Raw genomic sequence first — 57,671 nt, 5'->3', positions numbered from 1 at the left:
ACGAGGACAAGTTCCTACCTGGAGCACCCGGTATTTAACCTGTACCATTCCGAGCACGAGATGCTGCGATATCTCAAACAACTGGAAAACCGGGATCTCTCGCTGGTACACTCCATGATATCGCTCGGGTCCTGCACGATGAAGCTCAACGCCACTGCCGAGATGATACCCCTGAGCTGGCCAAAATTTGCCAAGATTCATCCTTTTGCGCCGGTAGACCAGGCGGAGGGATACCGTACCCTTTTTAAACGGTTGAAGGAGCAGCTCAAGGCGATTACCGGTTTTGAAGCGGTCTCTCTCCAGCCCAATTCCGGTGCCCAGGGAGAGTACGCTGGTCTCATGGCGATTCGGGCCTTCCACAGAAGCCGTGGGGAGGAGCACCGCAACGTGACGATCGTGCCCGATTCGGCCCACGGAACCAACCCGGCAAGCGCCGTAATGGCCGGGATGGAGGTGGTCGTCACCCAGTGTGATGAGCACGGAAATATCGACCTGGAGGACCTGGCCGGCAAAGTAGAGGCAAACAAGGAGAGGCTGGCGGCCCTGATGGTAACCTATCCCTCTACGCATGGCGTTTTTGAAGAAGATATCAGGAAGATTTGTGCTCTTATCCACGAACATGGGGGACTCGTTTACCTGGATGGCGCCAACATGAATGCACAGGTGGGGCTGACCAGTCCGGCGGAGATCGGCGCGGATGTGTGCCATCTGAACCTGCATAAAACGTTTTGTATCCCGCACGGCGGCGGTGGACCGGGAATGGGGCCTATAGCGGCTGGAAAACATCTTCAGCCGTTTCTTCCGACCAATGCGGTCATTCCGACCGGGGGGGAGCAGGCGATTCACGGCATTTCAGCTGCACCGTGGGGCAGCGCAAGCATCCTGTCAATCTCCTATGCATACATCAAGCTGATGGGCGCCGGCGGATTGAAACGGGCAACGGAGGTCGCTATTCTCAATTCCAATTATTTAAAAGAGCGGCTGAAAGATCATTACCCGGTGCTCTATACCGGGAAGAACGGGCGAACGGCACACGAGTTTATTGTTGACTTGCGCCCGTTTAAGCAGTCTGCGGGAATCGATTCGGTGGATGTCGCCAAGCGGCTGATGGATTACGGGTTCCACGCCCCGACCATGTCGTTCCCGGTGCCGGGAACCCTGATGATTGAGCCCACCGAAAGTGAATCGAAGGAGGAGCTGGATCGCTTTTGCGAGGCGATGATCGCCATACGAGATGAGATCAGAGAGATTGAGGACGGGCTGGCCGACAAAGAACAGAACCTGCTGCGGAATGCTCCCCATACCATGCGGGTGGCAATGAGCAGCCGATGGGACCGGCCGTATGACCGCGAGCGGGCGGTGTTTCCCCTTGATCGTCTCCGGTTTAATAAATTCTGGCCGGCCGTCAGTCGCGTGGATGATGCCTATGGCGACCGCAACCTGATGTGCAGTTGTGTACCACTGGAGGCCTATTCTGAGGGACAGCAGCCGGCAGCGGTTGAGTAGAGTGGATTAATTTTCGGTAGAAATCAGAAAGATCGTCGGTTCTTTGTGGATGGAGACCTGATCTCTCTTTTTCCATTTGCTTATCGATTGAGAAATGATCCGTTCGTCGGGCAGTGTAAGGTTGGTGGCCGTGCAGAGTTCGGTCGAATCGCTGCAGCAATGGATAACATCCTTCAACAGCTCGTCATTGCGGTGCGGCGCCTCCATAAAGATCTGGGTCTGGTTGTTCTTCCGCGATTCCTGTTCCAGCTCCCGGATCGCCTTTCGGCGTTTCTCTGCGTCAATCGGCAGGTAGCCGTGAAAGGCGAACTGCTGCCCGTTAAAGCCGGATCCCATCAGGGCCAGCAGGATGGAGGAGGGGCCCACCAGCGGGACTACCCTGATATTTCGTTTATGGGCCATGCGAATCAGTTCGGAGCCGGGATCTGCCACCACCGGGCACCCCGCTTCAGATAACAGGCCAACATTATTCCCCGATTCAAGCGGCCGCAGGAAGGAGATTTTTTCCTGTTCGGCAGTATTTTTATCGAGCAACAGGAACTCAATTTCGTAGTCGGGGACGGTATTGCCCACCCACTGCAGGTATCGCACGGCCGATTGAATGTTTTCGACGACCAGGATCTCCAGCTTGCGGATTACGGAAAGCACATATTCGGGAATAGTATTGTTTTCGGGCGTTTTCCCTAATGTATTGGGAACGAGATAAAGGGTTCCTTTCTCTTCGTTGTTTGTCTGCTCCATTGTTGGGAACTGGAAATTACTTTTTTAAGGGTAGTCCGGGATCAGGTCACAAATGCGAACCGGTGCTTACTGCTCGCTGGTTACTGGCTGGTCCACCCGTTCGAAGACCAGCTTTTCTTCTCCTTCGGTGAGTTTCCGGCTTGCGTACTTGTGTGCCGTCCAGGCAACCCCGATGGTAATCAGGAGCCCGATAAACGATATGGCCGCATTGCTGAGCGCCAGGTTCCGGTGCTCGCTGTAGGTTGGCATCAGCACAATCTCCTCAAACGCCCCCTGCTGGTATCGAATCGGGATCTGGCTCAGATCGGTGATCATGCTCGCCAGCTCTATCGGCAGCGAGAGGCGGCGTTCGATCCGTTCTCCCTCTCCGGTTTCGAATGCAAGGACGACGTACCCGTTGGTCTGGGAGGCGATCTTCTTAATGTCAAAATCCAGTACCTGGGCGGTATAGCTTTCGCCGTTGTTGTAGGTGTCGCCAATTCCGTCATAAACCAGGACCTGGTGTACCGTCAGGAACAGGAGATAGCCCGGCAACAACCAGATCAGGTAGATAAATTTATACTTGGTCATCAATTATATCTGAATTAATAGGTCTTTTTCGGTAGACACAGATTTGAAGAGGACGTTTAAAACTATCGTTTTCACCTTCGGCATGTACGCGTATCCGAATTTTTCATTTCTATTGTCAAGAGGCCTTTGCAGAACCTGATGCCTGGTTGGAAGGTGGTTGTACCACCGATCTTCCAAGCATATAAAACGGGAGTACAACTCCCTCCAAACGGTGATTCGAATGTTTTGCAAAGTCCTCTGTTAATAAAACAGGGGTTTCGAATACGCCACCCCTGGATTTCGGCAATACTCCCGGGTTTAAAAGCCCTCTTTCAAATCCATTTGACACACCGTTTGGATTAGTAAAACAGGGCGTAATATATCACATATATCCAACTTAATATACCGTGGATAATCGCCCATATGATCGATTTGTTGACGGACCAGGAGATAGTCACCGCCAGCGCAGATCCCAACGTAATGCCGCCGCGTACCGTTTCCGTTACTTTTGTGTGTACAACTCTGTCTGCCATAATCTTTCGAACTTGGTTTTGGGTTATTAACTGTAATAAAGCTTGTACGGAATATGCCGGCCGAAGGTTTAATTAAATAAAAGAGGGCTTGGCAAAACCCTCACTTCTTCGTTCAGAGGAAGTTGTACTCCCGTTAAAAGGTCACCAAGGTCGGCAGTACAACTACCTCCCAACAAAATAGCAGGTTCTGCAAAGGTCTCTAAAACAGACGTCAGGCGTGAAACGCTTAAGGGTGCTTTGCCAGATAATTACATTTTTTAGCTATTAAAACCACCTGCTCGTTAATGTATCATTGTTTTTTTAACTGGAAAAACTCGTCTCACCTCTCACCTCTGACATCTGACGTCTATTTAACTCACCATCTGCATCAGGATGGCACAGAGCCAGGCCCCGTAGGTTCCGACGGCATAGCCAAATACAGCCAGCAGCACTCCCACCGGCGCCAGGGCGGGATGAAATGCCGAGGCGACAATCGGGGCCGAGGCCGCTCCCCCGATATTGGCCTGGCTGCCCACTGCAATAAAAAAGAAGGGGGCGTTGATGATTTTGGCGACTATAAAAAGGATGAAGACATGGATCAAAATCCACATCAATCCGAGCAGGAAAAAGCCCGGATTTTCAAATATCGCCAGCACGTTCATTTTCATCCCGATGGTGGCGACCAGGATATAGAGGAAAAGGCTGCCGATTTTCGAGGCGCCCGCCCCTTCAAGCTCCCGAGCCCGGGTGAACGAGAGTGCGAGTCCGCCGGTCGTGGCGATCACGATAATCCAGAAAAAGCTGGAATCCAGGCTCAGCCGGCTCAGCTGGGGGGCATTTGCATTGATCCACGGGGCGATCAGGTCGCCACCGAGATGTCCCACCGCCGTCATTACAAAAGCCACGGCTACAATGGTTGTAAAGTCGGTAAGCGTGGGAATTTTGGCGATACTCGCTTTATAATCCTCAATCTTCTTGCGCAGTTCGGTGATAGGCGTGGCATCGGCCTTGAACCAGGTGTCGATCCGGTCCGATATTCCCGCCCCGTACAGGAGAAACGCCAGCCAGATGTTGGCCACAATGATATCCACGGTAACCATCGCTGAGAACAGGTCGTCACTCGGACCGAAAACCTCGTACATCGCTGTTTGGTTGGCCCCGCCGCCGATCCAGCTGCCCGCCACGGTCGAAAGTCCCCTCCACACCGCTTCGGGTCCGGTTCCGCCCACGACCTCCGGGGCCAGGTATGAGAATGTGAGCACCGCCAGCGGTCCGCCGACCACGATGCCGATCGTACCCGCAAAAAACATGATGATCGCCTTGGGACCCAGGCTCAGGATGCCCTTGAAATCGATACTGATGGTCAGGAGTACCAGGCTTGCGGGCAGCAGGTAGCGAGAGGCCACGAAATAGAGGTTTGATTCATCCCCGGATATAATCCCCAGCGAATTAAAAATTGACGGCACAAAATAACAGAGCAGCAGGGAGGGGACGAACGTGTAAAACTTCTGCCAGAAGGGGGAGTCCAAATTTGACGTGATGAAGATGGCAGCCAGTATAAGCAGCAGGATGCCCAGCACAACGGCATCGTTGGTGAACAGGGGTGCAGCGATAACCAGTGAGGTGATCATATGAGTCCATTCGTTTTACATTTGAAAGGCAGAATCTAACTTTTGTTGGGGGAAGAGTGCAAGTCAGAGATCACGTTTCCCATTAATTCAGTAATTATGAAGTATTTTTCCTGAAAATGTGGATAACCATGATCAGCCTGCGGTCTATAGGTAAACCACGAGTGACCACCTCTGTTACCTGTCAGGCTTAACTCAAATATTCGTGCATGGAATTGGACCCGATCTCCTTGAAAGAGGGCTTTGCAAAACCCTCAATTCCTCGTTCTGAGGGAGTTGTACTCCCGTTTAAAGGTCACCAGGGTCGGTAGTACAACTACCTGCCAACAAAATAGCTGGTTCTGCAAATATTCCTGACAATGATAATTGCTCTTACGCCAGAACCAGACCCTTGGCTAGTAAATAAGGTGAACCCGGATTAAGGAATCTAACAAAATAAGTATCAGAGGATGTTGCCTCCCGGCCGTAGAAATTTTTGTCGGTACAGTGACCGCAGCCGGAGCGTTAAGAAACCAAAACCGGGTGAGATCCGCGTTTTCCAGCGGATCGAGTTAAATGGTTTAACTCCGGCGGAGGGAACGCGAAAAAAATTCACCCGACGGCGATTTTTTTCGTTTTTCATCGATGAAAAAACGAACACTATCAACAGTGTTTCCAAAGGCTATAGAAACAGCATGAACATTTTTTCTTATCCGGAGCTGGCGTTAAATAATATTGTTGAACAACGGGATGTATATTTTCCCCAATCGATGAACAGCGTTCCGTTTTGCGATCCAGCAGTTGCGAGTGTGAATAAAACCTGATAATGGGTGTGAAAATCCTATCTTAAAAGCTTATACTTACCCTTCTATTTTGGAATGATAACTAACGCAAGTTCATGAAATTAGCTGTAATCGGCACCGGAAAAACCGGTGGAAAAGTAGTAGAACTGTTAACCGGGGAGCAGATATCAGATACCTTTGACGTCAATAATAAACCGACGGTTGAGAAACTGAAGAAAGCAGATGCGGCGGTCATTTTTGTGCCCGGTTCCGCTGTTGACGATGTGTTTGATGTGGTGCTGGAGTCCGGTATCCCGGCCGTGTGGGGCAGCACCGGGTATGAGTGGCCGCAAGACCTGGACAGCACATTGAAGAAGGCTGGCGTTAAATGGCTGAAAGCCTCGAATTTCAGTTTGGGAATGAATATTATCCGCCGGGCGATCAAGGTGATTTCAGAAGGTTCCGAAATGCTGGATAATCCTGAATACCATATCCATGAAATCCATCATGTGCACAAGAAGGACGCCCCAAGCGGAACGGCAATTTCGTGGAAGCAGTGGCTTGGCAAGGATGCGGACATTACGTCGGAACGAAAAGGGGATGTCAAGGGTATTCATGAGCTGACGGTAAAAACGGCGGCGGAATCGATCTTTTTAAAACACCAGGCCCATGATCGCGCCGTTTTCGCCCAGGGGGCTATCTGGGCCGCCGAACAGGTTGTGAAGGATGATATTGGCCCCGGGTTTTACGATTTTTCAACTATTTTTGATCAGGCAATTGACAGATAGACAGCATGGATACGAATTTGAACGATATAAAACTTTGGACCGCCCTGGTGACGCCGATGAAGGAGAACGGCGACCTGGACCTGGAGGATCTGGCCACCCTGATCCACAAGCAGGATGAGGCGGGCAACGGCGTCCTCATTTTGGGGAGCACCGGCGAAGGCCTCGCATTGGGACTGGAGGACAAGCAGCAGGTGGTCAATACGGCCACGAGCTTAAATGTTGATGTCCCAATTATGGTGGGGGTTGGCGGATTTAACCTGCGGGAGCAGATCGAATGGATCGAATACTGCCATGAATTTAACCCTGACGCATTCCTGATGGTGACCCCGCTGTATGCCAAGCCCGAGCTGCGGGGGCAGATCGAGTGGTTCCGGGCGCTCATGGATGCCGCGGACAAACCCTGCATGCTTTACAACGTGCCGTCACGGACCGGTTCGTGGCTCGAAAAGGAGGCGCTGAAGGAACTTTCCGAGCATCCCAACTTGTATGCCCTGAAAGAAGCCGGAGGCAGCATCGCCCATTTCCAGGAATACCGCATGGCAGCCCCGGATATACCGCTCTACAGCGGAGATGACGGGCTGACGCCCTATTTTTCACTGAACGGGTGCCGGGGACTGGTTTCAGTGATGGCCAACGTATGGCCGAAGGCCGCCCACCGGTACGTGGAACTCTGCATCGAAGGGTGTACGAAAGACCTGATTGCCTACTGGAAAGAGCCGATCGCCTCGATATTTTCAGTGTCCAACCCGATCCCCTCCAAGGTGCTGCTGAAGGAGAAGGGCTGGATAAAGTCGAGCACCCTGCGTCCGCCGCTGACCGATAAAGATTTGGAAGATACCGAACGACTGCTCAAGGCAGATGAATCGATAACCAAATGGTACGAGGAGAATAAAGTTCAATGAGTGATATCGACTGGAATGACATTTTAAGCAAGCTTGAAACCGGCGAAATACGTGCCGCCAACCCGGAAGGGGATACCTGGAAGGCGAATGTTGAAGTGAAAGAGGCGATCCTGGCCGCTTTCGGGGCCGGGGAGAATACGGAATATACCGGCATCTATGAGGGGTTTGTGGATAAAGACAACCTGCCGCCCCGGATGTTCAAGGCGGGGGACAACGTGCGGCTGGTGCCGGGCGGATCTTCGGTGCGTCGTGGTGCGTACGTGGCCGAAAATGTTATTATCATGCCGCCGGCCTACATTAATGTAGGCGGCTATGTGGATGAGGGCTCCATGATCGACAGCCACGCGCTGGTCGGATCTTGCGCGCAGGTAGGCAAGAATGTGCATCTTTCGGCGGGCGTGCAGCTCGGCGGAGTGCTGGAGCCTGTGGGGTTGACGCCGGTTGTTGTTGAAGATGAGTGTTTTGTGGGCGCGGGATCCGTCATTGTAGAAGGAATTCTCGTGAAACGGCGAGCGGTCATCGCTCCCGGAGTCACCCTTTCCAAATCGATCCCGGTCTATGACTGCGTGAATGAAGAGATACGAGAGAAGGGAGCCCCGATCCCGGAAGGCGCTGTCGTCGTTCCGGGAACGCGCCCGGCCTCCGGAGCATGGGCCGAGAAGCAGGGACTTTCCATTTCCTGTCCCCTGATCGTGAAATACAGGGATGAACAGAGCGATGCCTCACTGGTATTGGAAGATGTCCTTCGATAGTGTTCTTCAGCAGCATTTGGCGGCATGTAAATATCTGTCCCTTGCATGTTTCAGGGCCTGTCGACAAACCATAATCAAACGATTCTAAAATTACATGCGCATATTGAAATTCGGGGGCTCCTCCGTTGCAAATTCCGACGCCATCCGCCAGGTCCGGCAGATTATTGTCGACAAGCTGGAGGAAGATCGCCTGGCGGTCGTGGTCTCCGCCTTTAAAGGTGTGACCGACCTGCTGGAAGAGGCGGTTGTGAAGGCGGCAGGCGGAGATGAAAGTTATGCCGGTATTCTCGATGAGATCGAATCCCGCCACAACGCCGTGATCAAGGAGCTGCTGAGCATCCAGAAGCAGAGTCGCACGCTCGCACAGTTCAAGATGATGTTCAACGAGCTGGACGACGTGCTGCACGGGGTGAATCTCACGCGGGAGCTCACCGACCGTACCCGTGACTTTGTGCTCGGTTTCGGAGAGCGGTTTTCCGCTTTTGTCATAAGCCAGTATCTTGCCGACCAGCAGCTGAATGCCGAATACCTGGACGCGCGCCAGATTATCAAAACCGACAAAAAATATGGTTCGGCCCACGTCCATACCGATAAGACGTACGCGGCGATCCGGGAGTTTTTTGAGGATGCCGACAGCGAAAGTTTGCAGGTGGTGACCGGTTTTGTCGCCTCTACACTGACCGGCGAATCGACTACGCTGGGGCGTGGCGGCTCGGATTACACCGCTTCGCTGCTCGGCGCGGCGCTGGGGGCGAAGGCGATTGAACTCTGGACCGATATCGAGGGGATCATGACCGCCGATCCCCGCAAGGTGAAGCGCTATTTTGTGATCCCGCATCTCTCCTACGAGGAGGCGATGGAGCTCTCCCATTTCGGGGCCAAGGTGGTGTATCCGCCGACCATGCAGCCTGCGATGAAGGCGTCGATCCCGATCCTGATTAAAAATACGTTCAAACCCGGGCAGGAGGGAACGACTATCAGCACCGAATCCCAGAGCGGGGAGTCAAGCATCAAGGGGATCTCCTCGATCGACAATGTTACGCTTCTGACGATCCGGGGCAGCGGCATGATCGGCGTTACCGGGGTGGCATCGCGTATTTTCAGCGCGCTGGCCGGAGCCGGGGTCAATATTATTATGATTACCCAGGCGTCATCCGAACACACCGTGTGCTTCGCGGTTCTCCCCAGCCAGGCGGAAGCGGCACGCGAAGCTATTGAGAAGGAGTTTAAATATGAGCTGCAGGATGGCATTATCGATGAAATCCTGGTGGAAAATGATCTTTCCATCGTAGCTATTGTTGGAGACGACATGCGTCATACGCCGGGTATTTCAGGCCGCGTGTTCCAGGCGCTGGGCAGAAACGGCATCAACGTGGTGGCGATCGCCCAAGGGTCTTCGGAGCGCAATATTTCGGTCGTGGTGGAACGAAAAAATGAGACTAAAACGCTGAATACCCTGCACGATGCGTTTTTTCTCTCCCGGATTAAAACGGTCAACCTGTTCCTGGTGGGCGTCGGCCTGATCGGCGGCACCCTGCTGAAGCTTATCAAAAAGCAGACCCAAAAACTGCTGGACGATTATTTTATTGACCTGAAGCTGACGGGCGTCTCCAACAGCAAGAAGTTCCTGATTGACGAGGAGGGAATTTCGATGGAGAACTGGAGAGAGCAGCTCAACGAGCGGGGGGAACCGGCGGATATCAGGCAGTTTATTGGCCAGATGCGGGACCTGAATCTTTCCAACAGTATTTTTATTGACTGTACGGCCAGTGACGAAATTGCCGAGGTCTACTCGGATGTACTCAAATCCAGCGTCTCTATTGTGACCGCCAACAAAAAGGCGAATTCCAGTTCGCTCGCCAAGTACGAGGAGCTGCAGGAACTGGCGCTGCAACACAACGTGGCCTATCTCTACGAAACCAATGTCGGGGCGGGCTTGCCGGTTGTGGCCACCCTCAAGGAGCAGATTTTGACCGGCGATGATATCCTCAAAATCGAAGGGGTCTTTTCCGGCACGCTCAGCTACATTTTCAACACCTTTGACGGCAGCGAGCCGTTCAGCCAGGTGGTGCGCAGCGCCCGTGAAAAAGGGTTTACCGAGCCCGATCCGCGTGAAGACCTCAACGGCCAGGATGTGGGACGCAAGCTGTTGATACTGGCCCGTGAGGCGGGACTCAAGCTCGAGTTTGAAAACATCGATATCCAAAACCTGGTGCCTGAGCCTGCGCGGGAGGTGCCGACGGTCGAGGAGTTTTTCGATATTTTGGAAGAGTATGACCAGGAGTTCCAGGAGCTTTATGAGCAGGCCGCCGCCCAAAATAACAAGCTCTGCTACATCGCCCGCTATGAGTCCGGCAGTGCCACGGTCAAACTTGAACAGATCGGCCCGGAGCACCCGTTTTACGGGTTGAAAGGCAGTGACAATATCATCGCTTTCAAAACCGAGCATTACGAGGAGAGTCCCATTGTGGTGAAAGGACCGGGCGCCGGGGCCAACGTGACGGCCAGTGGCATCATTGCCGACATTCTCCGCATCAGCAATGCCCCTACCTTCGGCAAGGAATACTAGAAGATGCGGGTACCAGTTGCAAGCATGCCAGGGAACACGAGTCACACAGGGGACCTGAATCTATGTAAATTCAAAGTGTTTCTCAGTGTTTATCAGCCGAGTCGGCGTAGCCCGTGTTCTGTTAAACAGATAATTACAACAAGATCAAATGGTTGGGCAGAATATTAACATGAGCCATGCAGAAAAACAGGAAGTAAAAGTATTTGCCCCCGCCTCCGTCGCCAACGTGAATTGCGGTTTTGACGTGATGGGCTTTGCCCTGGAAAAGCCGGGGGACGAAATTGTAGCCCGGCGTGTCGATGGAGAGGGTGTGAGTATCAAAAAAGTAACGGGAGACGATGGCATGCTTCCGGTTTCCCCGCAAAAGAATACTGCCGGGGTTTCAGCTCGTGCATTGCTGGGTCACCTCGATATGGACCTGGGCATTGAGCTGGAGATTCACAAGAAGATGCCGATGGGCAGTGGACTCGGATCAAGTGCGGCCAGTGCGGTGGGAGCTGTGATCGCCGTGAACCGTCTGCTTGGCAGTCCGCTTGAGCTGCAGGAACTGCTGGGATTTGCCGCCGAGGGGGAGCGCGTGGCCTGTGGTGCCGCACACCTCGACAATGTGGCGCCGTCGTTGCTGGGAGGTTTTGTCTTTATCCGAAGCCAGGACCCGCCGGACGTGGTGGAGCTGGAGTGCCCGGTGCCGCTGTTTGCCACGGTTATTCATCCCAAAATTGAAATCCGCACGGAAGATACCCGGAAAATATTGCGGCGCGAGGTATTGCTCAGCAAGGCGGTTACACAATGGGGCAATGTCGGCGGACTGGTAGCCGGCTTGCTGAAGGGCGACTATGATCTTATTTCTCGGTCGCTTGAGGATGTGATTATCGAGCCGATTCGGTCGGTGCTGATACCCGGTTTTGACGAAGTAAAGAAGGCTGCCCTCAGTGCCGGGGCCCTCGGCAGCGGCATCTCGGGATCCGGACCCTCAATATTTGCTCTTACACCGTCCGTTGAAAAGGCGCGGCAGGTGGCTGCAGCCATGAAACAGGAGTTTGACCGCCTCGATCTTGAAAATGACGTCTATATTTCGAAGATAGCCCGCAAAGATCCATATATCATAGAAGAGCAGTAAAAGATGATGAAATTTATCAGCACAAATGGGGATTCAGAACCGGTACCGTTTTCAGAAGCGGTGTTGAAGGGATTGGCTCCCGACGGCGGGCTGTATGTTCCGGACCACTGGCCTGCGCTCGACGAGGCTTTTTTGACCAATATTCACGACAAGAGTTTGCAGCAGATCGGTGTTGAAGTAAGCCAGCTTTTTGTGGATGAACTGGACGACGACACCCTGCACTCGGTTATCGAGGAAGCACTGAATTTTGACGCTCCGCTTGTTTCCATTGAAGAGAATGTCAATATCCTGGAGCTGTTTCACGGTCCCACGCTCGCCTTCAAGGATTTTGGAGCCCGGTTTATGTCGCGCATTTTCTCAGCTTTCCGTAAAAATAAAGAACAGGATATCGTTATCCTGGCGGCGACCTCCGGCGATACGGGAAGTGCCGTGGCCCAGGGATTTTTAGGCGTTGAAGGCGTGAAGGTGTGCCTCCTGTATCCCAGCGGAAAAGTGAGTCGACTGCAGGAGCAGCAGCTTACCACGGCCGGACAAAACGTAACTGCGCTGGAAATAGACGGTACCTTTGATGATTGCCAGCAGATGGTAAAGCAGGCGTTTTCCGACCAGGAGCTGAATGAACAGCTTGTGCTGAGTTCGGCAAACTCCATCAACATCGCCCGGCTGATTCCCCAGTCGTTCTATTACCTGTATGCCTTGGCACAAATGGAGAAAACGGAACAAAATCCCCCTGTTTTTTGCGTGCCCTGCGGTAATTTCGGAAATCTGACTGCCGGGCTTATGGCCCGGAAAATAGGGATGCCGGCCTCCGGTTTTATTGCTGCCACCAATGTGAATGACGTCGTGCCGGAATACCTGCAAACCGGTTCATTTAACCCGCGTCCCTCCAAGCGAACGATCTCCAACGCGATGGATGTGGGCAATCCCAGTAATTTTGCCAGGATCGAATACCTGTATAACCACGATCACGAGGCGATTCGGCGTCATATATGGGGAGCATCCTTTTCCGATGAGCAGACCGCAGATGCGATAAGGAGCGTAAAAGAGAAAACGGGCTATTTATTGGATCCGCATACGGCCGTGGGTTACCTGGCGACAGAAGCGTATAGGAGAGAGGCCGCGGGCTATTTTGGGGAGCCGGATGATACACCGTTTGTCATCCTCTCTACCGCCCATCCCGCCAAGTTCGGAGATGTCATTGAACCCGTAATCGGGGAGAAAATCCCACTACCGGGCCGACTCGCAGCGTGCCTGCAGAAGGAGAAGAAGAGTACCCACATGGACAGCGATTTCGGGCGGTTGAAAGCGTGGCTGCTGGAGCAATATTGACAATGGGAGATGGGTATAGCCTACGCCTCGGCCCCCTTCATGGCAATAGCCAGTCCCTTGGTAAACGCCTGTACAGCGGCTTCCAGCGTATCGGGTGAGGCGGCCTTGGAGACCCATTCCTGGTCGGAGTTTGCATTGGCCAGGGTGAGCGTAACAACGACCAGGGAGTCGGTATCGGGACTCAGGATTTCGACTTCATGATTCTTTACCTCCAGGTTGAATATGTTGTCGGTCTCCGATTTGATGGCTGTCAGGATGGCATCCACCGGGCCCACCCCGTTGGCGTGGGTGGTAACATTTTTGCCCTGCAGGTTCAGCTTGGCGGTGGCGTGCACCAGCCCGTGCTTGTGCATGGTGATTTTGTAATCCACCACTTCCACGGGATAGTTAAGGTCCAGTTCTTCATTGAAGACCAGCGACTGGAGCACCTCGATTTCGTTGTTGCTGAGCGACTTCCCCTTCTTGTTTATATTCTCGATATACTCGTTATAGAGTCGCTGGTGGTCGGCATCCATTTTGAGATTGGCCACGAACGTATCGCGCGAGCGGCCCCACGACTGCTTCTGCATCTCGATGTAGCCGGAGTGTATGTAATTGCTCACCTTCTCAAGATCAGGCGAAAGAACCGGGGAGGAGAGGGAGTGCTTGGCAACGACCTTCGTGTCCTTGAGTCCGGCACCGGTAAGTACAAACAGGCATTTCTTACCGCTAAAGGCGGCCGCATTATTTTTAAACGCCGCCAGGGGCAGGGCGCAGGCGGGCTCCGTAAAATGCCCCTCTTTAACCGCCATCTCCTTGAGCGACTGGAGGATCTCATCTTCTGTAACGGTAAATGCTTCTCCGCCGGTCTCCTCGATTCCGATCAGCACTTTTAGAAAGTCCACCGGGTCCGATGCCGCCACCGACTGGGCAATGGTATTGACCTGTTTTTTAATAATTTTCTCTTTCTTGAAAATTCCTTCCACCACCGGCGAACTCTGCTCTGGCTGGATGGCAACTAGACGGGGGATTCGATCGATTCTGCCGACCGCTTTCAATTCCGTAAATCCCTTGTGGATCGCCCCGAAATTGGTGCCGCAGCCCACGGGGATAAAGATAAAATCAAAGTCGCTGCCCTCCTGTTCAACCAGTTCATAGGAGAATGACTTCTGGCCCTCTTCGCGGAATACGTAGTCTCCCGCCAGGTAGTAGTTGCCCGACGTTGCAAATTTGCGACAAAGTGCCTCACAGGTGCTGAAATCACCTTTAATGCGGATGATGTTGGCATCATAGATAGTCGCCTGGGCAATTTTGGCATCGGTGGTTTTCTCCGGCACAAATACAAAGCAGGGGATGTTGAAATAACAGGCATAGGCCGCCACCGATGCCGCCATGTTGCCGGTGGAGGCCAGGCATATCGCATCGGCTCCGAGTTCTATCGCCTTCTGCACTTCAATGTAGCTGCCCCGGTCTTTGAAGCAGCCGGTGGGGTGTTCAAACTCCAGCTTGGCCCAAAGGTCGGCGCCATAGGTTTCAGAGAGGCGGTCGAGTTTTTTTAGGGCGGTGGGTTTTGTCTTGAGTGGCTCCGGCTTTGGATGCTCCAGCGGGTACTGGATGCGACCGGGATTCTCATCGTAGTAAACGCGAAGCACGCTTCCGCATTCCGTGCAATAGGTGGTCGTCTCCTGCTCAGTGTTGAGGTGATTGCCCGCTACACATCGCAGTTCGTAATTGGGAGCATCCTGTTCCATAACCAAATAAATGACCTGATGTTGGGTTTGATTCTATGAGGGTATCGAAAAACAGCGGTTTTGCAAAGCCCCCTTTAAAATACAAACCCTTGAGCTGCCGAGAAAACACGAACAAAATTTTGCAGGAATACGATACGATAGAACAAAAATGGGATGAAATGTGCAGGTTACACTGGTGCATGATCTTGATTACAAAAAATCCCGAGGTGATCGGTAGAATCTGTGTTACCTGCGTTCGAAGGTTAATTTTTTAACGGCAGCAGCGAGATTTCATCAAAATCCATGTCCAGCTCTTCCAGCACCGGTTCGGCCACTTCGGAGATTTCTTCCGGTGTCAGCTCGTCGAGGCCCTCGATCTCTACAAAAAGAGCGTTTTGATGCCCCACGACGTTGTAGCGCGCCCGGCCGGCATTAAAGCATTTTCGAAGGGTTTCGGTCAGCAGTTCCAGGTCCTGTTCATACGCCTGGTAATCCGATTCGTCAAATTCTGCCATAATCACTGTTGCGTGTTGGGTAATTGCTGCTCATCTTTCGCTCAAACATACGGCGGGAACAGTTAAATACGCAATAAAATTTATGAACTACTCCATACAGCAGCTTTCGGAGATTGCATCAAAACCGGAACGAAACATATTGGGACTGATGTCGGGGACCTCGCTTGACGGACTTGATATGGTCCTGTGCAACATTACGGGAGCGGGCCGCGAGACGCTTCTTGAAGTCAAAAAAATCAAAACATTTCCCTATCCACAGGATATTATCAGCCGGTTGAGAGAGGTCGTTTCGGTGGAAGAGGCATCGCTGCAAGAGGTGTGCCTGGCCCACACCTGGCTGGCAAACTACCACGCCGACCTGGTCCTGGAAACGCTGGCCGGGTGGGAGATGGAACCGACCGATATTGATGCGGTTGCCAGTCACGGCCAGACAATTTACCATGCCCCGTTTGTGAAACACCGGAAAAAAGGGATGCCCAATGCCACCCTTCAGATTGGCGATGGCGATCACATTGCCAGGAACACGGGCATCATCACCATCAGCGATTTTCGCCAAAAACACACGGCCGCCGGCGGCGAGGGAGCCCCGATGGCTTCGCTGGTCGATAAATTGCTGTTTTCTCACCCCACGGAAAATCGATTTTTGCTGAATATAGGAGGAATCGCCAATTTCTCTTTTCTTCCCTCGCAAGCGTCCGATGCCCGGTATGTCACTACCGATACGGGCCCGGGTAACACGCTGATCAACGCGGTCGTGCAGTCGGAATTTGGCCGGGAGTTCGACCGGGATGGAGCGATCGCTGCTTCGGGAACCGTACAACCTGAACTGTTGAGGCAGATGAAGCAGGATCCCTATTTTCATGAACCGTTCCCGAAAACCACGGGACCGGAGTTGTTTAATTTGAAATGGATTGAGAAGAACAAGAAAAAAGTCGGCAAAACGGGAATTGCTGCCACAGACTTGGTGGCTACCCTGACATGGCTCACGGCGGAAACGATTGCGGATGCACTGCGTTCGGTCGCCGACGGACTGGACGCAGATACGCCTCCCGCGGTGTATGTGAGCGGCGGGGGTATGCACAACAAGACGATGATGCGGTGGCTCAATGGATTATTGGAGGATATACCGGTGGAAAGCTTTGAAACAATCGGCTACAATCCCGATGCCAAGGAGGCGGCCAGCTTTGCGGTTCTGGCCAACGAGATGCTCGCCGGAGAAGGATTCTTGATCGACCCGAAGCAGGGAACCCCGCGCCGCGTCAATTTTGGGAAAATCTCGTTTCCCGTTTAATAAAGCGGATTCCAGGAGTCTGTCGGACTTAGGGAATTGTAACGAGAATCAGCCAAATTCGGATTGTTCGCAGTAGATTAGGCTAAGTCCGACAGACTCCTAGGCTGTAAATTAATACTTAACACTTTCCAACTTTATGACTGTTTTGACCTGATTCCCCGCAAGGACCTGCACCCGATCAGCAGTCAAAGTAATCTGCCAGTTGCCGGTATTCCCGGATCAGCTTATCGCGCACCGGCCGCCCTTTTTCGAAAATCTCTTGCTGTTTTTCAACATACTTCGCGCGCCCTTCGCTGGTCTCAATTTTGATCGGCTGCAGTCCACGTTTTCGCAGGTCGTAGGGACTGGCTTTCATGTCGACAAACCGCGCCTCCACTGCCAGCTCAAACGCCTCCCGAACGAGGTCACTGCCGATCCAGGGGTACATCTTGAACGCCCATTTGTACAGGTCCATGTTGCTGTGGATGCAGCCGGGCTGTTCCATCTCCTGGAAGTTGTCACGGTTGAGTTCATGTTTGTTCAGCGGTCGGGCTTCATCCGTAAAAAAACGGAAGGCATCAAAATGGGTGCAGGCCAGCGGGCGGGACTCCACAAATTCGGCCAGCTCATCCCCGGACATCCGGAGGGGAATCTGTTCGTGCCGGACCTGGTCCGCCTTGTAGACCATCGCCCACTCATGCATGCCGAAGCAACCGAAGGAGGGCTTCTTGCCGGCCGAATTCCGGAGGACAGTCAAAATCCACCGCACCGCGCTCTTCCGGTTCTCGGGAAATAATTCGGGATCAAGAAAAGCGCCGCTGCCGGTAATGGCCAATTCGCTGATCTCCAGGGCATCAAAATCGGAACCTTCCAGCAGGCGGCCGAAGCCCGGTGACCAGCGCTTGAGATGGGAGGGACGGAAGGCGTAGTATTCAAACAGGAAATCCATCACCGGATCTTTTTCATGCTGTTGCCGGCGCTCCAGGTAGTCGTCAATTAAGACGGCAATGCACCGCTCATGTTCCTTGATCCGGGTGTGCCACTGCTGTTCAGGGATTATTTCCCGTATGTGGGGTGCTTCGGCGATATGGTCGATACATGAAATTCGCATAACGCCCAAGATATCATTTTTTACCAGGGATATCATCTTGTTGTGCGGAGGGGAAATGTTGAAGGTTGAATGTTAAAGGTTAAATGTTGAAGGTTGGAGGTTGGTTTGGGAGGTCAAATGTATGATATTGTGAAGCCTTCTATCAATTAACCAGGAATCGGTGGCGATAATGAATAAGGCAAGGGTTCCGATCTTTGGACAGCTGTGGCATTTTTTGCTCCATCTCCGGTGGCATTACCAGGTGTTTATTCTCTCGGGAGGATACCTGATGGGCGGTTTTTTTCAACAAACAATGGACTGGACCACTTTTGGAACGCAGTTTTTAAATGTGCATCTGCTGCTGTTCGGTGGAGCCACAGCCTACAATTCGTGGTGGGACAAGGACGAAGGGGCAATCGGGGGACTCAAACATCCACCCCCCATGCAGCGCTGGATGTGGATCGTTTCCCTGCTGGTTCAGTTTGCGGGATTTTATTTTGCCACAATGGTCAGTGTGCCGTTTGCCGTGGTTTATGCCGTAAGCATGCTGTTTTTCTGGCTCTATTCCACTCCGCTGGCCCGCTGGAAAGGGACCCCGGTGCGGAGCCTGGTGGCGATTGGAGTGAGCACGGGAACAAACTCGTTTTTGATGGGGTACCTGGCGGCAAATCCCGGCGGTCCGATCTCCCTTGTGGTAGTGCCGGCATCGATTGGCGTTGCGCTGGTTATACTGAGCCTGTATCCCACTTCCCAAATCTACCAGACCGCAGAAGACCGGGTCCGCGGCGACCAAACGTTTGCAGTCGTATTTGGCAGGGAGGCGGTATTTACTTTTTTCCGGTACGCATTTGGATCAGGTGTTCTACTACTCTCTGTAGCCCTTGGAACGGCGAGCCCGTGGATCGGGATAACGTTTCTTCTCCTGGGGATGGTCACCGGCGGGGCGATCAACCGTTTGCTGAATACCCTTTCTCTGCACGCCGATGACTATGAAAAAGTGATGCGGATAAAATATGGAACCTCCCTGGCGTTTGTCCTGTTTTTGTGTGCCGGAATTATCCTGAAGCATCACCTTCACGTGCTTCTTTTTTAAAAGCGAACCAGAATTACATCCGGTAAGAAGAGTGGCGTGGAGATCGTCAGAAAACCTATTCACAAATACAAAGTTGAACATTTAATCTACACATGGCTGAAGTAGCAGAGCAACTATTCACCCCTGAAATTGTTGAAAACGCATTAACCTATCAATCATACAGGTCCCTGATCGATGAACTCCTGGAAGAGGGAAAAGTGACGGGAGACCGGCAGTCGGAGGCGCTGGCGGAGTATACGAAGATGAACGTCCATCGCATGAACCGCCTGGACAAACGCACCGAGCTGAATGAGAGCCTGAAAGAGACGCTCCGGGATCTTGACACCGAAATGACGTGGCTGGTGCTTACCGAAGGTTGGTGCGGAGATGCGGCGCAGAGCCTGCCGGTAATTGCTAAAATAGCCAATGAATCACCGAATATTGAACTCGGACTGTTGCTGCGCCACCAGTATGAGGCGATTATGGATCACTACGAAACCGACGGCGCGCGCTCCATTCCCAAACTCATTGCACTTGAACCCGAGACGTTATCAGAACTGGGCAGCTGGGGACCGCGCCCGGAAGAGGCTCAGCGCCTGGTCTATGACAAATGGATGGACAGCTACTCCCGCAAGGAGTGGGCCCGGAAGCTGCATAAGTGGTATGCGGATAACGGCACGCAGGATATCCAGGAGGAGTTTGAGGTGCTTATTGAGAGATGGAAACGTGAGGTGTGAGACGTCAAACGTCAGACGTCAGACGTGAGATTCGTACGGATCAGGTATTACGTATCTTGTTTCATTTTATGAGCGTCATTTTACGGGTTTTGATGATCCGTTCATCTGTCTCACCCTGTGGAAGCGCGATGACCCGGTACATGTAGACGCCGCTCGCCAGTCCGCTGAGATCCACTTCAAAATTGTAGTTATCTGGCGGGTATATTCGTCTAACCGGCTCCAGTACTTTACGGCCTGACATGTCGTAGATCTGGATGATGACGCCGGCTTCGGTCGGCAGGTCTATCGGTATCGTGGTTGTGGGATTGAATGGATTCGGGAAGTTTTGTCCCAGCTCAAACTCCTCGGGCGGAAGTATCTCGAAGCCTTGTAATGCTGATATGGTTTGATCTCCAACTTTTACTTGAACCTGGACTAATTTATTTGTGTTGGCATTTTGAGAGTCCATAACTCGGTTTGAGACCCGTGGTACAATAACTGTTAACTGATTCTCACTAATACTTTCAATTTCGGCTGGAGTATTACTAAACAAAACGATATTACCTTCGGGATTAAAATCAAGGTTCGTAGAGTTAATATTAATCTTTTCCCCTGGTGCTGCTTGATATTGGTCTAATGTTATATATCGATAATTAGGAACCGTACTTTGAAAATCACCCTTGAAAACACCGCGTCCATGAGTTCCGGCTGCAATAGTACCATCAATATTTCGGGAGGAAAGATGCTCTGTGACTGTATATCCAATTGAGGACGCACCCTCTTGAGTCCATTGGATGTTTTCTACTTCCAAATCAGTGGTTGAGTATATACCCGTACTCGTACCCAGCATGTAAATTGTTCCTGTTTCACCTTCAATAATAGTGGCAGAGCGCACCGACGGACCGGCCTGCTCGTTGACGCTGGTCAAATTACCCTCCACGTTTTGCCAGGTATCACCGCCGTCGGCTGAATGAAATACGCTTGGGACTTCGTAATTGGAGAATACCGCCAGGAGTTCGTTGCCATTCGAGGGATTGGCTGCGATATCGTGCGGGTACGAGCCGTTTTCCGCCCCGGGAATCGATATATCCCGGGCGTCGGAGGAAGTGCTGGCATTTTCCAGCCGGTATATATGCGGTTGCCCCCCGGTAACCGAATAGGCCCCGTAGTAGAGGATATCCGAGGGGGTTTGCGTAACCTCCAGCGTGGTGATCAGGTGTCCGCTTCCTGCACCGGAAGAGCTGAGTTCGGTGATCATGTTCCATCCCTCGCTGGTACCGTCGGGATTGCTGCTGTTGGTGATCTCGCCGATCTGAATGTTGCGCCAGAGAGAATCCCCGTCGGGGTAGTACATGATATCCTGGTCGTTGGGATCGACTGCATAAGGATGGATAAAGAGCTGGTTCCGGGCATCGATCGGCGTTACGTAGGCAAAATTACTCGGATTCCCGCTAGGGTCGGTCTGCCATCGCAACACGTTCCCGTTCTGGGCGGAGACGAAAAGGTAGCTTGGCGTGAAGTAGGCATGGCCGCCGTCTCCCGTAAAAATGTTGACCGCCGATTGGGTCTGCTGGCTTTGCTGGCTGTTGAACCGGAAAAAAGGCGTGCCGTTGTCCTGGGTACCGCCCATCAGGCGCTCGTCACCGGGCGTTTCGGGGATGTCCACCGCGTAAAACTGGGTGGTGACATACCCGTTGTTCATGTTTTCCCAGCTGACAGAGCTGCCGGTTATATCAATGGTTTTGCTTACGCCACCGTCATGTCCCGCCCAGGCAATATTGGGGTTGTTGGGATGAAATTTTATGACATGCTGGTCGGGATGCTGCTGCGGGTATTTTGAAATGTCATTGGCTTTGGCGTATCCCCCGATCCAGTATTCGTTCTTGTCATTGTCACCATATCCCCCCGGGGGACTCGAGCTGAATCCATCTCTGGAGCGAAACAGGTTGATGCCGCCAAGTAGCACAAAATCGGGATCATCCGGTTTTACGGCGATCTCCATATTATAATTGGATTGCGTGCTCATATAGCCTATTTCGCCCCCGAAATCCGGGATATGTTCCGTGCGGTCCTCGCTCTGGACCGTGCCCCCGTTTTGCAGGTCGTTCAGGTCTACGAGATGGAGGCGTACATCTTCATCTTCGCCCGAACCGCCGACATAGGTCATAACGTAAACCGTGTCGGGGGCAGAGGGGGCAATATCGATGACGCTGCGCTGGTAGGTATCGGGAAAATTCTCAATATCAGGCGTAATCTCTATCCAGTCATCGCCGTCGTTGTAGGAGACAAACAGGCCTGGATTTGCTCCCGATCCTCCCGCTTGTTCCTCGGAGAGTGCAGCTACAAGCCGACCGTCCGGTCCCGCCGCAATATCCACATACCGGTGGCCACCGGCCGTGCCGAGGAGGGGAGGGGGCAGGGACTGCTGGGCGCTCGGAAACGGCTGCGAATCGGTCGAGCGGTAGATGCCGATGCCGTTGCTGGCAATAAATACGGATCCTGTGGTGGGACTTACCACCACGCGCGTGATAAAATCATACGGGCTGTTGAAGGCGGTGTCGTTGTCGTCGGTAGAGGGGATTTTGCTCCAGGTATCGCCATTGTCGGTCGATTTAAAGACCCCGGTCCCGAAGTACCCGGCTAATCCGCTGCGGTCGCCGGCCGTATTTCCCCGGAGCTCACCCGACGTGTAATACCAGGTATCCGGTTCAGTCGTATCCTGAGCCACGGAGGTCACGCTCATGTGCTGGCTGGGATCGGTTTTCAGGTCCCACGTGCTCCCCCCGTCGACGGATTTCCAGATGCCGCCCGAGGTTCCTCCCGCAATAATGATGTTTGGGTTGGTTTGATCGATGCCGAGCGCTCGGGTTCGTCCCCCCACATCGATCGGTCCGGCTGATTGCCAGTTGAACTCCAGGGAGGCAAAAGTGCCATCTTTTTGTTTAATCCGGATGGGATTCTGGCTACGGGTGGGCTGCTGACGCGCCAACCTGAGTTCACGGTTGCGGATATTGGGAGGGATAGCGTTGATACCGGGATCCTTCAGCATGCGGAAAAAGTATTGCGAGCGCGCCGCTTTTGTCTGGATCTTGCTGAGCGGCTCACCAACCTTAACCTCTCCCGGGGAAGCATCACCCGCCGCTATTTTCTGCCCCGAGGTCTGATAATACCAGTAACCGGCGGTGGCGGCAATCCCACTCAAAATGAGAACGATGGCTGTGAGAATGAATCTGCTGGCTGGTTGTTTCATACCAAGTATCAAAAAATCTGTTGTTTGTGACAAATCCGGGGAATCCGGTAACAATTATTCCAGGAGTATCGAGTCGGTTCTAACTTCCTGATTGGGGTCCAAGGGAGGCGTTGCCGCTCCATAGCCAAAGAATGTGGTGGATTTTCGATCAGTAATATAAAATTTGTAGATGAACAATCTAACCTGCTTTCTCACCAATTTCGCAGCCCACTACGTCTTGATATAGTTATTTCAGTCTCAAAATCAATGTAATTTATGGCGTAGCAGGGTATTGTGTGCATTCAGGCCACATTCTTGTGAGAAATGCAGGCTAAGGTTGTCTAAAAATCTCCTGTTCATTTGAAAACGTCGTTGCAACGGGACTTGAATTAAGGTAAAATAACTGATTAGGTTGAGAACTTTGCAAAACCGTGTTTTTGTCCAATTTCTGTATTTTCGCGAATTCGAAATCCTCATTTATAGGTAATAAACTCCGGTTTCGAATTCGCTCAGGCTTTGAACTTGAACAAAACCCCTGGTTTTGCAAAGCCCTCTAGGTTTTCAATTCCCTCGCGATTTTAAACGAACTGTAAAAAAACACTATTTGATTTGGACGCAGAGCAATCGTTTTACCAGCATATTGCACAGACCAGCGATCACCCGATGGGGCTGGTGGTCGACAAGGCGGAAGGCCCGTTTATCTTTACCCGGGACGGGAAACGGTATGTCGATTTCATTTCCGGCATTGCCGTAAGCAGCCTGGGCCACCGGCACCCCTCCGTGATTGAGGCGGTGCAGCAGCAGCTCAACAAGCACCTGCACGTGATGGTCTACGGGGAATTTATCCAGGAACCCCAGTCGAAATACGCGGAGCTGCTCACCCGGCAGCTACCCCCTCAGCTCGATCGCGTATATTTTGTCAACAGCGGTACCGAAGCGAACGAAGGGGCTTTAAAGCTGTCAAAAAAACATACCGGCCGCCATCATTTTGTCGCTTTCCGGCACGGGTACCACGGCGATACGCACGGGTCGCTGAGTGTGACCGGTCGCGATGTGTACCGCGACCCCTATCTCCCACTTCTGCCGGATGTGGAGTTCCTGGAGTTCAACAGTCCGGAGATGCTGGAATCCATCGACAACAAGACGGCAGCGGTTATCCTGGAGCCGATCCAGGGTGAAGGCGGTATTATTCCAGCCGACCGGGAGTGGCTGCGAGCGGTAAGAGAGCGATGCAGTGAGGTCGGCGCGCTGTTAATTTTTGACGAAATCCAGACGGGGTTCTATCGAACAGGTACATTGTTTGCGTTCCAGCATTACGGGGTTGTCCCCGACATCCTGTGCCTGGCCAAGGCGATGGCCGGGGGCATGCCTATGGGAGCGTTTGTCTCTTCCAGTAAAATTTTTGAGGGCTTCAAGCAGGATCCCCCGCTCAATCACGTCACGACATTTGGCGGTCATCCCGTCAGCTGTGCCGCCGCCTGTGCCACGCTCTCCGAGTTGTTGAAGGGAGATTTTGGTACGAAAGCCCGCCATATTGAACAAAAAATAAAATCCACACTGGATCATCCCGCCATACGGGAAATACGGGGCCGGGGAGCCATGCTGGGGATGGAACTGGAAGAGGCGGAGCGTACCCGCCAGGTGGTGGAAGACTGCTTTGCAGAGGGGATTATCCTAGGGTGGACGCTTCATTCCAACACGCTGGTCCGGCTGGCGCCTCCCTTGATTATGGAAGATGCGTTGCTGGACGACACGCTGCATACAATCATGGATATACTGGACCGCCACTGGTGAGTATCGCCCTGGATTTAGTTGCTGCCACCGGACCTCTTATATTGAAGGCCCCTCCCGGAATTGGGAGAGGCGGATAAGAGTTTCATAAAAAAACGCTAATCAATCTATTTAACGTCATGAAGTCAGTTAATCCAGCCACCGGAGAAATTGTTGAAGAATATGAACAGATGGAGAATACCGAAATCGCGGGCATTATTCACAAGGCGAGCGCGGCCCAAAAGGAGTGGGCGGTTCTTTCATTTGAGGAGCGGGCCGGGCGGTTGAAAAAAGCCGCGGGTATTCTGAATGACCGGAGTTCCGAATATGCCGAGCTGATGGCTCTTGAGATGGGCAAACCGCTGCCGCAGGGCGTTTCTGAGGCGGAAAAATGTGCCTGGGTCTGCGAATATTACGCTGAGAATGCGCGCCAGTTCTTGTCAAAAGAGTCGATTCAGACTGATGCCTCTTCCAGCTATATCACCTTTAATCCACTGGGTACGGTGCTGGCGATTATGCCATGGAATTTTCCGTTCTGGCAGTTGTTCCGGTTTGGTGCTCCAGCGCTGATGGCGGGGAATGCGGTCATTCTCAAACATGCCTCCAACGTCACAGGCTGTGCGCTGGCGATCGAGTCGCTGCTGCACGAGGCCGGTATCCCGGAAGCGCTGTTCCGGACGGTTATCGCTGACAACGATCAAACCCAGCAAATCATCAAAAATGAGGATATCCACGCCGTCACGCTGACGGGCAGCACCCGGGCCGGCAAAGCGGTGGCAAAGCAGGCGGGCAGCGTCCTCAAAAAAACGGTCCTGGAGCTGGGGGGCAGCGATCCCTATATCGTGCTTGAGGATGCGGACCTGGAACGCACGGCGGAAACATGTGTCACTTCACGGCTCCTTAACAGCGGTCAAAGTTGTATCGCGGCCAAACGGTTTATTGTAACGGAACCGGTATACGAAGAATTTACAGAACGGGTACTCGAAAAAATGAAGCAGAAGACGGTAGGCAGTCCATTTGATGCGGGGACCGACGTGGGTCCGCTGGCGCGCCTCGACCTGCGGGACGAGCTCCATCGGCAGGTGACGGAGAGTATAGAAAATGGGGCAGAGGTGCTGATGGGGGGAGCGCTCCCCAAGAGTGAGGGGGCCTACTACCCGGTTACGGTGCTTGCCAATGTGCACCGGGGGATGCCTGCGTATGAAGAGGAACTTTTTGGTCCCGTGGCCTCAGTGATCAGGGTGATGAACGAGGAGGAGGCGATCCAGGTGGCGAACGATACCGATTTTGGACTGGGAGCTGCCATCTTTTCCTCGGATGTGGAAAAGGCGGAATCGATAGCTGCCACCCAGTTGGAGGCCGGCTGCTGTTTTGTCAACGATTTTGTGAAATCTGATCCGCGGCTGCCTTTTGGAGGGATCAAACAATCGGGGTATGGGCGCGAACTCTCGCACGTGGGCATCCGGGAGTTTGTAAATATTAAAACAGTTTATATTGCCTGAGATGATTTTGAAATAATCTTATTTCTCTATTTATTTGCATATTCATTAACTCATCAGTTAAAACAACAAAACAAAAAGAGGTCCTACAGATGCGTATAGCAAATAGATTATCAAAGTTACTTGGGATTGTGGTGCTGGCCGTGGGTATTGCTGCTTGTGGCGACAATAGTACCAATCCGGTGGAAACCCCCGATCCAACGCCACCGGAACTGCCGGAACTGCAGAGCTACCAGCCGGAAACCGAGTATTTCAATAACAACAGCACACAGAATAAATCGGTACAAAATGGGGCTGCTTTCGGCATGGCTTCAGAATTTGTACAGTCAAACGTCCACTCCATGTTCGGGATTACGCAGGTCTACATGCCGTTTTTTGAACAGGCGCGGGAGACCGAACCCACTTTCGATGACGGTGTTTGGGAATGGACCTATTCCTACACCTATCCCCAGGTTCAGCAATCAGCTGAACTTCGGTTGACCGCCGAACCCAACGATGTTACGGGAGAAACTTCATGGGAGCTTTTCGTTTCCGTGGATGTCCCCGATGGTCCCAGCCTGGATAATTACCGCTTTATGTCGGGAACGAGCTCCTCAGATGGCAACGAGGGATCATGGAGCGTTTATACGCTTGGAGAGAACGGCTCTTCGGGAGAAGCGGTCTTTACATTTGAGTGGAGTCGTGAAGATGAGGACAATTTTACTTCCTCCTATACCATCCACAACACCGGTTCTGCTGAATACCAGTCTGTAAATTTCGACTACACCAAGGCAGTGCCCGAGCACACGCTTCACATGCACTCCAGTGACGGCGAATTCGACGTCGAAATTTTCTGGAATACCGAAACCGACATCGGTTATGTGAACTATCTTGGCGATAAAATGTGCTGGGATTCCAACTTCGAGGATACAGCGTGCCAGTAGGTTGACACCCCTGCCGTTTATAATGTTTTGCCAGAACCCGGTGAAAAGCCGGGTTCTTTATTTTTAGGATATTCAGATTGTATCTTACAGGTACACTTAACAGCAGAAACGGCAGAACAAGGATGTCTGAACGGAAGAGCGATCAAAATCCCATAAAAGGACGAGGATCTTCTGATAACCCGGCCAACCGGTTCGAGGAGTTCTATACCGATTACGACCTGGATGAGGAGACGGGTCAAAAACCCTCCCGGGAGACCCGGTTCTACCGGGATGATACCAAGGAAATTATTTCAACGAATGACAGCCCGGACATTCCATTTAATAAAAGCGTCAACCCTTACCGCGGCTGCGAGCATGGATGTATTTACTGCTATGCGCGCCCCACGCACGAGTACCTGGGTTTTTCGGCCGGACTCGATTTTGAGTCACGCATTATGGTCAAATATGAAGCTCCTCGCAAGCTGAGAGAGCGACTTTCATCCCAGACATGGAAACCGGAAGTGCTGGTAATGAGCGGTGTTACCGACCCCTATCAGCCGGCTGAGCGTAAGCTGGAGATTACCCGCGGATGTCTGAACGTGCTGGCTGAATTTTTGAACCCGGTGAGCGTAATTACCAAAAATCACCTGGTGACACGCGATATCGATTATCTTAAAAAGCTCGCGGAACACGATGCAGCCCGCGTTACGCTTTCGGTGACCACCCTGGACCGGGAGCTGGCGCAAAAGATGGAGCCCAGAACATCTACACCGAAAAGGCGCCTGCAGGCGATAAAAACCCTGGCAGAAGCCGGTATCCCGGTGGGAGTAAATGTGGCCCCGATCATCCCGGGACTCACGGATCACGAGTCTGCAAATATACTGGAAGCTGCGGCTGAAGCGGGGGCAACGCATGCCGGGTATACGATTCTCCGGTTGCCGCATGGAGTCAAGGATCTTTTTTGCGATTGGCTTCAGCAGTATTTCCCCGACCGCAGGGAGAAGGTTCTGAACCGGATCCGTGATATGCGCGACGGAAAGCTGAATGACCCACGCTTCGGAGAGCGATTTAGGGGACAAGGCAACTATGCACGGCAGATAGCCGATCTTTTTAAGCTACACGCCAAACGGTTTGGACTGAATGAAGAGAACCGCGGGCTTTCAACTAAAAGTTTTCGGCCGGGCAGAGGGTCCCAGCTGGGCCTGTTCGGGAATTAATAATTAACCGGGTTCATTGAAAATGATGCATTGCACGAGGATTGAGGGAACGGTATGAATTGCAAATTCATACACAATTTTTTTTAACAGCGATCTGAGAAATATTCCAGGAGTATCTTGACCCAAAACATTATCGATTTTATTAAAATTAACATCTTCTCACAGGTTCTAAACACAAAAAATGTTATGCAAAATAAAGCAAGTGACAAGCTCGCAGTTGTTCTAAAAGGCATATGGGGAACACTCGTATTCTGTTTGATTGTAATGGGCAGTGCCAGTGGACAGGATGAGTTGAACGTAATTCGGGGAGAATCTTCCAACAACAACTGGATTCAGTTTACGGATGCACACAATGCCCTGTATCGCCATCTCTCGGAAGAGGCCTATGATCTCCTGGATAAGCGCTCGGCCTACATTTCCGACCTTCAGACGCTGGCCGACTGGCGGGAGAGACAGCAACAGGTTCGGGCTATTCTTGAGGAGATCACAGGCCCCTTTTCCCCGAAAACCCCTTTGAACGCCAGGGTAACTCGGATACTTGAAAAAGACGATTATCGCGTAGAGCATATTGTCTATGAATCGCAACCGGAATTTTATGTAACCTCTTCTCTTTTTATTCCCCGTAAACTGACGGGAAAGGCTCCGGCTGTACTATACCTCAGCGGGCATACCGAGGAGGGCTATCGCAGTGAAACGTATCAGCACAAGATGTTGAATCTGGTAAAGAAGGGATTTATTGTGCTGGCCATTGATCCGGTGGGACAGGGGGAGCGGAAACAGTATTACGACGTCTCTGCCGGCGGTTCTGTGGTGGGGAGTGCAACCAGGGAACATTCGTACGTGGGAACCCAGGCCTTTATTTCCGGCAGCTCGCTGGCCCGGTATATGATCTGGGACGGAATCCGGGCGGTGGACTACCTGCTTTCCCGGGAAGAGGTGGATCCCGGTCGGATTGGGATAACGGGGCGCTCCGGTGGTGGTACGCAAACGGCCTACATTGCGGCGTTCGACGAGCGCATACATGCGGCGGCACCGGAGGCGTATATTACCAGTTTCAGGCGCCTGCTGCAGTCCATCGGTCCCCAGGATGCCGAGCAGAATTTTTATCACGGAATTTCCGCAGGTCTCGACCACGCGGATCTGCTGGAGGTTCGCGCCCCCCGGCCCACCCTGATGATTACGACAACCGAGGACTTTTTCAGTATCCAGGGGGCGCGTGAAACAGCTCGTGAAGTATCAAAAGTGTATGATGCCTACGAGACGCCGGGCCATTTTAACATGGTGGAAGATGGGGGCGGACACACCTCAACCCGGGCCAACCGGGAGGCGATGTACGCGTTTTTCCAGGAACACCTGGACAATCCGGGGGATCCGACCGATCAGGCGGTCGAGATATTGGGTGAAGAGGAGATGCGGGTTACGGAAACCGGCCAGGTCATCACTTCGCTGGGTGGAGAAACCGTGTTCAGCCTGAACCGGCGGGAAGCCCGCCAGAAAATACAGGAGTTGCGCGCCTCCCGAAAAAATATTGAGACTCATCTCCCCATGGTGTTGGAATCTGCCAGGGAGCTTTCCGGCTATCAAGTACCGGGAAAGATCGCCGAGCCGGTTTTTACCGGTCGCATTTCCCGGGATGGCTACGAAATCGAAAAATATTTTACCCGGGGAGAGGGGGGATACCCGGTTCCTTACCTGCTCATGAAACCTGACAACTCCAATGGAAAGGTGGTGCTCTATCTGCATCCCGATGGCAAAGCCGGCGGGACGACCCCGATGGAAGAAATGGAGTGGTTCGTACAGCGGGGATTTACGGTACTGGCACCTGACCTGGTTGGAACGGGGGAGACCGGGCCGGGGGATCTGGCCAATTATGTAACCCGGGTAAAGGATTTTGATCCTGTCTCTTATGACGTGTGGACCAATTCAGTGCTTATCGGCCGGAGTATTACGGGAATACGGGCGGGCGACGTTGTACGGCTGGTTCGTCTGCTCGAACAGCAGGTCAACCCCCGGGAGGTATATGGCGTTGCGCGGGACGATATGGCCCCGGTTTTGCTGCATGCCGCCGCTTTTGAACCTGCACTGAATCGGGTAGCGCTGATCGAGCCGTATCACTCATACTGGTCGCTGGTGAGGCAGAAGTTCTATGATCCCACGTACCACATCAGTGCGGTGCCCGGTGCGCTTGAGACCTATGACCTGCCCGATCTTGCAGCTGCGCTGGCACCACGGAAGCTCTTGATAGCGGGAATAACAGATGGAGCGGGTGAGATGTTGAAGAATGTGTCTGCCGATGAAGATCTCTCCTTCGTAAAAAATGTGTATAAGCAGAAAAGGGCAGACGAGCACCTGACGATATTCCCGGATACAGGTGACGAGCTGGAACAGCTTTTTGTGGAGTGGACAAAAGAGACGTCGGCAGAGTGATCAGCCTGAATCAACATGAAACATCCGCTTTATTTTTCCGTTATGTAAATGCATAGATAACCCGGCCCGGTATCGAGGGTGGTAGTCTCATATCTTCCTGAGCCTAATTACTTCACTAATAAATCTAAGATATCGGGCTTTTCTTTTACCCTTCCTATCTTTATGCTTTAGTGGAACTGCAGGCTGTAAAAGTTTGTACGGTTTATCCCATAACAAATCCAAATAAAAAATCGATATACATATGTCAGAAACAGCATCCACCATGTTAACGCTGGGAACCAAGGCCCCTGATTTTTCTCTTCCTGATGTTTCAACCGGTGATACCGTTTCCCTGGCAGATTTTGACGACAGCCGGGCACTGCTGGTTATTTTTATGTGCAATCACTGCCCGTATGTAAAAAATATCAAGGAAGCCCTGGTCGAGTTTGCCAATGACTATGACGAGGAAGATCTCGGAATTGTAGCAATCAGCTCGAACGAAGTGGAGAACTACCCCGATGACAGTCCTGAAAAGATGGCGGAAGACGCCGAACGGTTTGGATATCCCTTTCCTTATCTTTTTGATGAGACGCAAGAGGTAGCCCACGCCTACAAGGCGGCCTGTACGCCGGATTTTTTCCTGTTTGATGAGGAACGCGAGCTGGTATATCGCGGACAGTTTGATGACAGCCGCCCGGGCAACGACAAGCCGGTAACAGGTAAAGATCTGCGAGAAGCGGTTGACATGGTATTGGAAGATGGATCCATCGTGGAGGAACAGGTCCCCAGTATGGGTTGTAATATCAAGTGGAAAAAGGGGAATGAACCGGCATATTTCGGATAGGAAACAGCTATGAAAGACCATAGAACCGATACGGAGAAGGTAAAGGGGCTTCGCCGGGAGTATGAACGAGATGGCATCTCTGAGGAGACGGTCCGCGAGGATCCGATCGACCAGTTTACGATCTGGTTTGAAGAGGCCCTGAATTCCGACATGGCCGATGCCAACGCCATGACCCTGGCCACGGCATCGGCCGACGGGAAACCCTCCTCACGAATCGTACTCCTTAAGGGATTTGATGAGGAGGGCTTCCACTTTTACACCAATTACAACAGCCGAAAAGGAAGGGAACTGGCTGAAAATCCGTATGCCGCGCTTTGTTTTTACTGGCCGGCCCTTGAACGACAGGTACGCATCGAGGGTCGTGTGAGAAAATTACCTCGCGAACAATCAGCCGGCTACTTCCAGTCGCGGCCGCGCGACAGCCAAATCGGGGCGTGGGCGTCGGAGCAGAGCTCGGAGATTAAAAACAGGGATGAGCTCAAAGCCAAATTTGACGAGCTGAATCAGCGTTTTGAGGGACAGGAGGTTCCGTGTCCCCCGTTTTGGGGCGGATATAATCTGCGGCCCCGAACCATCGAATTTTGGCAGGGGCGGGCCGGCCGGCTTCACGACCGGATTGTCTACAGCAGACCGGTGAGTTCCGAACAGGGGAAATGGCGTATTAAGCGATTAAATCCCTGACGTTAAAAATGTGCTCAGCTGGCGAACATGTCGGTTGTACCACGCTTCGCATTTCTATACAGGAACTACTTTCGCGGAATGTTGTGAAGCACAAAGATCCAGTCAAATTTGTCGGGCTGCTACCTTGCTTCACAGAGCCGTCCCTCCTGCCATATTTCGCAAAAGCAGACGCACACACAGGGCGCCGCGCTAAGAACAGACCTGAAAACCTAATATTTTTATTGTTGTATGGGTAAAAACAAGCTGGAACGATTTGCTGAAATTGCTGAATTTGAACATGTCATGGAGCTGACCGACTTCCAGGAAGCAGACAAGAAAAAACCCAAGGGACGGTGGAGTGAGGATATCTTTGAAAATGATCATCCCATCACCCTGGAGCTGGCTTGCGGCAAAGGGGAGTACACGCTGGAACTGGCACGGAGAAATCCCGGCAAAAATTATATCGGGATAGATATAAAGGGCGCACGCATCTGGAAAGGGGCCAAACGGGCACTGGAACGGGAGCTTTCGAATGTTCGCTTTCTGAGGATCTACATCGATCACCTGGATGAATATTTTGCGCCTGGCGAAGTGGAGGAGATATGGATCACTTTTCCCGATCCCTATCCGAAATGGAGCGACCGAAACAAGCGGTTGACGGCACCAAAATTTTTGGCGATTTATCAGAAAGTGTTGAAGGAGGATGGCCTTATTCATTTCAAAACCGACAGCGATGCGCTTTGGGACTTTTCAAAGAACGTAATTCGGCAGGAGTGTCGCCTCGTGGACCTGGTTGAGGATGTATACCAGGAGCGGGCGGATGATCCCCTGTTGACCACCCAAACCTATTATGAAAAGAAACACCTGGAAAACGGTAAAACGATCAAATATATGAAATTCAGGCTCCCCCGGTCTCCCATCCGGTAGTAACGTGTCGGGTTGTATTCAACATCTTTTGGGATGCCAAAGGCCGTGTGGAGCTCACCCGGGGCTGTGTCTCAAAACTACAGGCACCGGACCCAAAGTTGCTGCATTTTTACTTGCGGTAGAGTTCCAGCTCCACGCGGCGGTTCTGTCTTCGCCCCTCTTCGGTTTCGTTGGAGGCGACAGGCCTGGTCTCCCCATAACCAAAAGCGAAAATCCGGCTTGATTCCACTCCCTGTGAAACCAGGTAGTCTTTCACGGCATTTGCGCGGTCTACCGAAAGCTTCAGGTTCTGGTTGTCATCTCCCACATTGTCGGTATGGCCCCGTATGATCAGGCGCAGAGCGGAGTCTTCCAGCATCATTTCAGCCAGGCGGATCAGATCGTCATACGAAGATTGGGCCAGCGTTGAGCTGTTGGAATCAAACTGGAGGTTGTTGGCGATAGTCTGCAGCTCCGTTTCCCACTGGTCGCTGTCCTCGGCGGGTTTTTCCTCCTCCACAGGGCACCCGTTGTTGGACTCGGGTCCCGGTGTGTTGGGGCACTGATCCTTCTCGTCTGTAATGCCATCCCCGTCGGTGTCGGCGGGGCACCCCTCATTGGCCGGATCGCCCGGTTGTTGCGGGCATGCATCCTCCTTGTCGATGACCCCGTCGTCGTCACTATCCGGGCAGCCGTTATTTTGCGGACGACCCCATTCCTTCGGGCAGGCATCCTGTATGTCGGAAATTCCGTCTTTGTCGGCATCCGGGCAGCCGTTCAGGTTTCTGCTGCCGGGAATCGTGGGACAGTCATCGTTGCGGTCGCTGACCCCGTCCTCATCCTGGTCGGGACAACCAAAAAAGGAGTTGCCGTACACATTGGGACAGGCATCGCGTTCGTTGGGAACCCCGTCGCGGTCTCTGTCGGTAGACCGGCTGGCGGCAAATTTTAACCCAGCTGAAAATACCACGAAGTCATCGTGGTTTCGGCCATCCGTATCAAACTGGCTTCCGATCTTGTCAATACCGTCAGAATAGGTTCTGTTGTAGGTGGCGTTTAAGGTCACGTGTATATTGTCGGTAACCCGTATATCCATCCCCCCCTGAAGGGGTATGCTGAAGGCGGCAAAATTTTGAATTTCCTGTGTTAATCCCGGGAAATATTTTTCCCCGTTAAAGAACGGGGTTATCCCCAGTCCAGTGGCAACAAACGGCTGAACCGGGCTAAATGAATCCAGCGGCTTGAATTTAACAAGAGCATTCAGGTTTATAAATTCATTTGAAAATCCCTGATCGAGGTAGGGGCCGCTTTCGGGTGAATAATCCAGTTTTCCATAAATCGCGGATGCTTCAATATCCCAGTTAGGACTCAGGTATCGGCTCACACCAATTCCCCCCGCCCAGTCGTCGCCGAGATTAAACGCACCCATTTCATTTCCTATATCCCCATGGTACTCATGGTGGCCAAAATAGGTGGTAATCCAGGTTTTTTTGTCCTGGTTCTGAGCCTGTAGCGATGCCGTATGTATGAACAGAATTCCCAGGGATATAACCAAAAATGCCTGTAAATTATTCATATTAACCTGATTTTTATCTATTTACCGATAAATACTCTCATGATGGGTTATAGATTACCATTTTCAACGGTTTGGCACAAATTTATGGGGATTAGAATTTTTCAATCAACGGGCTAGCTGTTCAGAAATATGTTGCTTTTTGCACCCGGTGATGTGTTCTGCTCCAAGCGAGCAGTATCCCACTTGTCCTTTTAAAGTAATAATGGGGTTATCGGTAAAAAAATAAGCTTGTTCTAAAGAAAAGGTTCAATATTCCTGAATTCCTCTTTTCTTTTAGAGAGAGATTGACAGGGCAGAAAATGCCCGATCTTCGAATTCAAGCTGGCTTGCTATTGCTTTTCATCATTTATTTGCTTAATAAGTAGTGAGTTAACAGTGTTAAGTATAATAATGGCTGAAGAAACCAAGATATCATTACGACAAAAGATTGTTGATACCAGCCGAAGCCTGTTGCTGGAGGATGGGTATCGGAATTTTTCCCTGCGAAGGGTCGCCCGGGAGATCGGGGTTAGCGCCACGAGCATATACCTCCATTTCGAAGGCAAGGATCACCTGGTTCACACGCTCATTGATGAATCGATACAAAAGCTGAATGCAGAGCTGGCCAAAGCTGCTTCCGGAAAGGAAGATCCCATTGAACGCCTGGGTGCGCTGGCGTGGGCGTACGTCGATTTTGCCCTGAGCCACTCGCGTGAGTACCAGATTATTTATGTTGTAAGTTCCGACGAGATGACCCGCTATCCCAAGGAAAAGTTCAGGAAGGCGCGGAAGGGATACGAGATCCTGACAAAAACGATAGAAGAAGGGGTAGAAAAGGGTGTTATGGTGGAGCCCGACCCGCGTACCGCCTCTTACACCTTCTGGGCTCAGCTTCACGGGGTCATGTCGGTGGTGCTGACAAAAAGGCTGGATACCCGAATTGACCGGACGAAATTTATTGAGCAGGCGATTCAACATATTATCGAGGGTTTTCACGTGCGAACGGTGGTACAAAAGTAACGGGTTATAGTAATGGCCTGTTACTGAATCTATTACGAGGATGATATTATGGAACAGTTTTTTGGCGTTTTTTCACATTTTCCGATTTGGGCACTAATAGTCAGCTTAATAGTGGCCATCCTATACGCCTATATAGGGGCTCCCCTCTGGATCTGGGCTATTTCCGGTCTGGTGGCACTCTACGGTGCCGGAGCTCCTGTATGGCTACTGAGTGTTTATGTAGTTCTCTGCCTGATTTTTAACATCAGGCCGCTGCGCCGGGCACTGGTAACTTCACCGATTATGAAGTTGCTGGATGCAATGAACTTTTTACCGACGATTTCAGAAACCGAGCGGACAGCTATTGAAGCCGGTAATGTATGGATTGACGGGGAGCTGTTTTCCGGCAAGCCCGACTTGTCCAAACTGGCCAACGAGGATTACCCTGAATTAAGCGAAGAGGAGCAGGCGTTTCTCGAGGGACCGGTGGAAGAGCTGTGCGGGATGGTGGACGACTGGGACGTGTCAGTGCGCAAGGGCTTTACGGATGAGGTATGGACATTTATGAAAGAGCATCGTTTCTTTGGACTCATTATCCCGAAAGAATATGGGGGACATGAATTTTCTGCGACCGCCCACAGCGCAATTATATCAAAGCTGGCCTCAAGGTGTGGCCCACTCTCCATCACCGTGATGGTCCCCAATTCGCTGGGACCCGCAGAGCTGTTGATGCACTATGGGACCAGCGAGCAAAAGGAACACTACCTGCCCCGGCTTGCAACCGGGGATGAGATCCCCTGCTTCGCATTGACGGAGCCTACTGCAGGTTCTGATGCCGGCGCGATGACCTCCGGTGGCGAAGTATTCAGGGATGAGGACGGTGAACTTAAAATACGCCTCAATTTCCGGAAACGGTATATTACCCTGGCGGCCATATCGACGGTTATCGGGTTGGCGTTCAAGCTCAGGGATCCTGAAAACCTGCTGGGCAAGGGAGAGGACCTGGGCATCACCTGTGCACTGATTCCCAGCGATACGGAGGGCGTGAGGCTGGGGCGGCGTCACGATCCGATGGGAGTGCCGTTTTATAATTGTCCCGTTGACGGGGAGGATGTTGAAATTCCCGTCGACTATATTATCGGCGGCCGGGAACAGGCCGGGAACGGCTGGCGCATGCTGATGGAATCGCTCGGTGTGGGCCGCGGTATTTCATTGCCGGCGCAGAGTGCGGGAGGCGCCAAGGTGGCCACCCGGGCTATCGGAGCTTATGCGGCCATACGTCACCAGTTCGGTATCAATATCGGCAAATTTGAAGGAATTGAGGAGCCGATGGCCCGTATTGGCGGGTTCAACTACCTGTTGGAGGGAGCCCGTCGTTATACCTGTGGAGGACTGGATATCGGTGAAAAACCCTCGGTAATTACGGCAATAGCGAAATATAACTTCACCGAACTGGGGCGCCAGGTCGTCAATGATGCAATGGACATCCAGGGGGGCGCCGGAATTTCACGGGGTCCACGGAATATTTTTTCCTCCACCTATACCGCGACACCAATCGCGATTACGGTAGAAGGGGCCAATATTTTGACGCGCAGCCTGATGATTTTTGGCCAGGGTGCCATACGCTGCCACCCGTTTGCATATGATGAGATCGATGCCCTGACCCGCAAAGATGCACAGGCTTTTGACAATGTTTTCTGGAAGCATATCGGGCATGTAGTGCGTAATGGGGCTCGTTCGGTTGTGCTGAGTTTGACGCGGGGCGCCTTTGTTTCTTCCCCGGTTGATGGTCCGGCGGCAACGTATTACAAGCGGCTGGCGTGGAGTTCGGCCTCGTTTGCTTTTCTTGCCGATATCGCACTTGGTTCTTACGGAGGCCGGCTCAAAATTAAAGAGAAGATAAGCGGTCGGTTTGCCGATATATTGAGCTGGATGTACCTGGCAACGGCAACATTGCGAAGGTTTGAAGCCGAAGGCAGGCGCGAAGAGGATCGTATCTTTTTTGAGTGGTCGATGGATTACGCCTTTATGCGTATCCAGGAAGCGTTTGATGAAATATATCGCGAGATCAGGGTACCGGGACTGAGCTGGCTTTTCAGAGGACCTGTTGCTCTTTGGTCCCGCATGAATCGCATCGGCACAAAACCGTCCGACAATCTCGGGCACAAGCTTGCCCAGGCGATGCAGAAGCCAGGTGAACAGCGCGACCGCTTGACTGCGGGAATGTATATCCCACAGGATGAGTCGGAAACCCTTGCCCGATACGACCAGGCACTGAATTTAATTACGCAAGCGGAACCGGTTTACAAAAAACTCCACCAGGCTGCCAAAAAGAAAGAGATCCCGAAGACGCAGGCCCGTTTTGTGATAGATGAAGCCCTGGAGAAGGGAATCATCGACAAAGAGGAGGCTGATCTGGTCCGCCGGGCTGAAGAAGCGCGGGTAGATGTGGTACAAGTAGACGAATTTACGCTGGATGAGTATAAAACCCAGACCCCTTCAACTCCAGCCCGGAAAGATACATTGGGCGTGTAAGCCTGCTTTCGACGAGTTAATAATGGGCTATCGTCTTTTACCAGGCCTCTTTTTCCTCTACTCGAGCTGGATCTGTATTAAACAGGATTGCGCTACTATCAGAAAAATCCCTGATTGTGTGGGCCCGCTATTTGCACTGAATAGGTCTCAAATTTCAACCAGCGGCAAGTATTACCAGCCTCCGCTGGCGCCTCCGCCACCAGAGCCAAACCCACCTCCGCCGCTGAATCCGCCAAATCCGCCTCCTCCGCCAAAGCTTCCGCCTCCACCGGAGCCGAAACCGCCTCCCATCCAGATGATACCACCGGAACTGAGGGAGTGACGCCGTCTTCTGCGGCCTTTGTCTCCGCCGCCGCCCCTGCGTGACGTTACGTACAGTACAAATGCAAGGAAAAGCAGGAAAACAACGAGATCACTGTTGAGGATACCGCCATCCGGGGAGGAGCTGCTCAGTTCCCCTTCATATTCACCAGAAGCCAGCCCGATCATGGCCGAAGTGGCGCGGTCGAGCCCCCCGTAGTAGTCACCATTGCGAAAGTTTGGAGTGAGAATTTCTCGAATAATACGGCCGGCCATAACATCGGGAATCGCTCCTTCAAGACCATAACCGACCTCAATGCGCATCCTGCGATCGTTGGGTGCAATGACAATCAGCACTCCATTGTAACGATCTTCATGCCACATTTGCCATTCATTAAAGAGCTGGGTTGAGACCTCTTCAACAGAGATCCCCTGCAGGTCGGGGAGTGTTGCTATGGCGATAACGTTGGTGGTGGTATCGCGGTAGGTTTGCAGCTTGGTTTCCAGTCGTTGTACTTCAGCTTGAGAGAGCATGCCGGCAAAGTCGTTGACATGTCCCTGCGGTTCAGAGGGAAAAGGAAAGTCCTGACCGAATAGCGGACCGGCCGTCAGGCAGAACAGCAGGATTGACAAACCGATTGTTCTTGATTGCGTCATCATAAACTGAAGATTATAACGTGCAAAAAGTTAATTTCAGAGAACTTCATAGGGCTGTTGGCTTACCGAATATCGGCATTTTTGAAAATCGAAATTCATATTTACGAGTAAAAATCGGCCGTTACCATTCGTTCAGGCCTGAATCCCGGACAACATACTGCGTCCTGAAAAAGTCCTCTGCCAGTACAGGGATTAAAGGTCAGAATACTCGGTTGCCCTTAAAAGATAGATGTCTGCATGTGATACATTATTCTGGTATTTCTCCAGCGAAGACATGCGATCCCAGACGGGAGAATTCCTGAAGGATTCCCAATGGGCATCTCTGGAATGCATGTTATTAAAAGAGGTCATATACATCAGGTTGGGCATATTGCTGCCGGCCAGCACATTTCCGTAAAAAATGGCATTAAAATCGAGATCCTCAAACAGCTGTATTTCGCCACCTTCATTAAACATTTCAACTTTGTTGATGTTCAGAGCTTCGGTGGCACTTTCGTAACTGCGCAACTCGTAGACCCGCTCCGATTTTGGGGTGTTCAGCTCCGGTTTTGCTATGGTTGGAGCATGGGAAAAAGCACGCAACAAAACGGTCTCAATTTCTGTAAAGGGCGGGGAGTCATGAGCAGCCTGGATATAGGATGCTCCCGCCTGCTTGTATTGGTCATCGTTTGCAAGCCTGTTGTCAAGAGATTCAAACTGAGAGAATGAATCGAATGCTGTCAGTACATAAATGCGTTTGTCGGAAAGGGTATCTTGTCCAATCGGCTTAAATACGCCCACCGGCTGGTGCCCCATTCGATGCAGTGCGGGGATATACGCGTTGGACAGATAGTCATCTATCTGCTGCTCCTGTTCCGAATCTTCCAGGTGGTATACTTTTAGTTGGTAAAGATGCCGGTCGGCATTACTATTTTGCGCATTTAAAGAAAATGAACAAGCAGTGAAAATGAGACAAAGTGTTAAAGCAAATTTCGATGTGGTGATGCTGTGTATCATACTGGAGTAAATCCCTGGTTTTGTGTTAGTTGTTTTTATTTTATTCATCTGGGTTTTCGTGATAGCTGATCTCGTCTGAAAGCTCGTTGAGATCTCCCTTCGTACCGGGGTAGAGATCAGCAAGCTTGGTCCCTACTTTGGTTACAGCCTCAGCGATGCCGTGTTCAAAGTCATCATTTTTAAAATATTCCACCAACAGCTTGAGGACTCCTTCCCAAAAACCCTCTTCCACCTGCTTGTGGATGCCCCGCCCGGCATATACTGCCACCTTGTGGTCTTCGGCAGCGATATAGATGAGCACCCCGTTTTGACGCTGTGTTTCATCCATTCCGAGTTCATGGAAAACCCCGGCCGCCCGCTCCAGCGGATCACCGTCACAGTTGGGTTCAATATGAACCCGAATTTCCCCGGAGGTCCGATTCTCGGCTTCCGCTATAGCCTCAATAATATGCTGTTCCTGTTCGTCAGAAAGATACAGATCAGAAGACATGAGTTGTGGTTTGAGGTGTAAAATTCATATGGCGGTTGAGATGACCAAACAGATGCAATTTTAAAAATTAACTTCCGGTGCCTGCTCGGCTCCCTCGTCGGCTTCAAAATATGCTTTGTTGTCAAATCCCAAAAGTCCGGCAAAAATATTGCCCGGGAAGCGCCGGATGGCCGTGTTGTAGCTGCTTACGGCGTCATTGTAGCGTTTGCGTTCGGTGGCTATCCGGTTTTCTGTACCTTCCAGCTGAACCTGCAGGTCCCGAAAATTTTGATTGGCCTTAAGTTCGGGATACTTTTCGACAGTTACCAGCAGCCGGGAAAGGGCTCCCGAGAGTTGTGCCTGGGCCTGCTGGAACTGCTGCACTTTTTGGGGGTCGTTGAGATCTTCTGCACTTACCTGTACGGAAGTGGCCTTGCTTCGGGCCTCAATTACCTGGGTAAGGGTTTCCTGTTCAAAGTCTGCCGCGCCTTTCACGGTGTTCACCAGGTTGGGGATAAGATCCGATCGCCGCTGGTACTGGTTTTCAACCTGGGCCCAGGCCTGGTCAACCGATTCTTCCTGGGCTACCAGGCTGTTGTTGATATTGATTCCATACAATACCAGGGCGGCGAGAGCGCCAATACCGATCCACGTTTTAATATTCATGATACTCTCAAAATTTTTAACAGTTGGAATTTCGAGCACAATATACGAAATGAACAGCAGATTGATGCAAGGATCACCCGGAATTTATTTTTTATGATAATGCATTAGTTACGTATTTTAGCCAACTGGAAATGAGAATCTAATACGTACGCTATTTTGGATCCGAAATTCATCTACTTTGACCTGGACGATACCCTGTTAGATCACCGGGGAGCAGAAAAAGCGGCATTGAACGATCTATATCACCAGTTCGATTTTTTTAGCATTACCACGCCCGATACACTCATCGAAACCTACCATCGCATCAACACCGCCCTGTGGCGGGAATATGGCAAGGGCGAGATAGAACGAAAGACATTACAGCGGCTGCGTTTTGAAAAAACGCTGCGGAGTCTCAGGCTCGATGAGTCTGCCTGTGAGGAAGTTGGTGATTACTATATGAAAGCCTATCGAAACCACTGGAGTTGGACAGGAGGGGCGGAAGCGGTGTTTAAGCATATTAGCACGCAGTTTGACGTGGGTATCCTGACCAACGGTTTTGCGGAAACTCAAAAAAAGAAAATCGAACAGTTTGGACTGGCGGATACGGCCCGACACCTGGTGATTTCGGAGGAAACCGGTTACCTGAAACCGCAGCCTGAAATATTTGAACACGCTACATCGCTGACCAGGCACAAGCCGGAAGAAATTTTGTACATTGGCGACTCCTATACCTCTGATGTAATCGGAGGCACGGCGTTTGGATGGAATGTGGCCTGGTACACTGAAAAAGAGGATACCAAAAATGAGCGGCACCGCGATGCCCATTTTGTATTCGATGATTTTGAGGAATTGAAAAAGCTGCTGAACTTGTAGCCCTGGTTTCATTCGCCAGGTTAATATACCCGATGGCACCGTTCATGAACCGACAAATAACTTCGAATTTCCAATTTTCTAATACACGTACCTGATGTCAGAAAACACCATAACTGAACCGGAAGTAACCCTGGAACTCGCTATTGACCACGGCCTTAATGAAGAGGAATACGAAAAAATACAGGAGTTTCTGGGCCGGAAGCCGACCTTTACGGAACTGGGCGTATATTCCGTTATGTGGAGCGAGCACTGCTCCTACAAAAACTCCATCCTGGAAATAAAAAAGCTGCCGAACGAGGGACCGCAGCTGCTTGTCGGAGCCGGCGAAGAAAATGCGGGCCTGGTCGATATCGGCGATGGACTGGCGTGTGCGTTCAAGATTGAGAGCCACAACCATCCCTCGGCGATTGAGCCGTACCAGGGAGCCGCGACCGGCGTGGGGGGTATTCACCGCGATATTTTTACGATGGGAGCCCGCCCGATAGCCAGCCTGAATTCACTCCGTTTCGGGGAGATGTCTAACCCGAGAGTCCGCTTTTTACTCGATGGTGTGGTTCGGGGCATTGCTGACTACGGCAACTCGTTTGGCGTTCCGAACGTAGGCGGGGAAATATATTTTGACGAAAAATACGAGGGGAATCCCCTGGTCAACGCCATGAGCGTGGGTATCGTGAAAGAGGGCCGGACGGCCTCTGCTATTGCCAGCGGCGCGGGGAACCCGGTTATTATTGTGGGGTCCAGCACCGGGCGCGACGGCATTCACGGGGCCACTTTTGCCTCTGAAGAGATAAGCGAGGAGAGCGAGGACAAGCGTCCGAGCGTGCAGGTAGGTGATCCCTTTACCGAGAAGCTGCTGCTGGAGGCCACGCTGGAGGTGATCAGGAACGGGGGCATTGTCGGCATCCAGGATATGGGAGCGGCGGGAATAAGCTGCTCGTCATCCGAGATGAGTGCCAAGGGAAAATGCGGTATGAAGATCGACCTGGACAAGGTCCCCCAGCGCGAGAAGGGAATGACCGCATACGAACTGCTTCTTTCCGAAAGCCAGGAGCGCATGCTTATTGTAGCTGAGAAAGGTCGCGAACAGGAGGTCATTGATGTATACGAAAAGTGGGATCTGAACGCGGTAATTATCGGGGAAGTGGTGGAAAACGGAAATGTGACCTACTACAAAGACGGGGAGGTAAAAGCCGATATCCCGGCCGACAGCCTGGTACTCGGCGGTGGAGCCCCGCAGTATGTGCGGGAATCCCGTCGACCGGATTACCTCGATGAAGTACAGAAGTTCGATACCGGCACGCTCAAGCATCCGGATAACCATATTCAAACGCTGGAAAAACTGCTCGGCTCCTCCAATATAGCCTCTAAAAAGTGGGTATACGAGCAGTATGACACGATGGTCCGCACCAACACGGTAAACGGGCCGGGTTCCTCCGATTCGGGTGTGGTCCGCGTCAAGGGCACCAACAAGGGTCTGGCCGTAAAGACGGATTGCAACGGCCGCTACGTGTACCTGAATCCACGGCGCGGGGGCAAGATTGCAGTGGCCGAGGCAGCACGCAATGTAGTCTGCAGCGGCGCCAAACCGCTGGCCATTACCAACTGCCTGAATTTCGGAAATCCGTACAAGCCGGAAGTTTATTACACCTTCAGGGAGGCGCTGGCGGGCATGAGTGAGGCCTGCCGCACCTTTAATACGCCTGTTACCGGTGGGAATGTCAGTTTCTATAACGAAAATCCGGAGGCGGCGATCTACCCGACGCCCGTCATAGGGATGCTGGGGCTGGTGGAAGATCTTGAGCGACACACTATGACCCCGGGGTTTAAATCCGAGGGCGACCTGGTGTTTTATCTCGGGGCCGATCGCAAAGATCTCGGGGGCTCCGAGTACCTGCGGATTATTCACGAGATGACGACCGGGAACGCTCCGGATATCGACCTTGAATTTGAGGCTTCGCTGCAGGAGAGCGTGCTGGCTGCCATCAAAAAACAGCTGGTGACGGCCGCCCACGACGTCTCTGACGGCGGACTGGCCGTGGCGCTTGCCGAAATGGTTGAATTTTCAGGAAAGGGAGCCTCCCTCAGCCTAAAAGAACTGCGGGGCTCGCTGGTTGAGCAGCTCTTTTCCGAAGCCCAGTCGGGGATTGTGGTAACAGTATCGGAAGAGAACCTGGAGGCGTTCAAGGCCCACTTTTCTGATGCCGGAATACCGTTGTTTCTGCTGGGATCGGTAACCGGTGAAAACCTGGTTATCGACGATGCCATCGATATTTCTGCCGAGGAAATAAGTGAAATATACCAGGGCGTTATTCCCGGGGCGATGAACTGATTTCTCTAAAACGAATTCAGGAATGAATAATTCTCATATTGCTTTGCCAAATGGGGAAGTGGATAGCATAACAAAGATCACAATCCAGGTTTTATGAAAGGAAAAGTCATACTTGTTGTCGGGGGATCCGGCGGAATCGGCAGTGCATGCGCCCGCGTTTTTGGCCGTGCCGGGGCAAAAGTCGTACTGGCCGCCCGAAATACGCAAAAGGCTGAGTCGACCGCAAAACAGATCAATGACAGCGGAGGTGAGGCATATGTGATCGGCGTTGAAGTCACCGAGCTGGCATCCGTTTCCACCATGGTCCGCGAAATTACGGGCGATCTGGGAGGGATCGATGTGCTTGTCAACGCCTTCGGTTCGGCCATTATTCAGCCCCTCCTGGATATCAAACCGGACGATGCAAAAGATCTTATTGAAACCAACGTGTACGGAACCTTTTTGGTGACCCAGACCGTGGTACGTCACATGGCTACCGAAAAGAGGGGACAGGTGATAATGTTTCCCGGCACGATGGGAAAATATGTAATGAAAAATGCGTCTGTTTATGCCGCTACCAAATTTGCCGTAACCGGGTTTACAAAATCTCTCGTCGAAGAGCATCGCCGCAGCGGCATCAATTTCACGCTGATGTACCTGGGAGGGGTGGCCACCCCCCTGTGGGACAGTTCCAACGTCGATATGAGGGTGCAAAAAGAGAAAATGCTTGATCCTGAAGAAGTGGCGAAATCGGTATATTACGCGGCGAATCAGCCGGACCCATCGGTACTAAATGAAATTGTAATTCAGCCTGAATCTCACCAGATGGTGTGAGAACAGGGATTTTCAATGCAACTCAGAAACGATTACCAGCCTTTGCGGAACTGGTGGCCATAACCTCCTCGAGCGATTTTGCTATAATGCTGATCGCCTCATCAATATGCTCGGTTTGCACGGTGAGCGGCGGACGGAATCGCACGGTTCGCGTCCCGCAACCCAGGATCATAAGCTTGTTTTTAAAACACTGGGAAGTAACCTGGTCCCGGAATTCAGTGTTTGGAAAGTCGATAGCGCAAAATAATCCCCTGCCCCGTGGATTGGTCACTTGTTCATACCGTTCGGCCAGCTCGTCAATTTTTTGTTGCAGGTAGCGACCACGTTCAGCCGCATGTTCCACCAGGTTCTCTTCTTCAATAACCTGGAGAATACGCCCGAATCGAACCATGTCCACTAGATTTCCTCCCCAGGTCGAATTAATACGGGAGGAGACGTTAAATACATTTTCCTCCACCTCATCCACGCGGCGGCTGGCCAGAATGCCGCACACCTGGGCTTTTTTGCCAAATGCCAGGATATCGGGCTTCACAAAATGCTCATGGGCCCAAAATTTGCCGGTCATGCCCACGCCCGTCTGCACCTCGTCATAGATAAGCAGGGCTTCCTGCTCATCAGCCAGCCGGCGCAGCGCCCGGTGGAATTCCGGCCTGAAGTGATTGTCTCCACCTTCCCCCTGTATCGGTTCAAGGATAATAGCGGCAATCTCGTCGGGATATTTTTCGAAATACCGTTGAGCCTGTTCAATAGCCTGCTGCTCCAGGTCCATTACCCGGGATATCCGCTCCTCAGTGGAGGGGTATGTCATTGCCGGTGCAACTATGCGGGGCCAGTCGAACTTGGGGAAATACCTGGTTTTGGTGGGATCGGTATTGGTCAACGACATGGTATATCCCGTCCGCCCATGGAACGCTTGCTCGAGATGGAGAACTTTGTGCCCTTTCTCCGTCGTGTATCCCCTGGCAAAATTTTTACGGACTTTCCAGTCGAATGCCACCTTTAGCGCGTTCTCGACCGCCAGCGCTCCACCCGAGATAAAAAAGGTGTGGGGCAGGTAGTCTGGGATACCAATTCGATCGAAATGGTTGACAAACTCCGCCATCGCCTCGGTATAAATGTCCGAGTTTGAGGGTTTGTTTACAGCTACTTTTCCCAGCTTTTGAATGAACTGATCATTTGCGAGGCGGGGATGATTCATTCCCAGTGGATTGGAGGCAAAAAAGCTGAAGAAATCGAGATAGGCTTCTCCTGTAGTTGCGTCGATAAGATATAGTCCCTGGCTTTGATCAAGGTCGAGTACTATTTCGTAACCATCTGCCAGGATGTGCTTTCCCAGGATATGACGAACTTGTTCAGGCGTAACCGGTGTATCTGATGACATATAACTCTCATTTGATTAAGCTGAATTAACACAACTTAAAATAGTGAAAAATCGTTGAACGCTGCTTTATACAAAATGGAAAGGAATACGCGTTTTTATATTGACATTGGCTCAAGTAAAGCTTACATTTGTCAACTCTATCGCGGGGTAGAGCAGCTGGTAGCTCATCGGGCTCATAACCCGAAGGTCGCAGGTTCGAATCCTGCCCCCGCCACTAATCAAGCGGCTCTCTGCTACAGGTGGAGAGCCGCTTTTTTTATGTAAGGTACATTTCGAATAAGAAGAATATTCAGGCTGGATTTTTTGTAGCCGCCAGCGACAAGCGCAGGTGCAGTTTGGTTATTTGTTATCGGCTATTAGGCATTGGGGTTGGCAATATGGTGGCAAGTATCCCTCGGGGTCTGGGGAATGGCGGCACGCACCAATTGAGAAGCGGCCGGCGTTTGAAAACAACCGGCCCGAACCGACCCGGGAAAGGGAACATCTACCCATCCCCAGCGGCTTTTTTAGTTCATTTTTTAGCCGTACAAAAAATGAACCAGGAACGATGATTGAGAAGGGGAAAAGGGCGAATTTAACTTTTTGAGAGTCCCCTGATTAAAAGCTCAAATCATAATTTGGAAATTCTTCAACAAGCTCATAACGATTTGAATAGTCTTTAAAAGGCCCTTTTGTTGAATGGGGCAGGCCAGTGTTAAACTGGTTTCCTGGTGAATGCGTATGCAGAACGGTACACGAGGGGGATTACATGCACCGAACTTAAATGCGAACCCACCCCAATCGATCTTCCAGATTGTTACTGGGACACGGCCGCGTGCTCGTAGTCGAGGACCGTTTTTTTAATAATTCGGATGCAGTCCATAAGCTGCTCCTCGGTCATTATAAGAGGGGGGGCAAACCGGATGATGTTGCCGTGGGTCGGCTTGGCCAAAAGACCGTTTTCCTTCAGCTTCAGGCAGATATTCCAGGCTGTGTTGCTTTCCGGGGTGTCGTTGATGACCATCGCGTTTAGCAGCCCTTTGCCCCGAACACTGCTGACCAGGTTCGATTCACCGATCAGTTGTTCCATTTCATCACGAAAGATGGACCCGAGCCTGGTTGCGTTTTCTGCCAGGTTTTCTTCCTTTACTACATCAAGCGCAGCCATCGCAACGGCGCACGCCAATGGATTTCCACCGTAAGTGGATCCGTGTTCACCGGGACGAATACACTCCATCACCTCGTCGTCGGCCAGGGCTGCCGATACGGGATACGCCCCTCCGGAGAGGGCTTTTCCCAAAATAACGATATCAGGTCGAACTCCCTCATGGTCTACACAGAGCAGCTGACCGGTCCTGGCAATACCGGTTTGTATTTCATCAGCGATATACAGGGCGTTGTTCTTTTTACAGAGCTGGTAACTTTTTTTGAGGTATCCTTCCGAAGGAACCACGACCCCGGCTTCTCCCTGAATCGGTTCTACCAGGTAACCGGCCACATTGGGATTTTGCAACGCGCGTTCAAGTGCATCCAGGTCGTCATATGGAATCGATTCAAATCCCGGGGTATAAGGACCAAAATTGGCACGCGCCAGCGGGTCATTGGAAAAGGAGATAATGCTGGTGGTTCTTCCGTGGAAGTTCCCGTCGGCGACCAAAATTTTGGCACGGTCAGGTTCAATCCCCTTTCGTTCATAGGCCCATTTACGGCACAGCTTGATTGAGGTTTCCACCGCTTCTGCCCCGGTATTCATCGGCAGAAGCTTGTCATATCCGAAATAGTCGTGCATGTACTCCTCGTACTGTCCCAGCATGTTGCTGTAAAAAGCCCGGGAAACGAGCGTAAGTTTTTCAGCCTGCTCTTTCAGGGTAGAAATAATTTTGGGATGGCAGTGGCCCTGGTTGACAGCAGAATACGCAGACAGGAAGTCATAATACCGGTTTCCCTCCGGATCCCAGACAAAAACCCCTTCTCCGCGTTCCAGCACTACCGGGAGGGGATGGTAATTATGTGCTCCATATTTGTTTTCCAGTTCAATGGCGTGTTGCGTACTGTTCATATAAAAAACGTGTTCTACTTTTAGATTGACCTGAATTTACGATGATACGGCCGATTTGTAAAAAATAAGGTCTGACAATCGTTTTGTCTGTGCAGGGGACATTTTTCTCGCAATGTAGCAATCTATAACCAAAATCGTTGTATTAAATATCCGGTTTTTGCGTAAATCTAGTAGCTTTTTGTTAAAAAATTCTTATACTAACACTGCAAAATTCTAAACAAAATCATTCTATAAAGATTCTCAGTCCGAATACAGAGGAGATGTCATGATGGATATATCAGTTTTTCCGAGTGTCTTTGAGTCTACAAGAGCTCAATTGAACGGTGTAAGCAACAGTCTGTTAGAAGGCTTGAAAATTGAACACAATGATGAGTCCTATATCATCGGGGATTTGGCGTTAAAAGAGGGATTGTCTCCTCATCGTTTAATCAATTGTGCGCCAGGTGAACTGGATTTCGAACTCCTGTTTCGTGCCGCCCTGTTGTTGGCGCAGCAGAAAGCCGGCAACAACTTTTCTCTGACGCTGGGTTTCCCTTTTGCCATGTACCAGCTGCATCAAAATACAGCTAAACAGCGGTTGACCAAAACCTTTGATATTGTATATGACAGTTCTACATACCGTATGAACGGGGCCAGTGGCAAACAGGCCCTTTCGGTTAATTTAAATCAGGTGTTTGTCGTTCCTGAAGTGGCCGGCAGTATCATTGCGCTGCGTCATGGGGACGTTCCCGAAACCGATGACTTTTTTGTAGTCAGCCTGGGCTACGGCTCCTGCGAGGGAGTTGTAAGTACAAAGAGCGGAATTATCCGGCGTACCGCGATCAGTACACGGGGTATCCGCTATGCGATCAACCTGATGGAAGATGAGCTCCAAAAGGATCACTACCTCGGGTTCAAGACGGAACACCAGTTAAATGTGGCCTTTCAGAAAGGGAAGATCAATATCAATAAGCGTACCATAGATCTGACCACGCTGAAGCAAAAGGTGTTGCGTTCCTACTACAGTAATATCGTCCGTCCCGCCCTGATGAACGCCTTCCAGGATTCCGACTTTGAAACCTGCAACAAGCTCTATGTAGTAGGGGGCGGAGCTTATTTTGGAGAACTGACCAACCAGATAAAGTCTGAGTTTGAAGGAGTCCTCAATGTGATAGTCCCTGACAATCCCCATACAATGGCGGTGCGCGGGTACTGTATTAACACCCAGAAACAGGCCCAGGAGGATGTAGCCGTAGGTGTTGACATGGGGAATGCAAATACGCTTGTATGCGTATCCAAGCAATCTGCCGCCGAGCCGTCAAATACCCTTGAATAAGCGGCCTTAACCGCCAACGTACATTTAAGTAGATTGAGTTTGGCCCTGTCTTTTTCTCAGGCGTTCTATGCGCCGCGGAAAAGGCAGGGCTTTTTTATTAGTGGCGGTTTTACAACATCGGCCAGCCCTCCTGAACGCAGGAAGGGTCTCCCTGGTAAAGGCTTACACCGTGATGGGTAGATAGCTCTTGGCCCGTTACGTGATTTCACAAAGGTCGCTCACAGTGATTCTCGCATTTTATGTTGTCGATACGACCACCTTCTCGCTGCCGATAATTGTACAGGATTTGACTTTTCTCCCTCCCGTCAGTTCCCGCCGATATTAATCTCAATTCAAGAATATTAACTGAATCTAATATAGAATATCGAGCAGGATTTTTTAGTTTGACTCCATTCAACAGGGGTTACAATCTTGTTTCTGCAAAGAGAACAGCAGCCATTATTGAAAATCTTTAAATTCTTGCAGGGAGGTCGTATTTAGAATGAGTGAAGGGTATATCTTTTTTGATGAGGATACTGCATTTCAGGGAGAAGTGAATACAGGCCGCCTGGTTCTGGAAGGAGAAATTCTGGGAAATGTCCAGGCCAACGAGGGAGTTGTTCTCAAGCAGGGTTCAGTAGTTCAGGGAGAGATCTCTACAAAAAAATATTTAATCGAGGAGGGATCGGTACATCAAGGCCGGCTGAGGATGGATTTCCGGTTCAAGCAAAAAGACAGGGAAAAAACCGAATTTGTTCCCCTGAATGGGACTCCAGAAAAGAATGAAAAGAAAGTACAGAATGAACCTCCCGTGCAAACCGGGGAAAAGTCCGAACAACATACGACGCCCTATCAGAAAATTTATGAATCGGAAGAATCTCATCAAGACACGGGTGGAAACAACGAAGTGGAGCACAAAAAAGCAGTTGGAGACGATACCACGCCGCAGCGGCTGTGGTAGTATCTTTTCTCAGAAAAATGAACCAGGTGCCGGTTTGACATCCGCGGTCGGTTACCTGTATATTTAGTCACTTCAATGCGGGTTGACCGATTGCAAATCCGCAATCCGGGTTTAACGGCGGGTAAGATTTGGTTGCCGGCCGATGCTATTTGAGAAGATGCATATTCCCTGGGTGTATATTTAATGGAAATTCAACTGAAATCTGTTTGAGTAGCCTGATTCTAAACGTATTTGTAAACCCACGCGGAATAGCATCTCAATCATCGTACACGTTCATAAGCTGCTGAAATCATCCACAGAATCTTGAAGTTACAACGCTCATCGCGGTTCCTGTGGCTGCTCATTCCATTGGATTTCTTTCTCATGATCCAACATCATCTCTTCATCATCAACGATCTAGTTTAACCTGCCTGTCTTATGCATTGGATCGACCTGACGATTTTTATCCTTTACATGATCGGACTCCTTGGATTTGGATTTTTCTTTTTCCAAAAAAATGAGGGCGCCGATGATTACTATGTAGGCGGACGCGATATGAACAGCCTGCATATCGGCCTGTCGGTGGTGGCGACCGATGTAGGCGGAGGCTTTTCGATCGGCTTGGGCGGACTCGGATTTGTACTGGGGCTCTCGGGATCATGGATGCTCTTTACGGGTCTCGTGGGGGCGTGGTTGGCCGCAGTTTTCCTCATTCCCAAGGTGAAGGGAAACAAGGTGTTTGACAAGGCCTACACGTTCCCGGAAGTATTTAAGTATTACTTTAATCCCCACGTGGCCCTGGTGGCGGGAATCATTTCCGCCGTGGGATATGCCGGTTTTACCAGTTCCCAGATCCTGGCGGGGGCCAAACTCGCAAACGGAACGTTTGCCAACCTGGACCTGCAAACGGCGCTGATCATTATGGGCACGGTTGCCGTGCTCTATACCGTTTTGGGGGGACTGAAAGCGGTTATATACACCGATACCATCCAGTGGGCCATCCTGATGACCGGGCTGATATTTATCGGAATCCCGGTGTCATATTATGCCGTGGGGGGCTGGGAAGCGATACAGCGCTCCGTGGATCCCAGCCTGCTGACCATCACCAACCTGACCTGGCAGCGCGTGGTTTACTGGGGGGTCACGATCATCCCGATCTGGTTTGTGGGGATGACACTCTACCAGCGAATATATGCCTGTAACGACGAGCAAACCGCGAAAAGAGCCTGGTACCTTGCAGGTCTTTTTGAATGGCCGGTGATGGCTTTTATGGGGGTATCACTTGGACTTTTTGCCAAGGTGGCGGCCGCCCAGGGCATGTTCGACTACCTTGGAGCGGCCAATATTTCGGAGACCGACCCGGAGACCGGGCTGCCCATGCTGCTGCGTACGGTGCTGCCGGTGGGACTGATGGGAATCATGATGTCAGCCTATTTCTCTGCCATTCTTTCTACCGCCGACAGCTGCCTGATGGCGGCTTCAGGTAATGTTGTATCCGACATTATCGGGTATTTTAAAGATGTGGATCACGAAGGGGATCAGTTCTTGCGGTTCTCGCAGGTAACCACGCTGATCATTGGGGCTGTCGCCCTCTTTATTGCCACCACGATGACAAATGTTCTCGACCTGATGCTCTATTCCTACGCCTTTATGGTTTCAGGTCTGTTTGTGCCGATCGTAGGCGCACTCTACTGGCAGAAAAGCAGCAGTGCCGGGGCTATCATAGCCATGCTGGCAGGTGGAGGAACAACGGTGTATCTTGAAGTGTTTGTAGAACAACTGCCGGCCGGTCTCGATGCCAACGTTTTCGGTATCACTGTCTCCGCGGTCACCTTTATTGCCGGATCGCTTTTATTCCCGGACAGCAGCACGCCGCAGCAGGCCGAGACCGCCGAAAGAAATGAACAACCCGTTAATCCACAAGTATAAAATGAATTTTGATATAAGCTATTCCGATGATAAAAACCCCACGGAATTCAGCCGTGAAGAAATTGCCGATTTTTTATATGAACACCTGGATGAATTTGGGGATGAAAAACAACATATTTTAAATTGTATCGGTTATGCCTACGGGGATAAGGACGGGCAGGACGGAATGATTTTGATTGTGCATGAAGACGGGCAGATTGCCGGGGCGGTGATCATTAACAAGACCAATATGAAGGGATATATTCCCGAAAATATTCTTGTCTATATCGCCGTGCATCGCGAATACCGCGGTGAGGGTATCGGGTCGCAACTGATGGAGCGAATTATCAAAGCAACGGATGGAGATATTGCGCTGCACGTTGAGGAACACAACCCCGCTGTCCATCTGTATAAGAAGTACGGTTTTACCAATAAATATCTCGAAATGAGACTAAAAAAATAGCATGGCATACCTCAAGCTATATCGCGATAAACTGCGCGATAACTACAACTATCTTGACCAGCTGTTCAAGAAGAACGACATCAAGTGGGGAATAACGACGAAGCTGTTATGCGGGCATACCCCATTTTTGAAGGAAGTTGCCGAGCTGGGAGTCAAGGAGATGCACGATTCCCGCATCAGCAACCTGGAAAAGATCAAGGAGATCGACCCGGAAACGCTGACGATCTATATCAAGCCCCCGCCCAAAGATATTATCGAGTCGGTGGTCAGATATGCTGACGTAAGCCTGAATACGGAGCTCTCCACCCTGCACGCGCTTTCGGAGGAGGCCGGCCGGCAGGACAAGATCCACAAGGTGATTGTGATGATTGAGATGGGCGATCTCCGGGAAGGTGTGGTACGCGACGACCTGATCGATTTCTATGAAAAGATTTTTAAACTGCCGAATGTAGAGGTCATCGGGCTGGGTACGAATCTAAACTGTATGCACGGGGTCATGCCCGACGAGGACAAGCTGATTCAACTCTCGCTCTACAAGCAAATTCTTGAACTGAGATTTGATGTCGATATTCCCCTGGTATCCGGCGGGACCACGGTTACCATTCCTTTGCTGCTAAAAAACCGCCTGCCCAGCGGCATCAACCACTTTCGGGTGGGAGAAGCCCTGTTTTTCGGCAAAAACCTGTTTACCGGGGGCACAATTTCAGGAATGCACGAAGGGGTGTTTGAACTCTACACGCAGATCATCGAAATTTCCGAAAAGCCGAAAGTTCCCAGTGGAGATCTTGGCACGAATCCCCAGGGCGAAACCTATGACATCGACAAGGAAGCCTACGGGGAGACCTCCTACCGGGCCATACTGGATATCGGTTATCTCGACATCGATCCCGACCACCTGATCAATGTGCACGATGATATCAGGGTTGCGGACGCAAGCTCCGACATGCTGGTTCTCGATGTGGGAGACAACAGCAATAACTACCAGGTGGGCGACTTTATCCGCTTCCGGTTGAAATATATGGGGGCGCTCGGCATAATGAACTCCGACTATATCGATAAAATTGTTGAATGAACCCGGAATCCCTTCCTTTTGATCCCGCCCGGTTTTCGTTCGCCCCCGTTGTAACATACGATGGGGAGTGGTATGTTTTCGACTTCTCGATGGGATACGATCCCGGGCTGATCCGCCGGGAAAAGTGGGGTATTGGGCGCTACAACGAAAAACGGCGCGGCATGTACGTGGCTCCCCAGTATCAAAACCGCAGGAATATCCATGTCGGTATCGACTTTTGGACGCCGGCAGGGGTGCCGGTGTGTGCCTTTTTTGAGGGAGAAATCGCCTATCTCGCAGATAACGCACGGCCGGGGGATTACGGTCCCACCGTCGTAACCCGGCACAGCCTGGATGGGGCGGTCCTGTTTGCGCTGCATGGGCATCTGGCAAGAGCGTCGCTTGACCGGCTGGAAAAAGGGCAGGAAATTAAAAAAGGACAGGAGTTCGCGGAGGTGGGAGCGCACCGGGAAAATGGCGGATGGGAGCCCCACCTGCATTTTCAGCTCTCGGTCGAAGATCCGGGCCGGGCCGACATGCCCGGCGTGGTGGCTGAAGAAAATATTGAAACGGCACTTGAAAAATACCCTGATCCGCGTTTGATTGTAGGGGATATCTATTAAGGCATGGTACCATGCCAACTATGGGCACTCAGGTTTAACGGAACGCAGATGACACCGATGTGGAAGATCACCACGGAGTAGTAGTGCAAATAGTATCGTTACATGATTCGTGTGATCCTCTTTCTGCATGGAAGCAATCCCAATCCAGGGTTTGAGCGCTTACTTTTCTGTAACGGATGAAGTAGACTGGAACCTGACAGATCTTTTTGCAATCTCCAATACCCAGACGAGTGGTACCACCCGGTCACAACCGGGAGTAGTGCTGACTACATTTAGGAGGCTTAAAAACCTATCTCCATTGATAATCGAACGGCTTTACAGAAACAGGCCATTCTCAGGGTGGCAAAACGTCGACCACTGAAGAATTCAAAAGTTTTTTAATACAATAGATGAACGATGGAAACACTTGCTGGAAATACAATAGAAGAACTTACGGAGCTGCGCCACGAGTTGCACCGGTTGGCGGAACTTTCCGGCGAAGAATATAAAACGAGTAACCGCATCAGGCGGCTGCTCGAGGGTTGTGCCCCGGACCGGCTGCTCGAAGGTATTGGGGGAGAAGGGATTATAGCCGTATTTGAAGGAAGCCGGGAGGGACCCTGTGTGATGATCCGCTGCGAGCTGGACGCCCTGCCGATTCCTGAAGAAAATGAGATTTCCTACCGGTCGAAAACAGAAGGAGTTGCCCACAAATGTGGCCACGACGGACATATGGCGATTGTGGCCGGGGTTGCGCGTTACCTGCAGGATCACAACCCCCGGGCGGGAGAGGTACACCTGCTGTTTCAGCCCGCCGAAGAAACCGGGCAGGGAGCAGCCCGTGTTCTTGACGACCACAAATTTCGGGCAGTGGAACCGGATTTTATTTTTGCGCTCCACAACCTGCCGGGCTACCCGCTGAAACAGGTTTTGCTGAGGGATGGTGTCTTTGCCTCCGCCTCAAGAGGATATGAGGTGATCCTGAAGGGAGAAACCGCACACGCTGCACATCCCGAGCGCGGAAGGAGTCCCGCGATGGCGCTGGCAGCCCTCATCCAGCAGTTTTCGGCGTTTCCCCAGTTCTATGCATCGCTGGACCAGGCCGCCAAGGCGACTGTTATCCATTCGAAGCTCGGCGAGGTCGCATTTGGAACTTCCCCGGGATATGCAGAATTTCGGGCGACTCTGCGCACCTACGAGAATGAGCTGATGGAAGCACTCTGCGAACGGGCGGAAGACACGGTGAGCAACATTGCACAAACATACGGCCTGCAGGCCGATACCCGCTGGACGGAGCGTTTTGAAGCCACCCGGAGCGATGCCGGGTGCAACGCATATATTGAAGAGTCGGCCCGCAGGGCAGGACTCGAACTGACCCGAAAGGAGACTCCGTTTGCCTGGTCCGAAGATTTTGGACGATTTACCTCGCGCTACAAGGGGGCGATATTCGGGTTGGGGGCGGGCGTGGACCAGCCGCCGCTGCATGCCGGCAGCTATGATTTTCCGGATGCGTTGATCTCTCCCGGAGTCAGCATGTTTATCCATATACTCAACCAGATTACAGGATTTGAACAATAACAGCGATACTTTATGCCTGAAGAACTTGCACCATCCTATTTAGAACTCAGTAAAAATGCCTTTCAAAAAAATATCTTGTTTTTCAGGGATCTGATCGGTCCCGATGTCAAATTTTGTTCCGTGATCAAGGGAAACGCCTACGGGCACGGAATCAATCATTTTGTGCCGATGGCCGAGGCGTGCGGCGTCCGGTATTTCGCGGTGTTTAGTGCCGATGAAGCCGCAGCCGCATATAAGGCCGCAACGGAGCAATGCCATATCATGATCATGGGCATGATCAGCAACAACGCGATTGAGTGGGCTATTGAACGGGAGATCTCCTTTTTCATCTTCGAACGCAACCGCCTGAATGCCGCCGTTTCTGCGGCCCGGAAAGTGGGCAAACCGGCGCGTATTCACCTGCACCTGGAGACCGGCATGCACCGGCTCGGCCTGGAAAAACACAAGCTCCCGGAAGTGACGGATACGCTCTTGAAGGAATCTGAACATCTGAATATTGAAGGAATTTGCACGCATTATGCCGGTGCGGAAAGCGTCAGCAACCATGTGCGGGTGACGGAACAGATTAAGAAGTTTGAAAAGCTCTGCGGCTGGCTGCGGGACAAAGGCATTGAGGGCCGGTACCGGCACACCGCCTGCTCGGCTGCAGTATTGAACTACCCCGAGACTAGGATGGATATGGTGCGCGTGGGCATATCGCAGTACGGCTTCTGGCCCAACCGCGAAACATACATGAACTTTATTAAGAAAAATCATACGGACCGCGCAACCCCGTTTGTGGATCCCCTGGAGCGGGTGTTGAGCTGGAAAAGCCGCGTTATGAGTATAAAGCACGTGGAAGCGGGAGAGTTTATCGGCTACGGCAATGTGTACCTGACCAGCCGCGATCAAACGATAGCCACGGTACCGATAGGATACTCGCACGGGTTTGGCAGGAACCTGACCAATGTGGGCATCGTGCTTATCAACGGGGAGCGGGCGCCGGTAGCGGGGCTGGTAAACATGAACCTGCTGACGATCGATATTACTGACATCCCCGGCGTGAAGAAGGGGGATGAGGTTGTCATTATCGGGCACCAGGGAGAGCAGGAGATGACGGTGGCCTCATTCAGTGAGATGACCAACAACATGAACTACGAGGTGCTGGTGCGGCTGCCGGAAAACCTGCCGCGAAATGTAGTTGAATAACCCGGATTATTCACCAAGAAATTTGGTTGTGCACGAGGCGAAGGAAACATGACCGCGGAATAGTACAGGTGTACAGTGAGCACCTCATGTTT

The 57,671-nt window shown here is 51.6% G+C and carries 46 protein-coding genes and 1 tRNA gene (1 of these 47 running past the window's edge); 32 read left to right on the top strand and 15 right to left on the bottom strand.

Annotated elements, in window-relative coordinates; all coding sequences use genetic code 11:
• Positions 1 to 1,506: the 3' portion of an aminomethyl-transferring glycine dehydrogenase gene (gcvP, locus tag ACG2E4_RS13715; RefSeq protein WP_395276903.1), read on the top strand. It extends 1,407 nt beyond the left edge of the window; only the last 1,506 of its 2,913 coding nucleotides appear in the window; the start codon falls outside the window, past its left edge; it ends in the stop codon at positions 1,504 to 1,506.
• A gap of 6 nt (positions 1,507 to 1,512) precedes the next feature.
• On the opposite strand, the gene ACG2E4_RS13710 is transcribed toward gcvP, so the two are convergent.
• From ACG2E4_RS13710 to ACG2E4_RS13695, 4 genes are all read right to left on the bottom strand, one after another.
• The gene (locus tag ACG2E4_RS13710; RefSeq protein WP_395276902.1) at positions 1,513 to 2,247 is read right to left on the bottom strand and encodes an SAM-dependent methyltransferase; all 735 of its coding nucleotides are present in this window, start codon (positions 2,245 to 2,247) and stop codon (positions 1,513 to 1,515) included.
• A gap of 66 nt (positions 2,248 to 2,313) precedes the next feature.
• A complete protein-coding gene (locus ACG2E4_RS13705) occupies positions 2,314 to 2,817 on the bottom strand; it encodes a hypothetical protein (RefSeq protein ID WP_395259210.1) in 504 nt (167 codons plus the stop codon).
• 338 nt (positions 2,818 to 3,155) lie between these two features.
• Positions 3,156 to 3,329, bottom strand: a complete 174-nt coding sequence (locus ACG2E4_RS13700) for a hypothetical protein (protein WP_310685147.1) — start codon at positions 3,327 to 3,329, stop codon at positions 3,156 to 3,158.
• Between the two features lie 350 nt (positions 3,330 to 3,679).
• Positions 3,680 to 4,939: a DUF819 domain-containing protein gene (locus ACG2E4_RS13695; protein WP_395259209.1), complete on the bottom strand. Its 1,260-nt coding sequence runs from the start codon at positions 4,937 to 4,939 to the stop codon at positions 3,680 to 3,682.
• A gap of 874 nt (positions 4,940 to 5,813) precedes the next feature.
• On the opposite strand from ACG2E4_RS13695, the gene ACG2E4_RS13690 reads away from it, so the two are divergent.
• The 6 genes from ACG2E4_RS13690 to thrC (ACG2E4_RS13665) all read left to right on the top strand — a co-directional run bounded on the left by ACG2E4_RS13690 (position 5,814) and on the right by thrC (ACG2E4_RS13665) (position 13,157).
• Positions 5,814 to 6,485 (top strand): dihydrodipicolinate reductase C-terminal domain-containing protein, encoded by a 672-nt coding sequence (locus ACG2E4_RS13690; protein WP_395276901.1) that lies wholly within the window; start codon positions 5,814 to 5,816, stop codon positions 6,483 to 6,485.
• 5 nt (positions 6,486 to 6,490) lie between these two features.
• The gene (gene dapA, locus ACG2E4_RS13685) at positions 6,491 to 7,387 is read left to right on the top strand and encodes a 4-hydroxy-tetrahydrodipicolinate synthase (RefSeq protein ID WP_395276900.1); all 897 of its coding nucleotides are present in this window, start codon (positions 6,491 to 6,493) and stop codon (positions 7,385 to 7,387) included.
• Entirely contained in the window at positions 7,384 to 8,139 is a 756-nt protein-coding gene (locus ACG2E4_RS13680) for a 2,3,4,5-tetrahydropyridine-2,6-dicarboxylate N-succinyltransferase (protein ID WP_395259206.1), read from the top strand. Before dapA ends, ACG2E4_RS13680 begins: the two co-directional genes overlap by 4 nt.
• A 94-nt stretch (positions 8,140 to 8,233) precedes the next feature.
• Entirely contained in the window at positions 8,234 to 10,708 is a 2,475-nt protein-coding gene (gene thrA, locus ACG2E4_RS13675) for a bifunctional aspartate kinase/homoserine dehydrogenase I (RefSeq protein ID WP_395259205.1), read from the top strand.
• 148 nt (positions 10,709 to 10,856) lie between these two features.
• On the top strand, positions 10,857 to 11,828 hold the full coding sequence (locus ACG2E4_RS13670; RefSeq protein ID WP_395259204.1) for a homoserine kinase: 972 nt from the start codon (positions 10,857 to 10,859) through the stop codon (positions 11,826 to 11,828).
• Positions 11,829 to 11,831: 3 nt separating this feature from the next.
• A complete protein-coding gene (thrC, locus tag ACG2E4_RS13665) occupies positions 11,832 to 13,157 on the top strand; it encodes a threonine synthase (protein ID WP_395276899.1) in 1,326 nt (441 codons plus the stop codon).
• A gap of 20 nt (positions 13,158 to 13,177) precedes the next feature.
• Here thrC (ACG2E4_RS13665) and thrC (ACG2E4_RS13660) read toward each other — a convergent pair whose 3' ends face one another.
• Together thrC (ACG2E4_RS13660) and ACG2E4_RS13655 are read right to left on the bottom strand one after the other, a co-directional pair.
• Positions 13,178 to 14,887 (bottom strand): threonine synthase, encoded by a 1,710-nt coding sequence (thrC, locus tag ACG2E4_RS13660; RefSeq protein ID WP_395259202.1) that lies wholly within the window; start codon positions 14,885 to 14,887, stop codon positions 13,178 to 13,180.
• A 242-nt stretch (positions 14,888 to 15,129) separates the two neighbouring features.
• Positions 15,130 to 15,381: a hypothetical protein gene (locus ACG2E4_RS13655; RefSeq protein WP_395259201.1), complete on the bottom strand. Its 252-nt coding sequence runs from the start codon at positions 15,379 to 15,381 to the stop codon at positions 15,130 to 15,132.
• Positions 15,382 to 15,463: 82 nt separating this feature from the next.
• On the opposite strand from ACG2E4_RS13655, the gene ACG2E4_RS13650 reads away from it, so the two are divergent.
• A complete protein-coding gene (locus ACG2E4_RS13650) occupies positions 15,464 to 16,672 on the top strand; it encodes an anhydro-N-acetylmuramic acid kinase (protein WP_395276898.1) in 1,209 nt (402 codons plus the stop codon).
• A gap of 178 nt (positions 16,673 to 16,850) precedes the next feature.
• Here ACG2E4_RS13650 and ACG2E4_RS13645 read toward each other — a convergent pair whose 3' ends face one another.
• A complete protein-coding gene (locus ACG2E4_RS13645) occupies positions 16,851 to 17,762 on the bottom strand; it encodes a 3-methyladenine DNA glycosylase (protein ID WP_395276897.1) in 912 nt (303 codons plus the stop codon).
• A 169-nt stretch (positions 17,763 to 17,931) separates the two neighbouring features.
• Between ACG2E4_RS13645 and ACG2E4_RS13640 the strand changes: the two genes are divergently transcribed.
• Positions 17,932 to 18,834, top strand: coding sequence for a UbiA family prenyltransferase (locus ACG2E4_RS13640; protein ID WP_395276896.1), 903 nt, complete (start codon positions 17,932 to 17,934; stop codon positions 18,832 to 18,834).
• A gap of 92 nt (positions 18,835 to 18,926) precedes the next feature.
• Positions 18,927 to 19,550 (top strand): thioredoxin family protein, encoded by a 624-nt coding sequence (locus ACG2E4_RS13635; RefSeq protein WP_395276895.1) that lies wholly within the window; start codon positions 18,927 to 18,929, stop codon positions 19,548 to 19,550.
• A 61-nt stretch (positions 19,551 to 19,611) separates the two neighbouring features.
• Here the strand turns inward: ACG2E4_RS13635 and ACG2E4_RS13630 are convergent, their stop codons facing one another.
• Positions 19,612 to 22,731 (bottom strand): T9SS type A sorting domain-containing protein, encoded by a 3,120-nt coding sequence (locus ACG2E4_RS13630; protein WP_395276894.1) that lies wholly within the window; start codon positions 22,729 to 22,731, stop codon positions 19,612 to 19,614.
• Positions 22,732 to 23,367: 636 nt separating this feature from the next.
• Here ACG2E4_RS13630 and ACG2E4_RS13625 point away from each other — a divergent pair.
• From ACG2E4_RS13625 to trmB, 8 genes are all read left to right on the top strand, one after another.
• Complete coding sequence (locus tag ACG2E4_RS13625) at positions 23,368 to 24,552, top strand: aspartate aminotransferase family protein (protein WP_395276893.1); 1,185 nt, start codon at positions 23,368 to 23,370, stop codon at positions 24,550 to 24,552.
• A gap of 116 nt (positions 24,553 to 24,668) precedes the next feature.
• The gene (locus ACG2E4_RS13620) at positions 24,669 to 26,030 is read left to right on the top strand and encodes an NAD-dependent succinate-semialdehyde dehydrogenase (protein WP_395276892.1); all 1,362 of its coding nucleotides are present in this window, start codon (positions 24,669 to 24,671) and stop codon (positions 26,028 to 26,030) included.
• Positions 26,031 to 26,119: 89 nt separating this feature from the next.
• Complete coding sequence (locus tag ACG2E4_RS13615; RefSeq protein WP_395276890.1) at positions 26,120 to 26,950, top strand: hypothetical protein; 831 nt, start codon at positions 26,120 to 26,122, stop codon at positions 26,948 to 26,950.
• A gap of 122 nt (positions 26,951 to 27,072) precedes the next feature.
• On the top strand, positions 27,073 to 28,146 hold the full coding sequence (locus ACG2E4_RS13610) for a PA0069 family radical SAM protein (protein ID WP_395276889.1): 1,074 nt from the start codon (positions 27,073 to 27,075) through the stop codon (positions 28,144 to 28,146).
• A gap of 186 nt (positions 28,147 to 28,332) precedes the next feature.
• Positions 28,333 to 30,573 carry an acetylxylan esterase gene (locus tag ACG2E4_RS13605; RefSeq protein WP_395276888.1) on the top strand — a complete coding sequence of 747 codons (2,241 nt, stop codon included), beginning with the start codon at positions 28,333 to 28,335 and terminating at the stop codon, positions 30,571 to 30,573.
• Positions 30,574 to 30,814: 241 nt separating this feature from the next.
• On the top strand, positions 30,815 to 31,396 hold the full coding sequence (locus tag ACG2E4_RS13600) for a thioredoxin family protein (protein WP_395276887.1): 582 nt from the start codon (positions 30,815 to 30,817) through the stop codon (positions 31,394 to 31,396).
• 9 nt (positions 31,397 to 31,405) lie between these two features.
• The gene (pdxH, locus tag ACG2E4_RS13595; protein ID WP_395259189.1) at positions 31,406 to 32,077 is read left to right on the top strand and encodes a pyridoxamine 5'-phosphate oxidase; all 672 of its coding nucleotides are present in this window, start codon (positions 31,406 to 31,408) and stop codon (positions 32,075 to 32,077) included.
• Positions 32,078 to 32,305: 228 nt separating this feature from the next.
• A complete protein-coding gene (gene trmB, locus ACG2E4_RS13590) occupies positions 32,306 to 32,983 on the top strand; it encodes a tRNA (guanosine(46)-N7)-methyltransferase TrmB (protein ID WP_395259188.1) in 678 nt (225 codons plus the stop codon).
• A gap of 109 nt (positions 32,984 to 33,092) precedes the next feature.
• On the opposite strand, the gene ACG2E4_RS13585 is transcribed toward trmB, so the two are convergent.
• Positions 33,093 to 34,538 carry an OmpA family protein gene (locus ACG2E4_RS13585; RefSeq protein ID WP_395259187.1) on the bottom strand — a complete coding sequence of 482 codons (1,446 nt, stop codon included), beginning with the start codon at positions 34,536 to 34,538 and terminating at the stop codon, positions 33,093 to 33,095.
• A gap of 390 nt (positions 34,539 to 34,928) precedes the next feature.
• Between ACG2E4_RS13585 and ACG2E4_RS13580 the strand changes: the two genes are divergently transcribed.
• Positions 34,929 to 35,537: a TetR/AcrR family transcriptional regulator gene (locus ACG2E4_RS13580; RefSeq protein ID WP_395276886.1), complete on the top strand. Its 609-nt coding sequence runs from the start codon at positions 34,929 to 34,931 to the stop codon at positions 35,535 to 35,537.
• Positions 35,538 to 35,585: 48 nt separating this feature from the next.
• The gene (locus tag ACG2E4_RS13575; RefSeq protein ID WP_395259185.1) at positions 35,586 to 38,051 is read left to right on the top strand and encodes an acyl-CoA dehydrogenase; all 2,466 of its coding nucleotides are present in this window, start codon (positions 35,586 to 35,588) and stop codon (positions 38,049 to 38,051) included.
• Positions 38,052 to 38,222: 171 nt separating this feature from the next.
• Here ACG2E4_RS13575 and ACG2E4_RS13570 read toward each other — a convergent pair whose 3' ends face one another.
• From ACG2E4_RS13570 to ACG2E4_RS13555, 4 genes are all read right to left on the bottom strand, one after another.
• A complete protein-coding gene (locus tag ACG2E4_RS13570) occupies positions 38,223 to 39,011 on the bottom strand; it encodes a TPM domain-containing protein (protein WP_395276885.1) in 789 nt (262 codons plus the stop codon).
• Between the two features lie 189 nt (positions 39,012 to 39,200).
• Positions 39,201 to 40,004, bottom strand: a complete 804-nt coding sequence (locus ACG2E4_RS13565) for an NIPSNAP family protein (RefSeq protein WP_395276884.1) — start codon at positions 40,002 to 40,004, stop codon at positions 39,201 to 39,203.
• Positions 40,005 to 40,044: 40 nt separating this feature from the next.
• A complete protein-coding gene (locus ACG2E4_RS13560; protein ID WP_395259182.1) occupies positions 40,045 to 40,494 on the bottom strand; it encodes a TPM domain-containing protein in 450 nt (149 codons plus the stop codon).
• A 60-nt stretch (positions 40,495 to 40,554) separates the two neighbouring features.
• Complete coding sequence (locus ACG2E4_RS13555) at positions 40,555 to 41,139, bottom strand: LemA family protein (RefSeq protein WP_395276883.1); 585 nt, start codon at positions 41,137 to 41,139, stop codon at positions 40,555 to 40,557.
• A 156-nt stretch (positions 41,140 to 41,295) separates the two neighbouring features.
• Between ACG2E4_RS13555 and ACG2E4_RS13550 the strand changes: the two genes are divergently transcribed.
• The 3 genes from ACG2E4_RS13550 (at position 41,296) to ACG2E4_RS13540 (ending at position 45,136) form a co-directional block, all read left to right on the top strand.
• Positions 41,296 to 41,994 carry a YjjG family noncanonical pyrimidine nucleotidase gene (locus tag ACG2E4_RS13550; RefSeq protein ID WP_395259180.1) on the top strand — a complete coding sequence of 233 codons (699 nt, stop codon included), beginning with the start codon at positions 41,296 to 41,298 and terminating at the stop codon, positions 41,992 to 41,994.
• Positions 41,995 to 42,088: 94 nt separating this feature from the next.
• Entirely contained in the window at positions 42,089 to 44,323 is a 2,235-nt protein-coding gene (purL, locus tag ACG2E4_RS13545) for a phosphoribosylformylglycinamidine synthase subunit PurL (protein ID WP_395276882.1), read from the top strand.
• Between the two features lie 93 nt (positions 44,324 to 44,416).
• The gene (locus tag ACG2E4_RS13540; protein WP_395259178.1) at positions 44,417 to 45,136 is read left to right on the top strand and encodes an SDR family oxidoreductase; all 720 of its coding nucleotides are present in this window, start codon (positions 44,417 to 44,419) and stop codon (positions 45,134 to 45,136) included.
• Between the two features lie 22 nt (positions 45,137 to 45,158).
• On the opposite strand, the gene lat is transcribed toward ACG2E4_RS13540, so the two are convergent.
• Entirely contained in the window at positions 45,159 to 46,517 is a 1,359-nt protein-coding gene (lat, locus tag ACG2E4_RS13535) for an L-lysine 6-transaminase (protein ID WP_395259177.1), read from the bottom strand.
• 141 nt (positions 46,518 to 46,658) lie between these two features.
• Between lat and ACG2E4_RS13530 the strand changes: the two genes are divergently transcribed.
• A tRNA-Met gene (locus tag ACG2E4_RS13530) sits at positions 46,659 to 46,731 on the top strand.
• A 582-nt stretch (positions 46,732 to 47,313) separates the two neighbouring features.
• Here the strand turns inward: ACG2E4_RS13530 and rocD are convergent.
• Entirely contained in the window at positions 47,314 to 48,555 is a 1,242-nt protein-coding gene (rocD, locus tag ACG2E4_RS13525) for an ornithine--oxo-acid transaminase (protein ID WP_395276881.1), read from the bottom strand.
• Positions 48,556 to 48,820: 265 nt separating this feature from the next.
• Here rocD and ACG2E4_RS13520 point away from each other — a divergent pair, with 265 nt between their 5' ends.
• The 8 genes from ACG2E4_RS13520 (at position 48,821) to alr (ending at position 57,579) form a co-directional block, all read left to right on the top strand.
• Entirely contained in the window at positions 48,821 to 49,870 is a 1,050-nt protein-coding gene (locus ACG2E4_RS13520; protein ID WP_395259175.1) for a hypothetical protein, read from the top strand.
• A gap of 481 nt (positions 49,871 to 50,351) precedes the next feature.
• Positions 50,352 to 50,810, top strand: coding sequence for a polymer-forming cytoskeletal protein (locus ACG2E4_RS13515; RefSeq protein ID WP_395259174.1), 459 nt, complete (start codon positions 50,352 to 50,354; stop codon positions 50,808 to 50,810).
• Positions 50,811 to 51,227: 417 nt separating this feature from the next.
• Positions 51,228 to 52,718, top strand: coding sequence for a sodium:solute symporter (locus tag ACG2E4_RS13510; RefSeq protein WP_395276880.1), 1,491 nt, complete (start codon positions 51,228 to 51,230; stop codon positions 52,716 to 52,718).
• Position 52,719: 1 nt separating this feature from the next.
• Positions 52,720 to 53,160, top strand: a complete 441-nt coding sequence (locus ACG2E4_RS13505; RefSeq protein WP_395276879.1) for a GNAT family N-acetyltransferase — start codon at positions 52,720 to 52,722, stop codon at positions 53,158 to 53,160.
• A 1-nt stretch (position 53,161) separates the two neighbouring features.
• Positions 53,162 to 54,232 carry an alanine racemase gene (locus ACG2E4_RS13500; RefSeq protein ID WP_395259171.1) on the top strand — a complete coding sequence of 357 codons (1,071 nt, stop codon included), beginning with the start codon at positions 53,162 to 53,164 and terminating at the stop codon, positions 54,230 to 54,232.
• Positions 54,229 to 54,834, top strand: a complete 606-nt coding sequence (locus ACG2E4_RS13495) for a peptidoglycan DD-metalloendopeptidase family protein (RefSeq protein WP_395276878.1) — start codon at positions 54,229 to 54,231, stop codon at positions 54,832 to 54,834. The genes ACG2E4_RS13500 and ACG2E4_RS13495 overlap by 4 nt, the downstream gene beginning before the upstream one ends.
• A 396-nt stretch (positions 54,835 to 55,230) precedes the next feature.
• The gene (locus ACG2E4_RS13490) at positions 55,231 to 56,391 is read left to right on the top strand and encodes an amidohydrolase (protein WP_395276877.1); all 1,161 of its coding nucleotides are present in this window, start codon (positions 55,231 to 55,233) and stop codon (positions 56,389 to 56,391) included.
• A 12-nt stretch (positions 56,392 to 56,403) separates the two neighbouring features.
• The gene (gene alr / locus ACG2E4_RS13485) at positions 56,404 to 57,579 is read left to right on the top strand and encodes an alanine racemase (RefSeq protein ID WP_395276876.1); all 1,176 of its coding nucleotides are present in this window, start codon (positions 56,404 to 56,406) and stop codon (positions 57,577 to 57,579) included.
• Positions 57,580 to 57,671 lie beyond the last annotated feature (92 nt).

Source organism: Halalkalibaculum sp. DA384 (assembly GCF_043951955.1).
Taxonomy (GTDB): domain Bacteria; phylum Bacteroidota; class Rhodothermia; order Balneolales; family Balneolaceae; genus JAMQKA01.
This window is presented reverse-complemented; position numbering and strand designations above follow the sequence as displayed.

What these genes read in the sequence shown, in the direction of transcription:
- ACG2E4_RS13560 (WP_395259182.1), bottom strand. Translation starts at nt 40,494, where the DNA reads ATGTCTTCTGATCTGTATCTTTCTGACGAACAGGAACAGCATATTATT.
- ACG2E4_RS13670 (WP_395259204.1), top strand. Translation starts at nt 10,857, where the DNA reads ATGGTTGGGCAGAATATTAACATGAGCCATGCAGAAAAACAGGAAGTA.
- ACG2E4_RS13555 (WP_395276883.1), bottom strand. Translation starts at nt 41,139, where the DNA reads ATGAATATTAAAACGTGGATCGGTATTGGCGCTCTCGCCGCCCTGGTA.
- ACG2E4_RS13645 (WP_395276897.1), bottom strand. Translation starts at nt 17,762, where the DNA reads ATGCGAATTTCATGTATCGACCATATCGCCGAAGCACCCCACATACGG.
- ACG2E4_RS13695 (WP_395259209.1), bottom strand. Translation starts at nt 4,939, where the DNA reads ATGATCACCTCACTGGTTATCGCTGCACCCCTGTTCACCAACGATGCC.
- lat (WP_395259177.1), bottom strand. Translation starts at nt 46,517, where the DNA reads ATGTCATCAGATACACCGGTTACGCCTGAACAAGTTCGTCATATCCTG.
- ACG2E4_RS13620 (WP_395276892.1), top strand. Translation starts at nt 24,669, where the DNA reads ATGAAGTCAGTTAATCCAGCCACCGGAGAAATTGTTGAAGAATATGAA.
- ACG2E4_RS13700 (WP_310685147.1), bottom strand. Translation starts at nt 3,329, where the DNA reads ATGGCAGACAGAGTTGTACACACAAAAGTAACGGAAACGGTACGCGGC.
- ACG2E4_RS13600 (WP_395276887.1), top strand. Translation starts at nt 30,815, where the DNA reads ATGTCAGAAACAGCATCCACCATGTTAACGCTGGGAACCAAGGCCCCT.
- thrC (WP_395276899.1), top strand. Translation starts at nt 11,832, where the DNA reads ATGATGAAATTTATCAGCACAAATGGGGATTCAGAACCGGTACCGTTT.
- ACG2E4_RS13585 (WP_395259187.1), bottom strand. Translation starts at nt 34,538, where the DNA reads ATGAATAATTTACAGGCATTTTTGGTTATATCCCTGGGAATTCTGTTC.
- ACG2E4_RS13575 (WP_395259185.1), top strand. Translation starts at nt 35,586, where the DNA reads ATGGAACAGTTTTTTGGCGTTTTTTCACATTTTCCGATTTGGGCACTA.
- ACG2E4_RS13495 (WP_395276878.1), top strand. Translation starts at nt 54,229, where the DNA reads ATGAACCCGGAATCCCTTCCTTTTGATCCCGCCCGGTTTTCGTTCGCC.
- ACG2E4_RS13705 (WP_395259210.1), bottom strand. Translation starts at nt 2,817, where the DNA reads ATGACCAAGTATAAATTTATCTACCTGATCTGGTTGTTGCCGGGCTAT.
- ACG2E4_RS13565 (WP_395276884.1), bottom strand. Translation starts at nt 40,004, where the DNA reads ATGATACACAGCATCACCACATCGAAATTTGCTTTAACACTTTGTCTC.
- rocD (WP_395276881.1), bottom strand. Translation starts at nt 48,555, where the DNA reads ATGAACAGTACGCAACACGCCATTGAACTGGAAAACAAATATGGAGCA.
- ACG2E4_RS13500 (WP_395259171.1), top strand. Translation starts at nt 53,162, where the DNA reads ATGGCATACCTCAAGCTATATCGCGATAAACTGCGCGATAACTACAAC.
- alr (WP_395276876.1), top strand. Translation starts at nt 56,404, where the DNA reads ATGCCTGAAGAACTTGCACCATCCTATTTAGAACTCAGTAAAAATGCC.
- ACG2E4_RS13515 (WP_395259174.1), top strand. Translation starts at nt 50,352, where the DNA reads ATGAGTGAAGGGTATATCTTTTTTGATGAGGATACTGCATTTCAGGGA.
- ACG2E4_RS13610 (WP_395276889.1), top strand. Translation starts at nt 27,073, where the DNA reads ATGTCTGAACGGAAGAGCGATCAAAATCCCATAAAAGGACGAGGATCT.
- trmB (WP_395259188.1), top strand. Translation starts at nt 32,306, where the DNA reads ATGGGTAAAAACAAGCTGGAACGATTTGCTGAAATTGCTGAATTTGAA.
- ACG2E4_RS13655 (WP_395259201.1), bottom strand. Translation starts at nt 15,381, where the DNA reads ATGGCAGAATTTGACGAATCGGATTACCAGGCGTATGAACAGGACCTG.
- thrA (WP_395259205.1), top strand. Translation starts at nt 8,234, where the DNA reads ATGCGCATATTGAAATTCGGGGGCTCCTCCGTTGCAAATTCCGACGCC.
- ACG2E4_RS13690 (WP_395276901.1), top strand. Translation starts at nt 5,814, where the DNA reads ATGAAATTAGCTGTAATCGGCACCGGAAAAACCGGTGGAAAAGTAGTA.
- ACG2E4_RS13505 (WP_395276879.1), top strand. Translation starts at nt 52,720, where the DNA reads ATGAATTTTGATATAAGCTATTCCGATGATAAAAACCCCACGGAATTC.
- ACG2E4_RS13680 (WP_395259206.1), top strand. Translation starts at nt 7,384, where the DNA reads ATGAGTGATATCGACTGGAATGACATTTTAAGCAAGCTTGAAACCGGC.
- purL (WP_395276882.1), top strand. Translation starts at nt 42,089, where the DNA reads ATGTCAGAAAACACCATAACTGAACCGGAAGTAACCCTGGAACTCGCT.
- ACG2E4_RS13605 (WP_395276888.1), top strand. Translation starts at nt 28,333, where the DNA reads ATGCAAAATAAAGCAAGTGACAAGCTCGCAGTTGTTCTAAAAGGCATA.
- ACG2E4_RS13615 (WP_395276890.1), top strand. Translation starts at nt 26,120, where the DNA reads ATGCGTATAGCAAATAGATTATCAAAGTTACTTGGGATTGTGGTGCTG.
- thrC (WP_395259202.1), bottom strand. Translation starts at nt 14,887, where the DNA reads ATGGAACAGGATGCTCCCAATTACGAACTGCGATGTGTAGCGGGCAAT.
- ACG2E4_RS13635 (WP_395276895.1), top strand. Translation starts at nt 18,927, where the DNA reads ATGGCTGAAGTAGCAGAGCAACTATTCACCCCTGAAATTGTTGAAAAC.
- ACG2E4_RS13580 (WP_395276886.1), top strand. Translation starts at nt 34,929, where the DNA reads ATGGCTGAAGAAACCAAGATATCATTACGACAAAAGATTGTTGATACC.
- dapA (WP_395276900.1), top strand. Translation starts at nt 6,491, where the DNA reads ATGGATACGAATTTGAACGATATAAAACTTTGGACCGCCCTGGTGACG.
- ACG2E4_RS13640 (WP_395276896.1), top strand. Translation starts at nt 17,932, where the DNA reads ATGAATAAGGCAAGGGTTCCGATCTTTGGACAGCTGTGGCATTTTTTG.
- ACG2E4_RS13570 (WP_395276885.1), bottom strand. Translation starts at nt 39,011, where the DNA reads ATGATGACGCAATCAAGAACAATCGGTTTGTCAATCCTGCTGTTCTGC.
- ACG2E4_RS13520 (WP_395259175.1), top strand. Translation starts at nt 48,821, where the DNA reads ATGATGGATATATCAGTTTTTCCGAGTGTCTTTGAGTCTACAAGAGCT.
- pdxH (WP_395259189.1), top strand. Translation starts at nt 31,406, where the DNA reads ATGAAAGACCATAGAACCGATACGGAGAAGGTAAAGGGGCTTCGCCGG.
- ACG2E4_RS13540 (WP_395259178.1), top strand. Translation starts at nt 44,417, where the DNA reads ATGAAAGGAAAAGTCATACTTGTTGTCGGGGGATCCGGCGGAATCGGC.
- ACG2E4_RS13490 (WP_395276877.1), top strand. Translation starts at nt 55,231, where the DNA reads ATGGAAACACTTGCTGGAAATACAATAGAAGAACTTACGGAGCTGCGC.
- ACG2E4_RS13510 (WP_395276880.1), top strand. Translation starts at nt 51,228, where the DNA reads ATGCATTGGATCGACCTGACGATTTTTATCCTTTACATGATCGGACTC.
- ACG2E4_RS13710 (WP_395276902.1), bottom strand. Translation starts at nt 2,247, where the DNA reads ATGGAGCAGACAAACAACGAAGAGAAAGGAACCCTTTATCTCGTTCCC.
- ACG2E4_RS13650 (WP_395276898.1), top strand. Translation starts at nt 15,464, where the DNA reads ATGAACTACTCCATACAGCAGCTTTCGGAGATTGCATCAAAACCGGAA.